Source organism: Pseudomonas sp. B21-051 (assembly GCF_024748795.1).
Classification (GTDB): domain Bacteria; phylum Pseudomonadota; class Gammaproteobacteria; order Pseudomonadales; family Pseudomonadaceae; genus Aquipseudomonas; species Aquipseudomonas putida_A.
Window position 1 is genome coordinate 1,658,373 of the sequence record NZ_CP087166.1, and the last position, 57,671, is coordinate 1,716,043.

The following is a 57,671-nucleotide window of genomic DNA, read 5'->3' on the forward strand; positions in this document are numbered from 1 at the left end:
GTGCCAGTCGTGGTGGATGAGCAGGGCAGTCAGGTGGCGCTGGAACGAACCCTGGAGAGTCTCGCCGCGCAGGTCTATCCACCCGAGTTGACGCTGGTATTGTCCATCGATTGCGCTGAGCCGGTACTGGATGGGCGGGTGTTCCATCTGCCGTTGCAGGACGATTACCTGGAGCAGATCAATCAGCTGCTGCCGCAGCTGGAAGGTGCTGACTGGTTTTATCTGCTGCGCGCCGGTGATCGTCTGGTGCCCCCGGCTCTGCTGATGATGGCCGAGCGCATTGCCTTCAACAGCGCCCTGCATTGTCTGTACAGCGATGAAGGCAGTTTGCGTGCAGGGGAATCGGTGGAGCCGGCATTCAAGCCTGACTTCAACCTGGATCTGCTGCGCAGCTACCCTTATGTCGGCCGCGCGCTGGCGTTCCGGCGTGAGGTTTTTCTGGCGCTCGGCGGTTTCGATTCGACCTTCACTGAGCTTGCGCCTCACGACATGCTCTGGCGCATGGTTGAAGACCACGGGACCCAGGTGGTCGGACATCTGGCCGAGATTGCCATCGAGTCGACATTCGACCTGACCCAGTGGCTGTCGCTGCCGGCCGTGACGCAAAACAATTCACGATTGCTGGCGGCCCATCTTGACCGTCTGGGTATCTCCCACGACCTGCGCCGAGGCAGTGTCGACCTGCTCAATCGAGTCGATTATCGGCATGCGCAGCGGCCGTTGGTCTCGATCATTATTTCGACCCGCGACCAGATTGCGGCGCTGCAACGCTGCGTCGAGAGCCTGCTGGAAAAAACCGCGTACAGCGAATATGAGCTGCTGCTGGTCGACAATGGCAGTCAGACCGCCGAGGCCCGTGCCTGGCTGGACGGCATGGCGCAATTGGGCAGCGAGCGCGTACGCGTGCTGAGCTACCCGCAGCAGGGCAATGTCGCCGCATTGCGCAACTTTGCCGTGAGTCAGGCAAGGGGCGAATACGTCCTGCTGCTCAATCCTTATACGGTGATCACTCAGGCTGACTGGCTCGACGAACTGCTCAATCACGCGCAGCGCCCGGAAGTCGGCATCGTCGGTGCCAAGCTTTTCAATCCTGATGGCTATGTTTTGCATGCGGGTCTGGTGCTCGGTTTGCAGGGGCCGGCCGGCTTGCCGTTCTATGGTCAGTCGATGCAATCCTCCGGCTACATGTTCCGTTTGCAGGTGGTCCAGGATCTGAGCGCCGTGGGCGCCGATTGCCTGATGGTGCGCAAGTCAGTGTTCGATGCAGTGGGCGGCCTGGATGAGCAGAGCCTGCCGCGTATGCTGTATGAAGTGGATCTGGCGCTGCGCGTAGCCCGCCAGGGTTATCTGGTGGTGTGGACGCCCTATGCGGCGCTGGCGCTGGGCGCGCAGCCAGTCGATGCGGTCAACGATGAAGAAGGGGTCTCGCACAATCAGCAAGAAGAAACGTTCTTCAAGCGCTGGCTGCCGGTTGTTGCCCGTGACCCTGCCTACAATCCCAATCTGTCTTTGCACAAGCACACGGGTTCAAGCTTCACGCTCGAACCGGGCCTGCGCACCGGCTGGAGTCCTTTCAGCACTGGCACCCAGCCGAAGATTCTCGGGTTGCCGATCAATGCCTCGGCGATCGGTCACTATCGTGTCACGCAACCGCTGATCGAACTCGAAGCGGCAGGGCGGGTGCAAGGGCAGATTCGCTATAGCGTGAACCTGCCGCCGATCGTTGAAATCGAGCGCATGTCGCCTGATGTAATCGTTCTGCAAGGGCGTTACACAGAGGCGTCGGTCAACGAAATGCCGGTGCTGCGCAACTACTTCAATGCGCGTCGCATCTACGAGCTGGATGACTACGTCATTGATGTGCCGCATCGCAATGCGCATATCCGCAACATGCCGGACAAGTTTGAAATGGAACGCATTGTTCGCCGGGCGATCGGCATGTGCGACCGTGTCGTGGTTTCGACTCAGCCATTGGCCAACGCATTGTCGGACATGCATCACGACATTCGCGTCGTACCGAACATGCTGGCGAAAGAGTTCTGGTGCAACCTGCGCAGCCAGCGTCGCACTTCGAAAAAGCCGCGAGTCGGCTGGGGCGGCGGCACCAGTCACCATGGTGATCTGGCGGTGATCGCCGATGTCGTGCGCGAGCTGGCCGACGAAGTCGACTGGGTGTTTTTCGGCATGTGCCCGGATGACCTGCGTCCCTACATGCATGAGTTCCACGGGGTGATTCCCCTCGATGCGTACCCGGCGAAACTGGCCAGCCTCAACCTTGATCTGGCCCTGGCGCCGCTGGAGTTTCACATCTTCAACGACTGCAAGAGCAACCTGCGTCTGCTGGAGTACGGCGCCTGCGGCTATCCGGTGATCTGCACCGACACCGAAGCCTATCGCGGTTACCTGCCGTGCACACGGATCAAGACAAACACCACGGATGAATGGCTGCAGGCAATCCGCATGCACCTGGCCGACCCGGATGCGAGCTACCGAATGGGCGATGAATTGCGTGAAGTGGTGCTGCGCGATTACGTACTGCGCGGCGATAACCTGCGCTACTGGGAGTATGGCTGGCTGGCGGACTGACAGGCTCAAGCAAGACTCTCCCCCAAAAAAACAGGCGACTTTCTAGTCGCCTGTTTTTTTTCTTTGCAATTCGTCTTTGCATCAAACTCGATACAATTTTTGTCCTCGAGCTCAAGACACCGTCAGTTCCTGTCGATATCAACACAATCGTTGATCTCCAATGGTCGCTGCGATGTCGTCTGGTCGCCCGCGACGAGTACCTATTCACAACAAGGCAAGGAAGAAGTAATGGCAGTTATAAACGGGACAAACGGCGCGGATACGCTGAACGGTACCAGTGACGATGACCAGATCAATGGTCTGGATGGCAACGACCTGATCAAGGGCAGTGCCGGTGCAGACAAGATCGACGGTGGGGCCGGTTTTGATACGGTCGATTACTCGGCCTCCACAGCGGGGGTCAATATCGACATCCGTCCGGGCACCGGTTTGCCAGGTGTCGGCGGCGATTCGCAGGGCGACACCCTGACCAACGTCGAAAAAGTCATCGGTTCGGCGTTCAACGATAGCTTCACCACGGACGCTTACCTCTTCGCCACTTACGACGGTGGTGCGGGGGACGACATCTACTACGTCAACGGCGGTGGCGTGACGGTCATCGAGCAGGCGGGCGGCGGCAACGATGAAGTGCGTGTCAGCTACAAGGACCATATGCTGGCGGCCAACGTCGAGCGCCTGACCTATACCGGCACCGGTTCGTTCACCGGCTGGGGCAATGCCAGCGACAACATCATCACCGGCGGCAACGGTAACGACGTGTTCTATGGCGGTGGCGGTGCCGACCAGTTCTTCGGTGGCGCCGGTCGCGACACCGTGTCGTATCTGGACAGCACGGTGGCCATGAACATCAACCTGAAAACCGGGGTCATCTCGGGGATCGGCGCGGGCGATACGTTCAACGACATCGAAGTCATCGCGGGCTCCAAATACAACGACACCTTCGTGGTCGACAGCCGGATTTCGGGCGTCGATGGCGGTGAAGGTTTTGACACCGTCGATTATTCGACGTCGGCTGCCGGCGTGAACGTCGATATCCGTCCGGGCACCGGTTTGCCAGGTGTCGGCGGCGATTCGCAGGGCGTGACCCTGACCAACGTCGAGAAAGTCATCGGTTCGGCGTTCAACGATAGCTTCACCACTGACGCCTACCTCTTCGCAACTTACGACGGTGGTGCGGGCGACGACATCTACTACGTCAACGGCGGTGGCGTAACGGTCATCGAGCAGGCCGGCGGCGGCAACGATGAAGTGCGTGTCAGCTACAAGGACCATACGTTGGCGGCCAACGTCGAGCGCCTGACCTATACCGGCACCGGTTCGTTCACTGGCTGGGGCAATGCCAGCGACAACATCATCACCGGCGGCAGCGGCAATGACGTGTTCTATGGCGGTGGCGGTGCCGACCAGTTCTTCGGCGGTGCCGGTCGCGACACCGTGTCGTACCTGGACAGCACGGTAGCGGTCAACATCAACCTGAAAACCGGGGTCAACTCGGGGATCGGCGCAGGCGATACCTACAACAGTATCGAAGTCATCGCCGGTTCCAAATTCAACGACACCTTCGTGGTCGATAGCCGGATTTCGGGCGTCGATGGCGGTGAAGGTTTTGACACCGTCGATTATTCGACGTCGGCTGCCGGCGTGAACGTCGACATCCGTCCGGGCACCGGTTTGCCAGGTGTCGGCGGCGATTCGCAGGGCGTGACCTTGACCAACGTCGAGAAAGTCATCGGCTCTGCTTTCAATGATAGCTTCACTACTGACGCTTATCTCTTCGCAACCTACGAAGGTGGTGCAGGGGACGATATCTACTACGTCAACGGCGGTGGCGTAACCGTCATCGAGCAAGTTGGCGGCGGCAACGATGAAGTGCGCGTCAGCTACAAGGACCATACGCTGGCGGCCAACGTCGAGCGCCTGACCTATACCGGCACCGGTTCGTTCACCGGCTGGGGTAATGCCAGCGACAACATCATCACCGGCGGCAGCGGCAACGACATGTTCTATGGCGGTGGCGGTGCCGACCAGTTCTTCGGCGGTGCCGGTCGCGATACCGTTTCGTACCTGGACAGCACGGTGGCAGTCAACATCAACCTGAAAACCGGGGTCAACTCGGGGATCGGTGCGGGCGATACCTACAACAGTATCGAAGTCATCGCCGGTTCCAAATTCAACGACACCTTCGTGGTCGATAGCCGGATTTCGGCTGTTGATGGCGGTGAAGGTTTCGACACCGTGGACTACTCGACTTCGAGCGCGGCCGTGAATATCGATATCCGTCCGGGCAGCAGCCTGCCGGGCGTCGGTGGCGACTCGCAGGGCGTGACCCTGACCAATGTCGAGAAAGTCATCGGTTCGGCGTTCAACGATACCTTCACCACGGATGCCTACCTCTTCGCCACTTACGACGGTGGTGCGGGCGACGACATCTACTACGTCAACGGCGGTGGCGTAACGGTTATCGAGCAAGTTGGCGGCGGCAACGATGAAGTGCGTGTCAGCTACAAGGAACACACACTGGCGGCTAACGTCGAGCGCCTGACTTACACCGGTACGGCTGCGTTTACCGGGTGGGGCAATGCCAGCGACAACATCATCACCGGGGGTAACGGCAACGACATGCTGTACGGCGGTGGCGGTGCCGACCAGTTCTTCGGGGGAGCCGGTCGCGACACCGTGTCGTACCTGGACAGCACCGTGGCAGTCAACATCAACCTGAAAACCGGGGTCAACTCGGGGATCGGTGCGGGCGATACCTACAACAGTATCGAAGTCATCGCCGGTTCCAAATTCAACGACACCTTCGTGGTCGATAGCCGGATTTCGGGTGTAGATGGCGGTGAAGGTTTCGACACCGTGGACTACTCGACTTCGAGCGCGGCCGTGAATATCGACATCCGACCGGGCACCAGCCTGCCGGGCGTCGGTGGCGATTCGCAGGGCGTGACCCTGACCAATATCGAGAAAGTCATCGGTACGGCGTTCAACGATACCTTCACCACGGATGCCTACCTCTTTGCAACTTACGATGGTGGTGCGGGCGATGACATCTACTACGTCAACGGCGGAGGCGTAACGGTCATCGAGCAAGTTGGCGGCGGCAACGATGAAGTGCGCGTCAGCTACAAGGACCATACGCTGGCAGCCAACGTCGAGCGCCTGACCTACACCGGTACCGGCTCGTTCACCGGCGTGGGTAATGCGATCGACAACATCATCACCGGCGGCAATGGCAATGATCTGCTTTACGGTGGCGGTGGCGCCGACCAGTTCATCGGTGGTGGAGGCATGGACACGGTGTCCTACGACGACAGCACTGTAGGCGTCAGCATCAACTTGAAAACCGGTGTCAGTACCGGGATCGCGACGGGCGACACCTACAACAGCATCGAGGCGTTCACAGGCTCGAAATACAACGACATCTTCGTTGGCAACTCCGTAGCGCTGGCAATCAACGGCGGCACCGGCCTGGATATGGTCAGCTACGAGTCGTCAGACAGTGCCGTCACTATCGACCTGAAAACCAACGTCAATGCCGGCGATGCTGCTGGCGATACCTTCACCAATGTCGAGATCTTCCAGGGCAGCAGGTTTGCCGACACCTTGTCCGGAACGGCGATCAACGACAATTTCATCGGTGGCGGCGGCGCCGACGTGATTGACGGGCGTGAAGGGATCGACACGGTCTGGTACATCAACAACACCACGGCGGTGAACATCAACCTGCAGACTGGCGTCAATCAGGGCGGTGATGCACAAGGCGACGTGCTCATCAACGTCGAAAGCATCATCGGCACCAACTTCAACGACACGCTGACCGGCAACGCGCTGGCCAACGGCCTTGAGGGTGGTCTGGGCAACGACACCATTTACGGTGGCGATGGCAACGATGTCATTTACGGCAGTTTCTACACTCAGCTCGGGCCGTTCGCGGTCGACGTCGCTGCCGCTGGGCCGCAAGCCGACATGCTCTACGGCGGCAATGGCAACGACCTCATCATCAGTGCTCCGGACGACCGTGGAACGTTCGCCTTCGGTGAAGCTGGCAACGACACGATCTACGTCGTCAGCGGCACTGCCGATGGTGGCGACGGTAGTGATGATCTGCTCGGTACCGGCGAAAACTTCGTACTGCTTGGCGGGGCGGGCAACGACGCGCTGACTTTCGGCGCCATCAATAATTACCCGTGGCAAAATAAAGCCACCGGTTTTGCCAACGGCGGCGAAGGCGGCGACACCTATGTCGTCAATACCGGCCTGCTGGTAACCATCCGTGATGATGGCACTAGCGGTACGGACACGCTGATCCTGAACAACATCCGTTCGGCTGATACGTTGCAACTGGAACGGGTGGGCAACGACCTGTACCTCAATGACGGCAGTTTCCCACCGTCTGATCCAACCGCCCAAGGCGTAAAACTGCAGGACTGGTTCGCTGGCTACAACACCATCGAGCACTTCATGGCAGCCAACGGTGATGTTCTGCCGATCAATGACGGGTTCAGCATGTTTGGCTGATCCGCTCCAATCGTTGAAATAGCTCGATGAAAGGGATGAGTCCGGTGACGGATTCATCCCTTTTTTCATGGCCGCACGTCCTGCCACACACTGCGCACCGAGCTGGCGCGTTTCCTGCAAGTCCCCCTCAAATCGCCATAAAACGAGCGCTTGCGGTCATCGCCGCAATGCCAGAATCGGCAAAAGGGTTAGCCAGATGGCCCGCATCGCTCAAGAAAGCCATGCGCAGCCCGGTGAAGAACAAGAGGGGAGACGATGAAGGCAGTAATTTTGGCGGGTGGCCTCGGCACGCGCATCAGTGAAGAGTCGCACCTCAAGCCCAAGCCGATGATCGAGATCGGCGGCAAGCCAATTCTCTGGCACATCATGAAGCAGTATTCCGCCCACGGAATCCACGACTTCGTGATCTGCCTGGGCTACAAGGGCTATGCGATCAAGGACTTCTTCGCCAATTACTTCCTGCACACCTCCGACGTCACGTTCAACATGCGCGAGAACCGCATGGACGTGCATCAGAATTACAGCGAACCATGGAGTGTCACCCTGATCGACACCGGCGAGGAAACCATGACCGGTGGCCGTCTGCTGCGTGCCGGCCGTTATCTGAAGGATGAAGAGGCGTTCTGCTTCACTTACGGCGACGGCGTTTCCGATTTGAACATTCGCCAGTTGGTCGACTACCACAAGGCCCATGGCCGTCTGGCGACCGTGACGGCGGTGCAACCACCGGGTCGTTATGGCGCCCTGGAACGCCAGGGCGATCAGGTGCTCGGCTTCACCGAAAAACCCCGTGGTGATGGCGGCTGGATCAATGGCGGCTTCTTCGTGCTGTCGCCAAAAGTGTTGCCGTATATCGCGGGTGATGAAACCACCTGGGAGGCTGAGCCATTGGCACGGCTGGCCCAGGATGAACAGCTCAAGGCGTTCGAGCACGACGGCTTCTGGCAACCCATGGACACCCTGCGCGACAAAAACCACCTCGAAGCGCTGTGGCAGAGCGGGGAGGCCCCATGGAAGCAATGGGCCTGAGTGCGGATTTCTGGCGCGGCAAGCGCGTACTGATTACCGGCCACACCGGTTTCAAAGGCAGCTGGCTGACCCTGTGGCTGCAAAGCCTCGGCGCGCACGTCAGCGGTTTCTCGCTGGATCCGTCGACCGAACCGAGCCTGTATGAACTGGCGCGGGTTCACGAAGGGATCAACGATCAGCGCGGTGATCTGCGCGATCTCGGCGCGTTGCTGGAGATCATCGCCGACACCGAGCCGGAGATCGTCCTGCATCTGGCCGCGCAGCCGCTGGTGCGTGAAGGCTATCGCGACCCGCTGGGTACTTATTCCAGCAACGTCATGGGCACGCTGAACCTGCTCGAAGCGATCCGCCAGGTCGGTTGCGTGCGCGCCTGCGTGCTGGTGACCACCGACAAGGTCTACGCCAACAAGGAATGGCTGTGGCCGTACCGCGAAGACGAAGCGCTTGGTGGGCACGATCCTTACAGCAGCAGCAAGGCTTGCTGCGAACTGTTGGCGCAGTCTTATGCGGCGTCGTTCTTCCCGGCTGACAAGTACGCCGAGCACGGTCTGGCGCTGGCCACCGCGCGCGCCGGCAACGTGCTCGGTGGCGGTGACTTCGCCCCTGAACGCCTTATTCCCGACGTGCTCAAGGCCTGGACTGCAGACGAGCCGGTGACCCTGCGTTACCCGCAAGCCGTGCGCCCGTGGCAGCACGCGCTGGAACCGCTGGCCGGTTACCTGCAACTGGCTGCCGGCCTCTACGAACAAGGCCCGGAATACGCCGGGGCGTGGAACTTCGGCCCGGGCGAGGCCGACATGTGCAGCGTCGGCGAAGTGGTCGAACTGCTCGCCAGTCGCTGGCCACAGGCACGCGGTCTGCGCATCGAAAAAAGCGAGCTGCACGAGGCTGGTCTATTGCGCCTCGACAGTAGCCGCGCCCGTCAAACACTCGGCTGGCAGCCACGCTGGACCTTGCAGCAATGCCTGACCCAGACCCTCGACTGGCATCTGGCGTGGCAGAACGGCGATGACATGCGCACCGTGACCCTCGGCCAACTGAACCTGTACCGGGGCGCGCTGTGAGCGAGTTTTCCTTGAAACAATTGCCGCTGGCCGGGCTGTTCAGCGTGCAGCACAAACGCTTCGAAGATCAGCGCGGGCATTTCGCCCGGCTGTTCTGCGAGGGCAGCCTGAGTGCGTTCGGCAGCGAATTTCACATCCGCCAGATCAACCATTCCTGCACCCGCGAGAAGGGCAGCGTGCGCGGTCTGCATTATCAGAATGCCAATGCGCCGGAAGCCAAGCTGATCACTTGCCTGCGCGGTGAAGTGTGGGACGTGGCGGTGGATCTGCGTCCTGATTCCGAAACCTTTCTGCACTGGCACGCCGAGCATCTCAAGGCCGGCGACGGTCGCAGCCTGCTGATTCCGGCCGGGTTTGCTCACGGCTTCCAGACTCTGACGGAAGATGCCGAACTGCTTTACCTGCACAGCGCCGATTATGCGCCGGAGCATGAGGGCGGCTTGTCGGTGAACGATCCACGGCTGGCGATTGCCTGGCCGTTGCCTGTCAATAATTTGTCAGCGCGTGATTCCAGCCATCCCGCGCTCGATCAACACTTCGCCGGAGTGCGTCTATGAACTGCCGTGGGTGCGCCGCACCGCTGAACCTGCCGCTGGTTGACCTCGGCACCTCGCCACCGTCCAACGCCTACGTGCATGCCGAGCGCCTGGAGCAGGCCGAGCAATGGGTGCCGCTCAAGGTCGCCGTGTGCCAGCAATGCTGGCTGGTGCAGACCGAGGACTACACCCGTGCCGACAGCCTGTTCGATGCCGAGTACGCTTACTTCAGTTCGTTCTCCAGCACCTGGCTGGCCCATGCCGAGCGCTATGTCGCCGAGATGGTCGAGCGCTTTGCGCTGAACGCCGACAGCCGTGTGGTCGAAATTGCCGCCAATGACGGTTATCTACTGCAGTACGTCGCTGCTCGCGGCATTCCGTGCCTGGGTGTCGAGCCGACCCGCAGCACCGCGCAAGCGGCGCGGGAAAAGGGTCTGCAGATTCGTGAAGTGTTCTTCGGTCGCGACAGCGCAGCGCAGTTGAAAGGCGAAGGTTGGGGCGCCGACCTGATGGCCGCCAACAATGTGCTCGCGCATGTGCCGGACATCAATGATTTCCTCGGTGGTTTCGCCACGCTGCTCAAGCCGACCGGCGTCGCTACTTTTGAATTTCCGCAACTGCTGACGCTGATGGCTGGCGCGCAGTTCGACACGCTGTACCACGAGCACTATTCCTACCTGTCGCTGACCGCGGTGCAGACTTTGTGCGAGCGCAATGGTCTGGAAGTGTTCGACGTCAGTCAGTTGAGCACTCACGGCGGTTCGCTGCGGGTGTTCGTGCAACGCAAGGACGGTGAGCGTCGTGCGGTGCAGCCGGCGGTGCAGCAACAACTGCAGGCCGAACTGGATGCCGGGGTGAAAACGCCGGAGTACTACGCGACCCTCGCGCCGGCTGCCGAACGCATCAAGCATGAACTGCTGCGCTTCCTGTTGCAGGCCAAGGCCGACGGCAAGCGCGTGGTCGGTTACGGCGCGGCGGCCAAGGGCAACACCTTGCTCAACTACGCCGGGGTCAAACCGGATCTGCTGGCGTGGGTGGCCGATGCCAACCCGCACAAGCAGGGCAAGTTTTTGCCGGGCAGTCGTATCCCGATTGTCGCGCCGGCACAAATCGACTTCGAAAAACCGGACTACGTGTTGGTGCTGCCGTGGAACCTGCTGCACGAAGTCAGTCAGCAGCTGGCGCAAGTGCGTCAGTGGGACGGGCGCTTCGTGATCGCCGTGCCTGAGATGACAGTCCTGTGAAAGTCCTGGTCACCGGGGCCACGGGCTTCGTCGGTCGGCATCTGGTCGCGGCGTTGCTCGCGCGTGGCTGCGCCGTGCGCGCGGTGGCGCGCAATACAGATACGGCTGCGACCATGCCATGGATCAACCACGTCGAATTCGTCGCGGCGGATATTCATGCGCCGACGCTGGACATCGCTGCGCTCACCGACGGCATCGACGTCCTTGCACACCTGGCCTGGCCGGGGTTGCCGAACTATCGGGCGCTGTTCCATTTCGAGCACAACCTGATGGCCGACTACCGCTTTATCAAAGGCGCGGTCGAGGCGGGTGTGACGCAAGTGCTGGTGACCGGCACCTGCTTCGAGTACGGCATGCAAAGCGGCCCGCTCAGCGAAAGCGTCGAGCCGCGGCCGAGCAATCCTTACGGGTTGGCCAAGCACAGCTTGCACCTGTTTTTGCAGAACCTTGCGCAAGAACATCCGTTCACTCTGCAGTGGGCGCGCCTGTTCTATTTGCATGGCGAAGGGCAGAACCCCAACAGTCTGCTGGCAGCGCTGGATCGGGCGATCGATAGCGGCGACGCGTCATTCAACATGTCTGGCGGCGAGCAGTTGCGGGACTTTTTGCCGATCGCCAGCGCCGCCGATTACCTCGCCGCCATCGTCCATCAGCGCGATTTCAACGGCGTGATCAATTGCGCCAGCGGCAAGGCGGTTTCGGTAAGAACCCTGGTCGAGCAACGCCTGCGTGAACGCGGTGCTTCGATCGATTTGAATCTGGGGCATTACCCCTATCCGACACACGAACCCATGGCGTTCTGGGCGGTGGTCGACCGTTTGCAACAGTTGCTCGAGGTGCAGCGAACCCATTGATGCGCTTCGACGCGAATGCCTTTTGGCAGCGCGACTATCCAATGACTTTTCAGTGAGACCGGACAATGAGCGATAACGTAATCAAAGCTTTCGAGGCGGAGTGCCACGCCGAAGTCAATGCCCAGGGCCAGGACAAGGACCTGAAGGCGCTGGCCCAGGAGTTCTACAACCAGTCGGCCAGACACAAGTACACCTATCACTTCTCATGGATGGGCCGTCCGATCATTCAATTGCCACAAGACATGATGGCGATGCAGGAACTGATCTGGCGCATCAAGCCTGACCTGGTGATCGAGTGTGGCATTGCCCATGGCGGTTCGATCATTTACTACGCCTCATTGCTGGAGCTGCAGGGCCACGGCGAAGTGCTGGGTATCGATCGCGACATTCGTGCGCACAACCGCGAAGCCATCGAAAGCCATCCGATGATCAAACGCATCAGCATGATCGAAGGTTCCAGCCTGGATCCGGCAGTGGTGGAGCAAGTGCGTCAGGCCGCCGCCGGCAAGAAGGTGATCGTGGTGCTCGATTCCAACCATACCCACGAACACGTACTCGAAGAGCTGCGTTTGTATGCGCCACTGGTTTCGGTGGACAGCTACTGCGTGGTCATGGACACCGTGGTTGAAGACATGCCGGCCGATGCCTTCCCGGATCGTCCATGGGGCCCGGGTGACAACCCGAAAACAGCGGTCTGGGCCTACCTCAAGGAGAACGCTGATTTCGAGATCGACCAGCACATGCAGGACAAGCTGCTGATCACCGTTGCTGCGGATGGCTATCTGCGTCGGGTTCGTTAATCGGTTCCATCATCAAAGCGTTTTTCGGGCGGTTTCGCCGATTGTGGGAGAAGTTATGCAAGGCAAGTACGGTTCAGAAAACAGGCTGCCATTGAGCGAGTTGCTGACGGTGGTTCTGATCACCCACAACCGCCCGGCTTTTTTGCGTCGAGCGCTGCAGTACTACAGCAGCCTGCCTTGCAAGGTGCTGGTGCTGGACTCTTCTCCCGAGCGCCCGGAAGGTGACTTTTCCTCGGTCGATTATCAGCACCTGCCGCAATTCGCCTATTGGGGCATGCAGGCCAAACTGACTTACGGCGTCGAGCAACTGACCACACCGTATATGGTGTTCGCTGCCGACGACGATTTCATCCTGCATGAGTCACTGGCCGAGTCGGTGAGCTTCCTTGAAGCCAACCGCGACTACGGTTTGTGCCACGGCTATTGCCTGATGTACCTGGCGCTGGCCGGGAGTGTCAGTTACTACCGCCGCGACAAGAAAATCTGCGAAGACTACGCCTCGGAACGTGCCGAGGATCGCGTCCTCGACTTCATGCATCAGTACGTACCGCCGTTCTATGGCGTGTGCCGAACCTCAATCATCCAGGACTGGTATGCGGCATTGCCGGCGGGCACCAGTTTCGAATGGCAGGAGATTGGTCACAGCTACTACCTGCTGGCGAACGCCAAGGCGCGCGTGCTGCCGATCCCGTATGTCGTACGCGAAATCAACGTCGGTTTCTCTGACCACAACACCGAGGTGTATCACGCGCTGTCGTACACCGATGCCAAGTCGGTGGCCGAGCGTGAAGCCTTCGCCGAATTCCTCGCCTCGCTGCCGACGGGCATCACCGACCTCGACCAGGCGCAGCGCAAGGCGTTCGCCCTGGAAAGCTTCGCGGCGATGACCGATAGCCTGGTGACCGGTCGCGCACTGACGGCCGAGCTGATTTTCCAGTCCATCTGGAACAACGTATCCAAAACCCCGGAGCGCCGCTTCGGGCCACTGCAGTACGTCGAGATGCCGTTCTACAACCAGCGCTTTTTTGACTTGCTGGCCGAGTTCGAATTTCTGTTGCACGCGATGCCGGCCGGCCGTGTGCAACTGGAGCAGCTCGAAGGTGTCTGGACCCGCCAGGAATACCTGCAGCAGGCCCGCAATAACGATACCCCGGAAAGTGTGCTCGATCGCTTGTGGCAGGCCCACGACAGCAACGCGTTCAACCGTCGTGTGGTCAAGCGTCTGGTCGAGCAACTGCAGGCGTCCGGCGATGACACACAAGCTCAGGAACTGGCTGCCTGGGATGCGCGTCTCGAGACGGTGTCGAAGGCCGATCACTACCCGGTTTTCAGCAAGATGCGTTCGGGGCGTTTGCTCGAATGGCTGGCGTGCCGTACGCCGGACGCCGAGCAGCGGGCGTTGATTGCCGCGCACCTGGCGGCGAACAACGGCGGGCCACAGTTCGGCATTTTCCTGCTGGACCTGGACAACGACGTCGACAAGTTGCAAGTGACCCTCGACAGCCTGGTTGAAGGCCACAGTAAAGCCTTCAAGATCGTGGTCTTCACCACGGGCGAACCGCAGGCTGCGACCACGGCGCAGAACACTTTGCACTTTGTCCGCGTCACCCCGGGCAATTTCGTCGACAAGCTCAACCTGAGTGCGGCCCAGTCGCCATGCGACTGGCTGCTATTGGCACAAGTGGGCGATGAGTTCACGGCGGGTGGTCTGTTGCGCGCCGGCCTGGAATTGATGTCGGCCACTGGCCTTCGCGCGGTCGCCACCGATGAAATCCAGCGCGAGGAAGAGGGCGCGCTGATCGACGTGTTCCGCCCTGGTTTCAATCTCGACTTGCTGCAGAGCAACCCGTCGTTGATGGCCCGCCATTGGCTGATTCGTCGTGACGTGTTCCTTGAGGCGGGCGGTTACCAGGCTGATTTCAGCAAGGCGCTGGAGTTCGACCTGTTGTTGCGCCTGATTGAGCAGGGTGGCCTCGACGGTCTGGCGCATCTTGACGAGCCGCTGTTGATTACCCAGGTTCCGGCGCAGGAAGAGGTGGCCCACGAGCGTCAGGCGTTGCTGCGCCATTTGACCCATCGCGGCTACAAGGCCAAGGTCACGTCGTCGCTGCCGGGCACCTGGCAGGTTGATTATCGCCATACCGAACAGCCGCTGGTGTCGATCATTGTGCCGGCCATCGACGATCTGCCGGCGCTGCGTCGCTGCGTGGAAGGCGTGTTGCTCAGAACCCGTTACAGCCGTTATGAAGTGCTGATTGCGGCCAATCCGAATCAGTCGGCCGAGGTCAATGACTGGCTGGGCGCGCTGCGTAACCCTAAAGTCAATGTGCTGCGTGCCGATCAGCCGCTCGGCGAGACGGCGTTGTACAACGCCGCCAGCGAACAGGCGCAGGGGGAATACCTGGTACTGCTGGCCACTGACAGCGAAATCGTCAATCCGAACTGGATCGATTCGTTGCTCAACCATGCCCAGCGGCCGGAGGTCGGTATCGTCGGTGCCAAACTGGTCGACCGCGACGGCAAGGTTTCTCAGGCCGGTTTGATTCTCGGGATGAACGGCGGCGTCGGCTCGGCCTTCATCGGCGAAAAACATGCGGCTGCGGGTTACATGCAGCGTCTGGCGGTCGAGCAGAACTACTCGGCGGTGTCGAAGGTGTGTCTGATGGTGCGCAAAGAGTTGTTCGACGCACTGGGCGGTCTGGACGAAGTCGATTTCGCCAGCGGTTTCAGCGATGTCGATCTGTGCCTCAAGGCCGGGCAGGCGGGCTACCTCATCGTATGGACGCCGTCGGTGCAGGTACTGCATACCGGCGAGCTGCCGCAAGCACCCGACGCGCTGCAGGCTTTGCGGGAGAAATGGAGCGGCGCCTTCGCGCAGGATCCGGCTTACAACGCCAACCTGGCTCTCACCGGCAAAGGTTTTACGCTGGCTGAAAATACCTCGATCGACTGGTCGCAGTTACTCGCTTGAGTCCGTCGGACAAGGAACAGGAATCAGCACATGTTCAACGGTAAATCGATCTTCATCTCCGGCGGCACCGGCTCGTTCGGGCGCAAGTTCATCGCCCGTCTGCTTGAGCAATACCAGCCCAAGCGCGTGGTGGTGTTCTCCCGCGATGAGCTCAAGCAATACGAAATGCAGCAGACGTTCAACGCGCCGTGCATGCGTTACTTCCTTGGTGACGTGCGCGACGCCGACCGTCTGCGGCAGGCCATGCGCGGCATCGACTACGTGGTGCACGCGGCGGCGCTCAAGCAGGTGCCGGCGGCGGAGTACAACCCGACCGAGTGCATTCGCACCAACGTCAATGGCGCGGAGAACATCATCGCCGCCGCCATCGACAACGGCGTGAAAAAGGTTGTGGCGCTGTCCACCGACAAAGCGGCCAGCCCGATCAACCTGTACGGCGCGACCAAGTTGCTGTCGGACAAACTGTTCGTCGCCGCCAACAACATTGCCGGTGAACAACAAACGCGTTTTGCCGTGGTGCGCTACGGCAACGTGGCGGGCTCTCGGGGGTCGGTGGTGCCGTTCTTCAGCAAGCTGATCGCCGACGGTGCGCAGGAGTTGCCGATCACCGACGAGCGCATGACCCGCTTCTGGATCACTCTGGATCATGGCGTGCAGTTTGTCCTCGACAGCTTTGCGCGGATGCACGGCGGCGAAGTGTTCGTGCCGAAGATCCCGTCGATCCGCATCGTCGATCTGGCGCGGGGCATGGCCGAGCATCTGCCGCACAAGAACGTCGGTATTCGTCCCGGGGAAAAACTGCATGAACTGATGGTGCCGCTGGACGATGCGCGGATGACCCTGGAATTCGCAGACCATTACACCATCCAGCCTTCCATCCGCTTTACCAGCGTCGATGTCGATTTCTCCATCGACAAGCTCGGCGAGCATGGCCGGCCGGTGAGTGAAGATTTCGAATACCGCTCCGATACCAACCCGCACTACCTCTCGGTCGGGCAGATCGCCGAGCTGCACGCGAAGCTCTCGGCATGATTCCCTACGGTCGGCAGAGCGTTGATCAGGCGGACATCGATGCAGTGGTCGAGGTTCTGCAATCGGACTGGCTGACTCAAGGCCCGACTATCGAGCGCTTCGAGCAGGCGATGGCCGAACGATGCCAGGCGGATTTCGCGGTAGCGGTGTGCAACGCCACGGCGGCGCTGCACATTGCCTGCCTCGCGGCCGGCCTTGGCCCGGGCGATCGCTTGTGGACCACGCCGAACACCTTTCTGGCCTCAGCCAACTGCGGGCGCTATTGCGGCGCCGACGTGGATTTCGTCGACATCGATCCGCTGACCTGGAACCTCGATGCCTTCGCCCTTGCCGCGAAACTCGATCAGGCCGAACAGGACGGCACGTTGCCGAAAGTGTTGGTGGCGGTGGCGTTCTCCGGGCAGAGCTGCGACCTGCGCAAGATTGCCGAACTGGCCGAGCGCTACAACTTCACGGTGATCGAAGACGCCTCGCACGCGGTGGGTGCCAGTTATGCCGGGCGTCCGGTGGGTTGCGGGGAATTTGCGGCGATGACCGTGTTCAGTTTCCATCCGGTGAAAATCATCACCAGCGCCGAAGGCGGCATGGTCCTGACCAATCGCCCGCAACTGGCCGAGCGTCTGCAGCGCCTGCGCAGCCATGGCATGACCCGCGATCCGCAGCAGATGAGCGAACCCAGCCACGGCCCCTGGTATTACCAGCAGATCGAGCTGGGCTTCAATTACCGGATCACCGATTTGCAGGCGGCGCTGGGTCTGTCGCAACTGGCCAAACTGGACGGGTTTATCGCCCGTCGCCGCGAACTGGCGGCGCGTTACGACCGGTTGCTGGCCTACCTGCCACTGAGCTTGCCCAGCGCGCAGCCGGAGGCGGAATCGGCGTGGCACCTGTACGTGGTGCGCTTGCAGACCGAACGCATCGGCCTGACCCATCGTCAGGTGTTCGAAGGCTTGCGTGCCGCCGGTATCGGCGTGAACCTGCACTATATTCCGGTGCATTTGCAGCCGTACTATCTCGACCTGGGTTTTGTCGAAGGTGACTTCCCCGAAGCCGAGCGTTATTACGCCGAGGCGATCAGCCTGCCGCTGTATCCGTTGCTCACGGACGAGCAGCAGGATCATGTGGTCGAGCAATTGCGCCGGCTGACCGAATAAATCCCGCTACGGCGGCGAATGAGACTGTGCAATGCGTGATCTGAGTGAGCAGGAAAAATTCTGGCAGGGCGACTTCGGTAACCAGTACGTCGATCGCAACGTCGGTCAGCCGCTGGTGGCGGCCAACCTGGCGTTGTTCGCCAAAGCCCTGAGCCGCGCCGGGCGCATCGACAGTGTGGTTGAGCTGGGCACCAATGCCGGCAACAACCTGCAGGCGCTGCATCAACTGCTGCCGCACAGTGAATTGTTCGGCGTCGAGATCAATGAAAGCGCCTGTGCTCAGGCGCGGGCACTGGGCATCGCGCAGATCTGGCACGGCTCGCTGTTCGACTTCCCCCGCGAGCGCAGCTACGACCTGACCCTGAGCAAAGGCGTGCTGATCCATCTGGCGCCGGAGCTGCTGCCGACCGCCTATGCGCAGTTGTATGCGTTGAGCCAGCGCTACATCCTGATCGCCGAGTACTACAATCCGGCGCCGGTGGAAGTGGCCTATCGCGGCAACAGCGGCAAACTGTTCAAACGCGACTTCGCTGGGGAAATGCTTGATCGCTATCCGGATCTGCAACTGCTCGATTACGGCTTTGTTTATCACCGTGATCCGCAATTCCCGGCGGACGACGTCACCTGGTTCCTGCTGGAAAAACGTTCTTGAGCAGCGTTGCAATCATCCCGGCCCGTGGCGGCAGCAAGCGCATCCCGCGCAAGAATCTGCTGCCGTTCGACGGCGTGCCTATGATTGTTCGCTCGATCCGTACGGCGCTCGACAGTGGCCTGTTCGAACAGGTCGTGGTCAGCACCGATGACGCCGAAATTGCCGAGCTGGCGCAGGCCCATGGCGCGCAAGTGCCGTTCCTGCGCCCGGCTGAACTGGCAGACGATTTCACCGGCACCGCTGCGGTGATTGTGCATGCCTTGCAGCAACTGCCGGCCTTCGACTACGCCTGCTGCGTGTACGCCACCGCGCCGTTGTTGCAGGCGCGATTTCTGCGGCAAGGATTCGAGCTGCTGCAGCAGCACCCGGACAAAGCCTTTACATTCTCAGTGTGCAGCTTTGGTTTCCCGGTGCAGCGGGCGCTGACGCTGGACGCAGAGGGCGCGCTTACCGCGTTGTACCCGGAATTTCGCAACACCCGTTCGCAGGACCTGCCCGAAGCGTTTCAGGACGCTGGCCAGTTCTACTGGGGGCGGCGCGATGCGTGGTTGCGCGGCGAGGCGGTTTATTCGCCGGTCAGTCTGCCGGTGATTCTGCCCCGGCATCTGGTGCAGGACATTGACACGCTGCAAGACTGGAAACGTGCCGAATACCTTTACGCCGCGCTCAAGGCCGGCGGAGAGTTGCAATGAGAGTGCTGATCCGCGCGGACGCTTCGCCGACCATCGGCAGTGGCCACATCGCCCGCTGCCTGACGCTGGCGCGAGTGCTGCGCAAGCAGGGCAGTCATGTCGCCTTTGCCTGCCGCCGGTTACCGGGGCATCGGCTTGATGCCTTGGCTGTCGAAGGTTTCGAGACCTTCGCCTTGCCGGACGTCTACCCCGACGAAGACCCGCAGCAAGCCATCGAATCGATGCTGCCGTGGCAGGCGGACATTGAGGCGCTGGACGCCTTGCTGGCAGGTCACGCTGCATTCGACTGGATCATTGCCGACCACTACGGCCTCGATCATCACTGGCAGACCGCAGCGCGCCGTTGGGCGCCTCGGATCGCGGCGGTGGACGATCTTGCCACCCGCCGTTACAGCGTTGATCTGCTGCTCAATCAGAACCTGTCCGGTCTCAGCGCAAACTATAAGCCGCTGCTGCCCGAAGGTTGCCGCACCTTGCTCGGCCCGCGCTACGCCATGTTGCGCGAAGAATTCGTCTGCCCGGCCATTGCGATCAAACCCAAGGCGCGGCGGGTGCTGGTGAATTTCGGTGGTTTCGATGCGGCGATGCAGACCCATCACGGGATGTTGGCGCTGCAGGATTTCGCAGAGCTGGAAGTGGATTTCGTCGCCGGCGCAGACAACCCGGCATGGACGCAAATGCAGGCGCTGGCGGCAACACGGCCGCATTGGCGCCTGCACAGTTTCGTCAGCGATTTCCAGCAACGCATGACCGCGGCCGATCTGTTTATCGGCGCCGGTGGCGGCACCAGTTGGGAGCGTGCAGCCCTCGGCCTGCCGACGATCTGCATCGCGGTATCGAACAATCAGCAGGCCAACGGCGAAGTCATGGCAGCGGCGGGGGCGCATGTGTTCATGGGCGCCCGCGAGCAGGTCAGCGTCGAACAACTGCGCGACGCCATTGGTTTTGTCGTCGACAATGTCTATCTGCGCCAGAGTCTGGCCGAGCGTTCACGCCAACTGGTCGATGGGCGCGGTGCGTTGCGCGTGGCGGCGGCGCTGGCCGGTGCGGTGCTCAAGCTGCGCCCGGCGTCCCTCGGTGATGCGCAATTACTGTTCGACGGGCGCAATGCAGAGGCTGTGCGGCGCTGGTCACTGGACACGGCTGCAATCGAATGGCCGCAGCGCCTGAACTGGCTGAATGCGAGCCTGCGCAATCCACAGCGTCTGCTGTTGATTGCCGAGGCCGATGACGGCGCGGTCGGCGTCTTGCGTTATGACCTGCGCGGCTTTGAAGCCGAAGTGTCGCTGTATCTGCTGGAAGGACGGCTCGGTCTCGGCTGGGGCAGGGCGCTGCTGGCGCGAGGCGAGGCGTTCGTCCGCGAGCACTGGCCGCAGATGACCGTTATCACCGCTCAGGTGCTGCCGGGCAATCGCCCCACTTTGAATGTGTTTCGTGACGCCGGATTCACCCAGAATGCCTGCGCGTTCACCCAGGTTTTGAAGGATCACCGCAATGAGTAGTTTCAAGATTGGCGAGCGTCTGATCGGTGCCGATGCGCCGCCGTTCATCATTGCCGAGATGAGCGGCAACCATAACCAGTCGCTGGAGGTGGCCCTGCAGATCGTCGAGGCCGCCGCCAAGGCTGGCGCGCACGCCTTGAAGTTGCAGACTTACACCGCGCAGACCATGACTCTGGATCTGGCCGAGGGCGAGTTTTTCATCAAGGATCCGAACAGCCTGTGGGCCGGCACTTCGCTGTACGACCTGTACGAGAAGGCCCACACGCCGTGGGAGTGGCACGCGCCGATTTTCGCCCGGGCCAAAGCGTTGGGCATGCTCGCGTTCTCGACGCCGTTCGACGACACAGCGGTGGATTTTCTCGAGAGCCTTGATGTGCCGGCCTACAAGATCGCCAGTTTCGAAAACACCGACCTGCCGTTGATCCGTCGTGTGGCGGCGACCGGCAAACCGCTGATCATCTCCACCGGCATGGCCAGCATCGCCGAGCTCGACGAAACCGTGCGCGCCGCCCGCGAGGCAGGGTGCAAGGATCTGATGCTGCTCAAATGCACCAGCACTTACCCGGCAACCCCGCTCAACAGCAATGTGCGCACGATCCCGCATCTGCGTGAACTGTTCGGTTGCGAGGTAGGGCTTTCCGATCACTCCATGGGCGTTGGCGTGTCCGTGGCCGCTGTGGCGCTCGGGGCGACGGTGGTGGAAAAGCACTTTACCCTCGACCGTTCGGCGGGCGGGGTCGACGCCAGTTTCTCGCTGGAACCTGCAGAGCTGGCCAGTCTGGTGGTGGAAACCGAACGTGCCTGGCAGGCCATGGGCCAGGTGCATTACGGCGTCACCGAGGCCGAGCGCAAGTCGCTGGTCTATCGCCGTTCGCTGTACGTCACTGCCGACATGGCGGCCGGTGAGTCCTTTTCCGGGGACAATCTGCGCGCCATTCGTCCTGGTCTCGGTCTGCCGCCCAAGCACACCGATGCCGTCCTCGGTCGCCGCGCTCGTCAGGCGATCAAACGTGGCACGCCACTGGACTGGTCGTTGGTCGAATAACCCGATCTGCAACCGATTCGGCAAAATAGCGTGACCTGCGAGTCATAACGCGCATCTTCACTGTATTGTATTGACCGGGGAGATGGGCGCCTGGCCGTGTAATCGGTTCCAGTGATAGCCCTTTGCGCTCCCCGTGGCTGCCCTTTGTGGCGGCCGTTTTCTGTTTGTCGGCGCCCCTCGAATCCTTGCGAGCGGTGGTTTTGGGCTGTTTTTTATTGGGAAGCCGTAATGATTGGCATAAAAAGCATTGCGAGCTACGTTCCTGTAGCCGGCGTGGACAATTACGCACAAGGTGCAAAATTCGAGAAGGATGAAGAATTCATCCTCGGCAAAATCGGTTCGGCCTTCCTGCCGCGCAAAGACGCTGAACAGGAAACCTCCGATCTGTGCGTGGAAGCGGCCAATGCGCTGTTTGCCAGCAACCCTGAACTGAAGCGTGAATCGATCGACGCACTGATCGTCGTCACCCAGAACGGTGACGAAGAAGGTCTGCCGCACACCGCTGCCATCGTCCAGGACAAGCTCGGTCTGCCGACTAATGTCGCGGCGTTCGACATTTCTCTGGGCTGCTCCGGTTACGTCTACGGCATCTACGCGATCAAGGGCTTCATGGAAGCCGCCGGCCTGAAGAACGGCCTGCTGATCACCGCTGACCCGTATTCGAAAATCGTCGACCCGGAAGACCGCAATACCACCATGCTGTTCGGCGATGCCGCCACGGCGACCTGGATGGGCGAAGACCCTTCCTGGGCGCTGGGCAAGGCCAAGTTCGGCACCGACGGTTCCGGCGCGCCACACCTGAAAGTCACCGATGGCGTGTTCTTCATGAACGGGCGTCAGGTGTTCAACTTCGCGCTGCTCAAAGTCCCGGCGCACTTGCACGAATTGCTCGACGACTCCGGGCTCAAGGCTGACGACATCGACGCCTTCTGCATTCACCAGGGCAGTGCGGCGATTGTCGATGCGGTGGCACGACGTTTCGAAGGCGAGCCGGAGAAGTTCATCAAGGACATGGTCGAGACCGGCAATACCGTGTCGTCGAGCATTCCGCTGCTGCTGGAGAAACACGTACTCGATTCCGACTGGCAGCGCATTGCCCTGAGCGGTTTCGGTGTCGGTCTGTCGTGGGGCTCGGCGATCATCTATCGTCCTTGAGTCGGTCAAAAACGGCGGATACAAAAATAGCGTTCAAGGTTACCCTTGAACGCTATTTTTTTGCCCGAACGAAACGCGAGGCGTCATGAGCGAGTTTTTCCAACCCAACGCCCAGGTCATCCAGCAACGCTGGCCGGCGTTGTTCGAGCGGTTGCTGGCGGAAGACACCTCAGTCGTTCAAGCCGAACTGGTGCAGGGCTCGGGCTCGACGCTCAGCGTTAATGGCATTCAACTGACCAGCCGCCACGACCGGGTCCACGAAGCCCGCACCCAGGCGGCCAGCCTGGCGGAAAAACCACAGTTGCATGTCTACGGCACTGGCCTCGGCGATTTGCCAACGGTGCTGCTGGAGCGCGCTGGCCTTGAGCAGTTGTACGTGCATATCCTCAATGGCGCGTTGTTCGCGCTGGTGCTGCAACTGCTTGATCAACGGCAATGGCTGGACGATCCGCGCGTGCAGCTGTTCTACGCCGGTGATCTGTCAGACATCTGCACACCGTTTTTCGCCCTGCCGGCGGAGATGCTGCTGGCTGATGACTTCAACGCGAAGATCCGCGATCGGCTGGTCAGCGAAGTGCACCTGAGCTTCAACAACCGTGAGTTCGATCCAGACTTGCCGTTCATTCAACAGCGCTTGCAGGACTGCCTGCCGGTGTTGCTGGGCGATGAAGATGTGGCGCAGTTGTTCGGCAGCGCCAATGGCCGGGAAATCTATGTGATCGGCACCGGGCCGACGCTGGAAGGGCATTTCCAGCGTCTGGCGGCGGTGCACGCGCAGGTTGAACGTCCATTGTTGATGTGCGTCGATACCGCTTACCGGCCACTGCGCGAACACGGCATCGTCCCGGATCTGGTGGTCACCATCGATCAGCGCATCAGTTTCCGGCATTTGCCGTTCGAGGACTCCGCTGGCATCCCGCTGGTGTATCTGCCCATGAGCGATCCTGCGGTGCTGACCGCGTGGAAGGGCAAGCGCTACGGCGGTTACTCGGCCAGCCCGGTGTACGCCGCGTTGCGTGAGCAATATCCGCGCGGGCAACTGCATGTCGGCGGCAGCGTGATTCATCCGGCGGTGGATCTGGCGGTGAAGATGGGCGCCTCGCGCATTACCCTGTTCGGCGCCGACTTCGCCTTCCCGATGAACAAGACCCATGCTGGCTGGAATGACGGTGATCTGGGGCCTGGGGTCGATCAGGCGCGGCACTGGGTACAGGACGGCCATGGCCAGCGGGTCAGCACCCAGCTGAACTTTCGCGGCTATCTGTGTGTGCTGGAGCGCTATATCGCCGCGCATCCGCAGGTGCAGTTTTTCAACAGCAGTCGCGCGGGCGCACTGATCGCCGGGACGCAGTTCAATCAGGAGTTTGTGCAATGACCACGATTGAGCACTGCGTCGACGAGTGCCGTCAGTGCGCCGGGCTGTTTCGTCTGGGGCGTGATGTCGAGGCGGCGCTGGATATGGTCGATGTGTTCGAAAGCGCGCAGCAGTTGCTTAAAGCTGCGCCTGCGCCGATTCAGCAGGACTGGGCCTTTGTACTCACGCAGATGCTCGACTGTCAGGAGCGTCAGGATTGGTTGGGGCTGGCTGACTGGATGGAGTACGAGCTGATTGAAGTGTTGCAAAAAGCGCGATCGGCAATGTGAGCGACCGCGCTGGCGCGCGGCTTTAGGCGCGGGTCGGTTTTATGGCGTCATTTTTTCGCAGGTGGGAGGGCGCTAAGCCCTTGTTTTCGCTGGGGTGGCAGGGTGATGGCAAATTTTTTTCAAAAAGCCCTCAAGCAACCTGCCAACCCGACGATAACTATTACGAAGGTTCTCTAGGCCATTCCAGGCGGTTGCCAGGGCCGGAAGCCGCAGTACCCAACCAACGAGGAATTCGTCATGGCTTTAACAGTAAACACCAACACCACGTCGCTGAACGTTCAAAAGAACCTGAACCGTGCTTCCGACGCTCTGTCGACTTCGATGCAGCGCCTGTCTTCCGGCCTGAAAATCAACAGCGCTAAAGACGACGCTGCCGGCCTGCAGATCTCCACTCGTATGCAATCGCAAATCCGTGGTGGCAACCAGGCTATCCAGAACGCCAACGACGGTATCTCCGTTGCCCAGACCGCTGAAGGCGCTCTGCAAGCTACTACCGACATCCTGCAGCGTATGCGTGAACTGGCTGTTAAAGCACGTACCGGCACCAACGGCACTGCTGACCAAGCAGCGACCAACAAAGAATTCGCCGACATGTCGGACGAAATCACCCGTATCGCAGCTTCTACCAACCTGAACGGCAAAAACCTGCTGGACGGTTCGGCTGGTACTGTGACTCTGCAAGTTGGCGCAAACACCGGCACTGCCAACCACATCGACCTGGTACTGAGCTCCAAGTTCGACGCCGTCAGCCTGTCCGTGGACAAAGGTACTCTGGCTCTGACCGGTACTGACGCTGCTACCGCTGGCTCCAACATCGACAGCGCTATCACTGCAATCGACGCTGCTATCGCTGCGATCGGTGATACCCGTGCCAGCCTGGGTGCTTCGCAAAACCGTCTGACCAGCACCATCGCCAACCTGCAGAACATCGTTGAGAACACCACTGCTGCACAGGGTCGTGTACAAGACACCGACTTCGCCGCAGAAACTGCTAACCTGACCAAGCAGCAAACTCTGCAGCAGGCTTCGACCTCCGTTCTGGCTCAAGCCAACCAACTGCCTTCCGCTGTACTGAAGCTGCTTCAGTAATTTCGGAATGAGTTCGGGCGGGGGAGTGCGCTAGTCGTGCTCTCTCGCCTTTTTACGTTAGGAGGTGATGAGCATGGACATGAGCGTGAAGCTTAACCAGTCTTATCCGGCTCCCAGGCCAGTAACACCGGTTGCTGACAAACCGTCAGAGACGCCTGAAGTTGCCAAGGTGCAAGCGCCGGTCGCGGCCAAGAGTCAGGACACGGACGGTGCCAAGTTGAAACTGGCGGTGCAGGAGATCGAAAAGTTTGTTCAGTCGATCAAGCGCAATCTGGAGTTCTCTATCGACGAGCATTCCGGGAAGGTCATCGTCAAGGTGATCGCAAGCGAGACGGGTGAGGTCGTTCGACAGATCCCTTCCGCAGAAGCCCTCAAGCTGGCAGACAGTCTCGCCAACGCGAGCCACGTATTGTTCGACGCCAAGGTCTGAGAGCTGGCATGAATAGTGTTTGTCTTTCTTGATGACGCCGGGAAGGGTCAAAAGAACGGCAGCAATCTGAAGGGAGATGCACATGGCAAGTCCAATTTTACCGGGTACGGGCCTGGGTTCCGGCCTGGACATCGGTGCGATCGTTACTGCGCTGGTCAATGCCGACAAGTCGCCGAAGCAGACGCAAATCGATACTGCGACCAAAGCCAACACGCTGAAGATTTCTGGTATCGGTTCGTTGAAGAGCGCGCTGACTGCGTTCCAGACGGCAATGACCAATCTGAGCAGCAAAACCAACCCTGCGTTTGCCGGCTTCACCGCTACTTCGGCCAATACGTCGGTTCTGAACGCCACTGCCGACAGCACCGCAGTAGCGGGAAGCTACAACGTTGTCGTGAGTCAGCTGGCCACAGGCTCGAAAGTCGCCAGTGCCTCTTTCGCCGGCGGCGCCTCCAGTGCCATTCCGAGTGGTACCCTGAAAATCAGTCAGAATGGCACTGATTACAACGTCGACATTCCGGCCGATGCCACCTTGCAGAGTACCCGTGATGCCATCAACAAGGCTCAGGGCGCCAACGGCATTTCCGCCAACATCGTGACCGACGCCAATGGCGCTTCGCGCCTGGTGATCAGTTCGAGCAAGACCGGCGAAGGTTCCGACCTCACCGTCAGCGGCATTGCCGGTCTGGAGATCGATGGCACCAAGGCGATGAGCAGCACTCCGGCAGCAGGTGATTCGGGCGCCGTCAACGGCGTTGCAAAAAATGCCCAGTTGACCATCGACGGCCTCCAGGTCAGCAGCAAGAGCAATACGGTAACCGGCGCAATCAGTGGCCTGACTCTGAATCTGACGACTGTCAGCGCTAACGCGAACTCCCCGACTGTTGTCAGCGTAGATGCCAACACCAAAGGCTTGCAGACCTCGATTCAGTCGTTTGTCGATGCTTACAACACGTTGAAGACCACCATCGATACGCTGTCCAAGGCGACGCCGGACGCCGATGGCAAGCTGACCGTGCAAGCGGCCTTCACTGGCGACGCGATGCCGCGCGCGCTGATTGCCGACGTGCGTGCCGAGTTGACGGCCAAGGGCGCTGGCGGTCCGTTGGCCGTACTGTCCCAGCTGGGCGTAATGACCGATCGCAACACCGGTAACCTGACGTTTGATACCGCTGCTTTCAACAAAACCATGGCCCAGCCAGGCATGACTGGCCAGGTTCAGCAGTTGTTCACCGGCACTGATGACACCAACGGTCTGTTGGCACGCATGAGCAAGGCCGTGGATCCGTACCTCAAGCCTGCGGCGGGTGATATCACCGGCAGCGGTCTGCTTGATCAGCGCATGGCCATCCTCAACAAAAACACCCGCAATCTTACCGATCAGCAATTGGCACTGGATCTGCGTGTAGCTAACCTGACCAAGACACTGACCGCGAAATACAACGCCATGGATCTGTTGGTCGGGCAGATGAAGGCCACGGCGAGCAATATCACGTCGTTCTTCAGCTCGCTGAACGCTCAGCAGTCCGCGAAGTAACAGGCAGGAACGACAAAAACCCGGCTACGCTTCATCGGCGTGCGCCGGGTTTTTGTCTTTTGATCTAAAGTTCTGTGGCTCGTTGGCGATACACTGGTTATACGAGTCAATGTGGCAAATGAGGTAGAACATGAATCCAATGTTAGCCCTTCGGCAATACCAGAAAGTCGGCGCGCACGCCCAGACATCCGAGGCGAGCCCGCACCGTCTGGTGCAAATGTTGATGGAAGGTGGTCTGGAGCGCATCGCTCAGGCCAAGGGCGCTATCGAGCGCAAGGATATTCCTGCCAAGTGCACGGCGATCAGCAAGGCCGTCGGCATCATCGGTGGTTTGTGTGAAGGCCTGGATCTGGAAAACAGTGCTGACTCGGTAGGTGAGCTCAACCAGCTTTACATCTACATGATGAAGCGACTCGCCGAGGCCAACGTCAAGAGTGATCCGAAGATACTCGACGAAGTTGCCGGCCTGCTGCGTACCGTCAAGGAAGGCTGGGACGGCATCGCTCCGCCAGGCCCCCAGTTTTAAGGAGAACACCATGAGTCTTGTATTGCAGCGAATCGCCGATACCCGTGAAGCGCTGGTCAGTGCGCTGGCCGAGCGCAACTGGGAAGCCATTGGCGAGCTGGATCTGGCTTGCCGTTCCTGCATGGAAGACGTCATGGTCGAGGCCTCGCTGGATGAGGAGGCCTTGCGCAGTAACCTTGAGGAGTTGCTCCATGTCTACAAGGAGCTGCTTGAGGCGGCAATGGGTGAGCGCCAGGCGATAGCCAACGAGATGTCGCAGATCACCCAAGCGCAAAAGGCGGCAAAGGTTTACCATCTGTTTGGTTAATTAACCCCCAGTTAATCCAGACATGTGCGCCATAAATTTGACTGTGCACGGTTTTTTGACTTAACTAGTGGCTGTTTTCAGATTTCAGGCGTCTACAGGCACAAGGTGTCCTGCAAGCGTCTCGCTTGCCCCATTTTTCGGGCATTGAGTTGACTAGGGAAGTTGCTATTGCATGTGGCGTGAAACCAAAATTCTGCTGATCGATGACGATAGCGTCCGCCGCCGCGACCTGGCGGTGATTTTAAATTTTCTCGGCGAAGAAAATTTACCCTGCGGCAGCCATGACTGGCAGCAGGCTGTCGGCTCTTTGTCATCGAGTCGTGAAGTCATCTGTGTACTGATCGGGACGGTAAATGCTCCGGGGGCACTTTTGGGCTTGTTAAAGACACTCTCGACGTGGGATGAGTTCCTTCCGGTTTTGCTGATGGGCGATAATTCTTCCGTCGACCTGCCGGAAGACCAGCGCCGCCGGGTGCTTTCGACCCTGGAAATGCCGCCCAGCTACAGCAAACTGCTCGATTCCCTGCACCGTGCCCAGGTCTATCGCGAGATGTACGACCAGGCCCGCGAGCGCGGCCGTCATCGCGAACCCAATCTGTTCCGTAGCCTTGTCGGCACCAGCCGGGCGATTCAGCACGTCCGTCAGATGATGCAGCAAGTGGCCGATACTGACGCCAGCGTGCTGATCCTCGGCGAGTCCGGCACCGGCAAGGAAGTGGTTGCGCGTAACCTGCATTACCACTCCAAGCGTCGCGACGCGCCATTTGTGCCGGTCAACTGCGGGGCGATCCCGGCAGAGCTGCTGGAAAGCGAACTGTTCGGCCACGAGAAAGGCGCCTTCACCGGCGCGATCACCAGCCGTGCCGGGCGTTTCGAACTGGCCAACGGCGGTACGCTGTTCCTCGACGAAATCGGCGACATGCCGCTGCCGATGCAGGTCAAGCTGCTGCGCGTCCTGCAGGAGCGCACTTTTGAGCGCGTGGGCAGCAACAAGACCCAGAGCGTCGACGTACGCATCATTGCCGCGACCCACAAGAATCTCGAAAGCATGATCGAGATCGGCACCTTCCGCGAAGACCTCTACTATCGCCTGAACGTGTTCCCGATCGAAATGGCGCCGCTGCGTGAGCGCGTCGAAGACATCCCGCTGCTGATGAACGAACTGATTTCGCGCATGGAACACGAAAAGCGCGGCTCGATCCGTTTCAACTCGGCCGCGATCATGTCGCTGTGCCGTCACGGCTGGCCGGGCAACGTCCGTGAGCTGGCCAACCTGGTGGAGCGCATGGCGATCATGCATCCGTACGGGGTGATCGGCGTGGTCGAATTGCCGAAGAAATTCCGCTACGTCGACGATGAAGACGAGCAGATGGTCGACAGCCTGCGCAGCGATCTCGAAGAGCGCGTGGCAATCAACGGTCATACGCCGGACTTCACCGCCAACGCGATGCTGCCGCCGGAAGGCCTGGACCTCAAGGACTACCTCGGTGGTCTGGAACAGGGCCTGATCCAGCAGGCGCTGGACGACGCCAATGGCATCGTGGCGCGTGCCGCCGAACGCCTGCGTATTCGTCGCACCACGTTGGTGGAGAAGATGCGCAAGTACGGCATGAGCCGGCGCGAAGGTGACGAACAGGCGGATGATTGACGCCTGTTTTTCAACGCCTTCATTTATAAGCAGTTTTTTTTAGGCACGGGTATTGCTACAGCCCTCGCAACGTTCCGTTTAACTGACGGTCAGCCAAGCGAGAGAACACAATGCCCCACGCCCAGATGTCTTCTGCCTCCAATGTCGAGGGGCTACCGCCGTCCGTAGAGCAGGCGAGCCGTCAGGGTCTTGAGCAGGCGTTCGCGCTGTTCAACCAGATGTCCAGTCAGTTGACCGACTCTTACAGCATGCTTGAAGCCCGGGTTACCGAACTCAAGGGCGAGCTGGCGGTGGTCAGTGCCCAGCGCATGCAGGAGCTGGCCGAAAAAGAACGCTTGGCCAACCGTCTGCAAAACCTCCTTGATCTGTTGCCCGGTGGCGTCATCGTGATCGACGGCCACGGCATGGTTCGCGAAGCCAACCCGGCGGCGATCGACCTGTTGGGGTTGCCGCTGGAAGGCGAGTTGTGGCGCCACGTCATCGCCCGTTGCTTCGCCCCGCGTGAAGACGACGGTCATGAAATCTCTCTGAAAAACGGTCGACGCCTGTCGATTGCCACGCGCTCGCTGGATGCCGAGCCGGGGCAATTGGTGCTGCTCAACGACCTGACAGAAACCCGCCACCTTCAAGCTCAATTGGCGCGCCATGAGCGCCTGTCATCGCTGGGGCGCATGGTCGCCTCGCTGGCCCATCAGATCCGCACGCCGTTGTCCGCCGCGTTGCTCTACGCCAGTCATTTGACTGAGCAGGAATTGCCAGTCGCCACCCAGCAACGTTTCGCTGGCCGCCTCAAAGAGCGTTTGCATGAGCTGGAGCATCAGGTGCGCGACATGCTGGTGTTCGCCCGTGGCGAGCTGCCCCTGACCGACCGCATCACCCCGAATGCCTTGATGCAGGCGCTGCAAGCGGCGGCGCTGACCCATGTGCAGGATTTGCCCATTCGTTGGCAGTGCGACAGTCATGTCGGCGAATTGCTGTGCAACCGCGACACCCTGGTCGGGGCGATTCTCAATCTGATCGAAAACGCGATTCAGGCCAGCGACGGCAACGTGCGCCTGAAAGTGCATTGCTACACCCGCGACAACAGCCTGCGCCTGTGTGTCAGCGACAGCGGCAGCGGCATCGAGCCGCTGGTGCTCGAGCGTCTCGGCGAACCGTTTTTTACCACCAAAGTGACCGGCACCGGGCTTGGCCTGACCGTGGTCAAGGCAGTGGCGCGAGCGCATCAGGGAGAATTGCAGCTGCGCTCGCGGGTCGGGCGCGGCACGTGCGCGCAGGTGATCCTGCCGCTGTTTTCCGCTGTACAGGGAGCTGAGTAAACGTCATGGGCATCAAGGTTTTGCTGGTCGAGGATGACCGCTCGTTGCGCGAAGCGCTGGCCGATACGCTGTTGCTGGCGGGCCACGACTACCATGCAGTCGGCAGCGCCGAAGAGGCGTTGCAGGCGGTCGAGCGCGAAGCGTTCAGTCTGGTGGTCAGCGACGTCAACATGCCCGGTATGGATGGCCATCAACTGCTCGGTTTGCTGCGTGCGCGGCAGCCGCAATTGCCGGTGCTGCTGATGACTGCGCACGGCGCGGTCGAGCGTGCGGTCGATGCGATGCGTCAGGGCGCGGCGGATTATCTGGTGAAACCGTTTGAGCCCAAAGCGCTGCTTGACCTCGTTTCGCGCCATGCCTTGGGCAGCATCAGCACCACAGATTGCGAAGGTCCGGTGGCGGTCGAGCCGGCCAGTGCGCAGTTGCTCGAACTGGCGGCGCGGGTGGCGCGCAGTGATTCCACGGTGCTGATCTCCGGCGAGTCCGGCACCGGCAAGGAAGTGTTGGCGCGTTACATCCACCAGCATTCCCATCGTGCCAATCAGCCGTTCATCGCGATCAACTGCGCGGCGATTCCCGACAACATGCTCGAGGCCACGCTGTTCGGTCACGAGAAGGGCTCGTTCACCGGCGCCATCGCGGCCCAGGCCGGCAAGTTCGAACAGGCCGATGGCGGTACCATTCTGCTCGACGAAATTTCCGAGATGCCCCTGGTCCTGCAAGCCAAGTTGCTGCGGGTGCTGCAGGAGCGTGAAGTCGAGCGCGTGGGGGCGCGCAAGCCGATCACCCTGGATATTCGCGTGGTGGCGACCACCAACCGTGATCTGGCCGGCGAAGTGGCGGCGGGGCGATTCCGTGAAGACCTTTTTTACCGTCTGTCGGTTTTCCCCCTGGCCTGGCGTCCACTTCGCGAGCGCACTGCCGATATCTTGCCGCTGGCCGAGCGGTTACTGAGCAAGCACGTCAATAAAATGAAGCATGCGGCGGCGAAACTTTCGCCAGAAGCCCAGGCTTGCCTGACCCACTACCCGTGGCCGGGCAACGTGCGTGAGCTGGATAACGCGATTCAACGGGCGCTGATTCTGCAGCAGGGCGGCTTGATCCAGCCGCAGGATTTCTGCCTGACCGGCGCAGTGACCTACACCGCGGCGCCAGTGCAACCGCTGGTGCGCGAAATCGAAGTCGAGGCCGAATCCGCCGGTGCGCTGGGCGATGACCTGCGGCGCCGGGAGTTCCAGATGATCATCGACACCCTGCGCACCGAGCGTGGCCGGCGCAAGGAGGCTGCGGAAAAGCTCGGTATCAGCCCGCGTACCCTGCGTTACAAACTGGCGCAGATGCGCGATGCCGGGATGGACGTCGAAGGCTATCTGTTCGCTACCTGAAACTCGCCGCGAACAATGTGGGAGCGAGCCTGCTCGCGAAGAGGGTGTGTCATTCGAAGCTTGTGTGCCTGACACTGCGCCTTCGCGAGCAGGCTCGCTCCCACAGTTTTTGCAGTGTTTGTAGTTGAGCCACAGCCTCTAGCCGCTTTTATGAAACAAGACCAGCCGAGCTGGCACCCTTGTTGCTAACACCTGTGTACCCGCCGAGTGAGTGTCAAAAAATTGCGGGCCGCCCAAGAGAGTAGACCATGAGCCAAGGTATTGAATTCAATCGGTTGATGATGGACATGAAGGCCATGAAAATGGACGCCATGGCCACGCCGAAATCGACTGCCGCCGTCCCTGAACTGGCAGGCAGCAGCTTTTCCGACATGCTCGGTCAGGCCATCAACAAAGTCAGCGATACTCAGCAGGCGTCGACTCAGTTGGCCAACGCATTTGAAATCGGCAAGAGCGGCGTCGATCTGACGGACGTGATGATCGCCTCGCAGAAAGCCAGCGTGTCGTTCCAGGCTCTGACCCAGGTGCGCAACAAACTGGTTCAGGCTTATCAAGACATCATGCAGATGCCGGTTTAAGGGCGAGATTGAGTCATGGCAGAAGCAGTCGCCGATAACGTTCCGGCCAAGGCCACCCCGATAGACGGCAAACCGCCGCTGTTCGGCCTGTCCTTCCTGGAAAACCTCTCCGAGATGACCATGCTGCGTCAGGTGGGCCTGTTGGTCGGCCTGGCTGCGAGCGTGGCGATTGGCTTTGCCGTGGTGCTGTGGTCGCAGCAGCCGGATTACCGTCCGTTGTACGGCAGCCTTGCCGGCATGGACGCCAAGCAGGTCATGGACACCCTGGCCTCCGCCGACATCCCTTACACCGTCGAGCCGAACTCCGGCGCCTTGCTGGTCAAGGCTGACGACCTGTCCCGTGCGCGGATGAAACTCGCGGCCGCTGGTGTCACTCCCAGCGACGGCAACATCGGTTTCGAAATCCTCGACAAGGAACAAGGTCTGGGCACCAGCCAGTTCATGGAAGCGACGCGTTACCGTCGCGGCCTCGAGGGCGAACTGGCGCGCACCATCTCCAGCCTGAACAACGTCAAGGGCGCTCGCGTGCACCTGGCGATTCCGAAGAGCTCGGTGTTCGTGCGTGATGAACGCAAGCCAAGCGCTTCGGTACTGGTCGAGCTGTACTCCGGGCGTTCGCTGGAGCCGGGTCAGGTGGTGGCGATCATCAACCTGGTGGCGACCTCCGTGCCTGAATTGAGCAAATCGCAGATCACCGTCGTCGATCAGAAGGGCAACCTGCTCTCCGATCAGGCGGAAAACTCCGAAATGACCATGGCCGGCAAGCAGTTCGATTACAGCCGCCGCATGGAAAGCATGCTTACCCAGCGCGTGCACAACATTCTGCAGCCGGTATTGGGCAACGATCGCTACAAGGCTGAAGTGTCGGCCGACATCGATTTCAGTGCCGTCGAATCCACCGCCGAGCAGTTCAACCCGGACCAACCGGCGTTGCGCAGCGAGCAGTCGGTCAACGAACAACGCACCGCCAGCAATGGCCCGCAAGGTGTGCCGGGTGCCCTGAGCAACCAGCCGCCAGCGCCGGCCTCGGCCCCGCAAACCACCGGTGGCGCGCAAGGCTCTACCGGCATGATTCAACCCGGTCAGCCACTGGTCGATGCCAACGGTCAGCAGATCATGGACCCGGCCACCGGCCAGCCGATGCTCGCGCCGTACCCGGCGGACAAGCGTCAACAATCCACCAAGAACTTCGAGCTCGACCGTTCCATCAGCCACACCAAGCAGCAGCAGGGTCGCCTGAATCGTCTGTCGGTGTCGGTGGTGGTCGACGATCAGGTCAAGGTCAACGCGGCCAACGGTGAAACCACCCGCGCGCCGTGGAGCGCCGATGAACTGGCGCGCTTCACCCGCCTGGTGCAGGACGCGGTCGGCTTCGATGCCAGCCGTGGCGACAGCGTCAGCGTGATCAACATGCCGTTCTCCGCCGAGCGCGGTGAAGTGGTCGCCGATATTCCGTTCTACTCCCAGCCATGGTTCTGGGACATCGTCAAACAAGTGCTGGGTGTGTTGTTCATCCTGGTGCTGGTGTTTGGTGTGCTGCGTCCGGTGTTGAACAACATCACCGGCGGCGGCAAAGGCAAGGAGCTGGCCGGTCTGGGCAGCGACGTGGAACTCGGTGGCATGGGCGGCCTGGATGGCGACCTGGCCAACGACCGCGTGAGCCTCGGTGGTCCGCAGAGCATTCTGTTGCCGAGCCCGAGTGAGGGTTACGACGCACAACTGAATGCAATCAAGAGCTTGGTGGCCGAGGATCCGGGTCGCGTGGCTCAGGTCGTGAAAGAGTGGATTAACGCAGATGAGTGATAACCGAGCCGCAACCGTCAAACTGAACAAGGTCGACAAAGCCGCGATTCTGCTGCTGTCCCTGGGTTCGACCGATGCCGCGCAAGTGCTGCGCCATATGGGCCCGAAAGAGGTTCAGCGGGTCGGTGTGGCCATGGCCCAGATGGGCAACGTCCATCGCGAGCAGGTCGAGCAGGTCATGAGCGAGTTTGTCGACATCGTCGGCGACCAGACCAGCCTCGGCGTCGGCTCCGACGACTACGTGCGCAAAATGCTCACCCAGGCGCTGGGCGAAGACAAGGCCAACGGCCTGATCGACCGCATCCTGCTCGGTGGCAACACCAGCGGCCTCGACAGCCTGAAATGGATGGAGCCGCGCGCGGTTGCCGACGTGATCCGATATGAACACCCGCAGATCCAGGCGATCGTGGTTGCGTACCTCGACCCGGATCAGGCCGGTGAAGTACTCGGCAACTTCGACCACAAGGTGCGTCTGGACATCATCCTGCGCGTCTCGTCGTTGAACACCGTGCAACCGGCGGCGTTGAAAGAGCTGAACCAGATTCTCGAGAAGCAGTTCTCCGGCAACTCGAATGCCTCGCGCACCACCCTGGGTGGCATCAAGCGTGCGGCGGACATCATGAACTTCCTCGACAGCTCGATCGAAGGCCAGCTCATGGACTCGATCCGCGAAGTCGACGAAGACCTGTCCGGTCAGATCGAAGACCTCATGTTCGTGTTCAACAACCTCGCCGACGTCGACGACCGCGGCATCCAGGCGCTGTTGCGCGAAGTGTCCTCCGACGTGCTGGTGCTGGCCCTCAAGGGTTCGGACGAAGGCGTCAAAGAAAAGATCTTCAAGAACATGTCCAAGCGTGCCGCCGAACTGTTGCGCGACGACCTCGAGGCCAAAGGCCCGGTGCGCGTCAGCGACGTGGAAACCGCGCAGAAAGAAATCCTCACCATTGCCCGTCGCATGGCCGAAGCCGGCGAAATCGTGCTCGGTGGCAAGGGCGGCGAGGAAATGATCTAAGCCCATGGACAAGCATGACGAGTCAGTGACGGATCTGATCCGCGCCCGCGATGTCCGTGGTTTCGAATCCTGGGCGCTGCCCAGCTTCGATCCGCCAAAACCGGAACCCGAGCCGGAACCGGAGCCCGAGCCGCCGGAAATGGAAGAAGTGCCGCTGGAAGAAGTCCAGCCACTGACCCTGGAAGAACTCGAAAGCATCCGTCAGGAGGCTTACAACGAGGGCTTTGGCATCGGCGAGAAAGAGGGTTTTCACAGCGCCACGCTCAAGGTGCGTCAGGAAGCCGAAGTGGCGCTGGCGGCGAAACTGGCCAGCCTCGAGCAACTGATGACCCACCTGTTCGAGCCAATTGCCGAGCAAGACACTCAGATCGAAAAGTCGCTGGTCGACCTCGTGCAACACATCACCAGACAGGTGATCAAGCGCGAGCTGGCCATCGATTCCAGCCAGATCGAACACGTCATGCGCGACGCGCTCAAGCTGCTGCCGTTGGGCGTGGAAAACGTGCGTCTGTACGTCAATCCGCAGGACTTCGAGCAGGCCAAGGCCTTGCGCGAGCGTCACGAGGAATCCTGGCGCATCGTCGAAGACGACTCGCTGCTGCCGGGCGGTTGCCGGGTTGAAACCGAGCACAGCCGCATCGACGCCAGCATCGAGACCCGCGTGACCCAGGTCATGGCCAAGCTGTTCGACCAGTTGCACGAACAGGCTCTGCACCCGGCTGCGCCGGACCTGAGTCTGGACATTCCTGAAGAAAGCCAACTGGCGACTGCGCCTGAAGAGCCGCTCACGGACACCCCCGATGCGCCTTGAACGCACCAGTTTCGCCAAGCGCCTCAGCACCTATGCCGACGCCACTGAAATCGCCGGCGCGCCGATTCTCGAAGGCCGCCTGCTGCGCATGGTCGGCCTCACCCTCGAAGCCGAAGGCCTGCGCGCCGCCATGGGCACGCGCTGCCTGGTCATCAATGACGACAGCTATCACCCGTCCCAGGTGGAAGCGGAAGTCATGGGTTTTTCCGGCAGCAAAGTCTTCCTGATGCCGGTCGGCAGCGTCGCCGGTATCGCCCCGGGCGCCCGTGTGGTGCCGCTGGCCGAAACCGGTCGCCTGCCGATGGGCATGAGCATGCTCGGTCGCGTCCTCGATGGGGCCGGACGCGCGCTGGACGGCAAGGGTGGGATGAAGGCCGAAGACTGGGTGCCGATGGACGGCCCGACCATCAACCCGCTCAACCGCGACCCGATTCACGAACCGCTGGACGTCGGCATCCGCTGCATCAACGGTTTGCTGACGGTCGGGCGTGGTCAGCGTCTGGGTCTGTTCGCCGGTACCGGTGTCGGTAAATCGGTGCTGCTGGGCATGATGACCCGCTTCACCGAGGCCGACATTATCGTCGTCGGTCTGATCGGTGAGCGGGGTCGAGAAGTTAAAGAGTTCATCGAGCACATCCTCGGTGAAGAAGGCCTCAAGCGTTCGGTGGTCGTCGCCTCACCGGCGGACGATGCGCCGCTGATGCGTCTGCGCGCGGCGATGTACTGCACGCGCATCGCCGAGTATTTCCGCGACAAGGGCAAGAACGTCCTGTTGCTGATGGATTCGCTGACCCGTTTCGCCCAGGCCCAGCGGGAAATCGCTCTGGCCATCGGCGAGCCACCAGCGACCAAGGGTTATCCGCCCTCGGTGTTCGCCAAACTGCCGAAACTGGTGGAGCGCGCCGGTAACGCGGAGAAGGGCGGCGGTTCGATAACTGCGTTCTACACCGTATTGTCCGAAGGCGATGACCAGCAGGATCCGATTGCCGACTCGGCGCGAGGCGTGCTCGACGGCCACATTGTGTTGTCCCGGCGTCTGGCCGAGGAAGGGCATTACCCGGCCATCGACATCGAAGCGTCGATCAGCCGAGTGATGCCGGCCGTGGTTTCGGCGGAGCACATGCAGCGCGCGCAGTACTTCAAGCAGCTGTGGTCGCGCTATCAGCAGAGCCGCGATCTGATCAGTGTCGGCGCTTACGTTGCCGGCGGCGACCGCGAGACCGATCTGGCGATCTCGCTGCAACCGCAACTGACCCGCTACCAGCGGCAGGGGCTGAACGACAAGATCAACATGGGCGAGAGCCAGGCTTACCTCGAAACCCTGTTCGCGCCTGCGGCGGGCGGGTAACCGGCCATGGCCGTGAGCCGAGCTGCGCGTCTGGCACCGGTGGTTGAAATGGCCGAACAGGCCGAGAAAACCGCCGTGCAACGCCTGGGTTACTTTCAGGGTCAGGTCAAAGTGGCAGAAAGCAAACTCGCCGACCTCGACGCCTTTCGTCTGGATTATCAGGAACAGTGGATCGTGCGCGGCAGCGACGGGGTTTCCGGGCAATGGCTGCTGGGGTATCACGGCTTTCTGGCGCAACTGGACACCGCGATCGACCAGCAGCGGCAAAGCCTGGTCTGGCACCAGAACAACCTGATCAAGGCGCGGGACGCCTGGCAGGAGGCGTTTGCCAAGGTCGAAGGCTTGCGCAAACTGGTGCAGCGCTACCGCGAAGAAGCGCAACGCCTCGAAGACAAACGTGAGCAGAAGCTGCTGGACGAGTTGTCGCAGCGTTTGCCGCGTCACGATCCTTTCTGACCAGACGCCGCAAAACCTCCTGTGGGAGCGAGCCTGCTCGCGAAAGCATTCGTTCAGTTGACGGAGATTTTGACCGGGAAGACGCTTTCGCGAGCAGGCTCGCTCCCACATAGGTTCTGCGTTGAGCCTTGCCCCAACCCTGTCCAGGTGCTAAACCTTGTACACGTTCGTCAATGACAAGGAAGCCAGTCAATGTCAGTCGTTACAGAAGTCTCTCCGGATGGTCAAAAACTGACGATTTCGGTCAGGGGGCGGTTCGATTTTGGGCGCCATCAGGAATTTCGCGAGTCCTATGAGCGGCTTAACAGAAAACCCGACTCCATCGTGGTTGATCTGAAAGATGCCACCTACCTCGACAGCTCCGCGCTGGGCATGCTGCTCCTGCTGCGTGATCATGCCGGCGGCGACGACTCGGACGTGCGCGTGATCAACAGCAACTCCGACGTGCGCAAGATTCTCGCCATCTCCAATTTCGACAAACTGTTCGACATCAGTTGACGGCCATGCAGGCGCAAGACCCGCTGACGATCCTGATCGCCGAAGACAGCGCCGCCGACCGGCTGCTGTTGTCGACCATCGTCCGCCGTCAGGGCCATGAAGTGCTGACCGCCGCCAATGGCGCCGAAGCGCTGGAGGTATTTCGGCGTCAGCCACCGCATCTGGTGCTGATGGACGCGATGATGCCGGTGATGGATGGCTTCGAAGCGGCGCGGCAGATCAAGGCGCTGGCGGGGGAAACCCTGGTGCCGATCATCTTCCTGACTTCGCTGACCGAAAGTGAAGCGCTTGCCCGTTGTCTGGAGGCGGGTGGCGACGACTTTCTGGCGAAGCCCTACAACCAGGTGATCCTCGCCGCCAAAATCAAGGCGATGGATCGCTTGCGCCGCTTGCAGGCCACGGTCCTGCAGCAGCGTGACCTGATCGCCAAGCATCACGATTACCTGCTCAATGAACAGCGCGTGGCCAAAGCGGTGTTCGACAAGGTTGCGCATTCGGGTTGCCTGAGTGCGCCGAATATTCGTTATCTGCAATCGCCCTATGCATTGTTCAACGGCGACCTGCTGCTGGCAGCCTACACCCCGGCCGGCGACATGCATGTGTTGCTCGGTGATTTCACCGGCCACGGCTTGCCGGCAGCGGTGGGGGCGATGCCGCTGGCCGAAGTGTTTTACGGTATGACTGCCAAGGGCTACGGTCTGGCCGAAACCCTGCGCGAGATGAACGCCAAGCTCAAGCGCATCCTGCCGGTGGACATGTTCTGCTGCGCGACCATGCTTTGCCTGAGCTTTCAGCGTCGCACGGTGGAAGTGTGGAACGGCGGCATGCCCGACGGCTATCTGCACCGCATCGCCACGGGCGAACGGCTGCCGCTGGCGGCGCGCCACTTGCCGTTGGGTGTGCTCAGTCCGCAGGCGTTTGACGATCGCACCGAAGTGCAGGCCATGGCGGTCGGGGATCGAGTGTTCCTGCTGTCAGATGGCGTGATCGATACCACTGACGCCGAGGACCGGTTGTTTGGTGTCGAGCGTTTGCAGCAACTGTTCGCCGCCAATCGCGAGCCGGACAACCTGTTCGCCGAGATCGAGCAGGCCTTGCACGCATTTCGCGGCGAGCCCCGCGACGATGTGAGCATGGTTGAGATCAGCTTGCTGGAGGCGGCGCATGTCGTGCCGTCGGCACCGGTGTATTCCGACAGTGGCCAATCCTGTCCACTGGACTGGTCGGTAAGTTTCGAGTTTCGCGGGGCGACGCTCAGGCGCTTCAATCCGTTGCCGTATCTGCTGCAATTGTTGCTGGAGGTGCATGGTTTGCGCACGCAGGGAGGCGCGATCTACAGCGTGCTCGCCGAGTTGTACTCCAATGCGCTGGAGCACGGCGTGTTGGGTCTCGATTCCAGCCTCAAGCGCGATGCGGCTGGATTCGCCCGCTACTATGAGATGCGCAACGAGCGGCTCGAAGCCCTGCAGGACGGTTATGTGCGCGTGCATCTGCAAGTGAAACCGCAAGGTGCCGGAGGCTGCCTGGTCATTCGCGTCGAAGACAGTGGCAAGGGTTTTGACGTGGCGCGGGTGATGGAGCGGCCGCTGGACGATGTCCGTTTGTCGGGACGCGGCGTCAGTTTGATCCGGCAATTGGGGCATAACGCCAGTTGGTCGGACGAAGGTCGCAGTGCTTGCGTGGAGTTTTTCTGGGAGGGTTGAGGCATAATTCGCGGATTCTTGATCAAGGAGTGAACAAGTGACTGACACACATATTGATCGCGAGGCGCTGAGCGTACTGCGCGAAGTCATGGAGGAGGGTTATCCGGAGCTTCTGGATACCTTTCTGACCGATTCCGAAAGTCGCTTGGCTGAGCTGCAGAAGACGGCGGATGCCAAGGCTTTGTCGGAAGTTGCCCACAGTTTCAAGGGCAGCGCCAGCAACATGGGGGCTGTCCGGTTGGCGGCGCTCTGCCAGGAGCTGGAATCGGAAGCCAAAAATAAAAGCCCCTCGGACATTGCCAGGCTGGTGGCTGACATCAGTGGCGAGTTCGCCGATGTGCGACCTGTCTACGAAGACGAACGCCTGCACGCCCTGACCCATTGATTCCCCCCGTCCGGCGCTTTTCGCAAGCGCCGGACAAAACTGGCCCGACACTTGCACTAATCCCCGTCAACTGTACCTACGATCCCAGTGCAGCGGAGACCGTGTCATGCCTGCGACCCCCAATGTTCTTCTTCAATCTGCCGCCCAGGCCAAGGCGCAAGCTGCCGCCGCGAAAACGCCGGTCATGGCCGCAGACACCGGGGACAAGGCCTCAAGCTTCGCTCAGGTGTTCGCCGATCAAGGCCCGAAAAAGCCCCTTTCGAGCGCTGACAATTCGTTGAAACCGGCGCGCGACAAAGTTGCCGACAACAGCGACAAGAAAGATTTCGCCAAGGATAAGTCTGCCGCCACGCAACAGACCGTTGCCGATAGCGGCAATGCCTTGCCTGCCGACAAGACCGCGTCGACCACCTCCGATGATCAGGCCGCCGCTGACAAGGCTGCCGCCGATGCGGCCGCCGACAGCGCGCAGACGCCAGTGGCCGACACCCCCCCGGTGGATCCAGCGCTGGATCCGGCACTGGCGCAAACCGTGCAGCCGCTGGTGACCGCGCCGGTGGTGGCAGCGCCAGTCGCTGCAACCCCGGAGCCGGTCAAGGCTGAAACACCGGTCGTGGCCGCAACCGTCGCGCCAGCCGTGGTCAAAGATCCGGCGGCATCAGCCGATAGTGCTTTCGACCCGGCGGCCGATCCTCTCGACTCGTTGCCGGCAGTGCGCATGGCGATGGAGCAGGGCGGGCACATTTCTGCCAGCAGCCAGGCCCAACCGAAAGCTACACCGGCCCAGGCTCAGGCCGACGGTGAATTGACTGCGGCGCAAAACTTCGCCGCCGGCATGGCCAGCATGCTCGACGTGCAGGCCGACAAGGACAGCACCAGTCAAAATGGCGAAAAAGCCTTCAGCGGCCTGATTGACGATGGCCTGAAAGATTTGAAAGCTGCTACCAGCGACACCCGGGTCGACGATTTCGCCAACCGTCTGGCGGCGCTGACCCAGGCGGCCACCCCGAAAACCGCGAACGCGGTACCGGTGAATCAGCCGATCGCCATGCATCAGAGCGGCTGGACCGAAGAAATCGTCAACCGCGTCATGTACCTGTCCAGCGCCAACCTGAAGGCGGCGGATATTCAATTGCAGCCGGCAGAACTCGGGCGTCTGGATATTCGGGTGAACATGGTCCCGGACCAGCAGACCCAGGTGACCTTCATGAGCGCGCACCCAAGCGTGCGCGAAGCGCTCGATGGTCAGATGCATCGCTTGCGTGACATGTTCACCCAGCAGGGCATGGGCCAGGTCGACGTCAATGTCTCCGACCAGAGCCGTGGCTGGCAGGGTCAGCAGGGGCAGGAGCAGGCGCAGCAGGGCCAGAGTGGTCGCACCAGCGCCGCGGGTGGACGCCTTGATTCGGCGGAAGAAGAATTGGCGCCTGTGAGCGTGGCCGAAGCCGCTGCGCAAACCACCAGCGTCATTGGCAGCAGCGCCGTCGACTATTACGCCTGAGCAAACGCTGATCACCTTTGTGGGAGCGAGCCTGCTCGCGAAAGCGATATAGCAGTCGACTTCAATGTTGAATGTTAAATCGTCTTCGCGAGCAGGCTCGCTCCCACATTGGTTTGTGGTGCTGTGGATTGCAGCCTTCGGCAGCTCCTACAGGGTGTACAACTCCCATTGTAGGAGCTGCCGAAGGCTGCGATCTTTTGCTTTTGGCTCTCGGTGATTTCTTGCAGGCCCCTTCCTCCGACACTTCTGGCATAACACTTGCTCTTGCCTTGCCGTGCGACTGTGAAAACCCGATTAGTGACGGATTATTGGCATGGCGAAGAGCGAAGCAGCAGCTGTAAAAGACCCCGCGACCAAAGGCAAACTCAAGATGATCATTCTGATCGTGGTGGCTCTGCTGCTGGCGATCGGTGTGTCCGTGGGCGCGACCTGGTACTTCATGCACAGCGCTCAAAGCAAGCCTGCCGCAGCGGCCGAGGCCACTCCGGTCGGCAAGCAGCCGGCGATCTTCGAGCCGATGGCGCCGGCGTTTGTCGCCAACTACAACCAGAACGGCCGCCAGCGCTACATGCAGGTGAGCATCACCATGCTGGCGCGTAACCAGGCCGATCTGGAGGCGCTCAAAGTGCACATGCCGGTGATCCGCAACAACCTGGTGATGCTCTTCTCCGGTCAGGATTTCGCCACGCTGGCGACCCCGGTCGGCCAGGAGATGCTGCGCCAGAAGGCTACCGCCAGCGTCCAGGAAGTGGCGCAGAAAGAGCTGGGCAAAGTGGTGATCGAACAGTTGCTTTTCACTAATTTCGTACTGCAGTAGGAACACGACATGGCCGTGCAGGATCTGCTGTCCCAGGATGAAATCGACGCGCTGTTGCATGGTGTCGACGATGGTCTGGTGCAGACCGATAACGCTGCCGAACCCGGCAGTGTCAAAAGCTACGACCTGACCAGCCAGGATCGCATCGTCCGTGGACGCATGCCGACTCTGGAAATGATCAACGAGCGTTTTGCCCGTTACACCCGCATCAGCATGTTCAACATGCTGCGCCGTTCGGCGGACGTTGCCGTCGGTGGCGTACAGGTGATGAAGTTCGGCGAATACGTGCACTCGCTGTACGTGCCGACCAGCCTCAACCTGGTCAAGATCAAACCGCTGCGCGGCACCGCGCTGTTCATCCTCGACGCCAAACTGGTGTTCAAGCTGGTGGACAACTTCTTCGGCGGCGACGGCCGTCACGCCAAGATCGAAGGGCGTGAATTCACCCCGACCGAACTGCGTGTGGTGCGCATGGTGCTGGAGCAGGCGTTCGTCGATCTGAAGGAAGCCTGGCAGGCAATCATGGAAGTCAATTTCGAGTACATCAACTCGGAAGTGAACCCGGCCATGGCCAACATCGTCGGCCCGAGCGAAGCGATCGTGGTCTCCACCTTCCACATCGAACTCGATGGCGGTGGCGGTGACCTGCACGTGACCATGCCGTACTCGATGATCGAGCCGGTACGCGAGATGCTCGACGCCGGTTTCCAGTCGGACCTCGACGATCAGGACGAGCGCTGGGTCAACGCCCTGCGTCAGGACGTGCTCGATGTCGACGTGCCGATCGGCGCCACCGTGGCCCGCCGCCAGTTGAAGCTGCGCGACATCCTGCACATGCAGCCGGGGGATGTGATCCCGGTGGAGATGCCGGAAGACATGATCATGCGCGCCAACGGCGTACCGGCCTTCAAGGTCAAGATGGGCTCGCACAAAGGCAACCTCGCGTTGCAGGTGATCGAGCCGATCGAGCGGCGCTGAAGCGTCGCTCTCACCCCCAAGCATTTAACTGAATTGTTGCCCGCCGAGGACACATGATGAACGACGAAATGAACGCCCAGGACGATCAGGCACTGGCCGACGAATGGGCTGCGGCCCTGGAAGAGACCGGTGATGGCAGCCAGGCTGACATCGACGCGCTGCTGGCCGCCGACGCTGGCGCCGCAAGCTCCAACCGTCTGCCGATGGAAGAGTTCGGCAGCGTGCCGAAGAACAACGATCCGGTGACCCTGGACGGTCCGAACCTGGACGTGATCCTCGACATTCCGGTGTCGATCTCGATGGAAGTGGGCAGCACCGACATCAACATCCGCAACCTGCTGCAACTGAACCAGGGTTCGGTGATCGAGCTCGATCGTCTGGCCGGCGAGCCGCTGGACGTGCTGGTCAACGGCACCCTGATCGCGCACGGCGAAGTGGTAGTGGTCAACGAGAAGTTCGGCATCCGCCTGACCGACGTGATCAGCCCAAGCGAACGCATCAAGAAGCTGCGCTGAGTGAAACGGTTTCTCTGGGCATTGCTGGCATTGCCATTGAGCGTGCTGGCCGCCGAGCCGTCGACGGCGACCACCGTGCCTGCTGCCACCGCGCCGATGGTCAACAGCGGCGTGGCCGGGCAATTGACGCAACTGGTGTTCGGCCTGTTGCTGGTGCTGGGCTTGATCTTCTTCCTCGCCTGGCTGCTGCGCCGGGTGCAACAGTCGGGGCCGGCGGGCAAGGGCCAGGTGATCGAACTGATCGGCTCCCGCGCGCTCGGTCCGCGTGACCGGTTGATGCTGGTGCAGGTCGGCAACGAGCAGATTCTGCTCGGCTTGAGCCCTGGCACCATCACGGCGCTGCACGTGCTCAAGGAGCCGGTGCAAGTGCCGAGCAGCAGCGAAAAAGCGACCCCGGAATTTGCCCAGCATCTGCTGAAGATTCTCGGCAAGGATCAGAAGGATAAGAAGTAATGGGTGCGCTACGCATCGTCTTGACGCTGGCCCTGATGCTGGCCGCGCCGCTGGCATTCGCCGCCGACCCGTTGTCGATTCCGGCGATCACGCTGGGCACCAACGCCGACGGCGCGCAGGAATATTCGGTCAGCTTGCAGATCCTGCTGATCATGACCGCCCTGAGCTTCATTCCGGCGGCCGTGATTCTGATGACCAGTTTCACCCGGATCATCATCGTCTTCTCGATCCTGCGTCAGGCCCTTGGCCTGCAGCAGACGCCGTCGAACCAGATCCTCACTGGCATGGCGCTGTTCCTCACCATGTTTATCATGGCCCCGGTGTTCGATCGGGTGAACAACGACGCGCTGCAGCCGTATCTGGCGGAAAAACTCACCGCGCAGCAAGCGGTGGAAAATGCTCAGGTACCGATCAAGGACTTCATGCTCGCCCAGACCCGCACCAGCGATCTGGAGCTGTTCATGCGTCTGTCCAAGCGCACTGACATTGCCACCCCGGATCAGGCGCCGCTGACCATTCTGGTGCCGGCGTTCGTCACGTCCGAGCTGAAAACCGCATTCCAGATCGGCTTCATGATCTTCATTCCGTTCCTGATCATCGACCTGGTCGTGGCCAGTGTGCTGATGGCGATGGGTATGATGATGCTCTCGCCGCTGATCATTTCGCTGCCGTTCAAGATCATGCTGTTCGTACTGGTGGATGGCTGGGCGCTGATCATCGGCACCCTGGCCAGCAGCTTCGGAGGTGTTTCGCCATGACGCCGGAAGTCGCGGTCGATATCTTTCGTGAAGCCCTTTGGCTGACCACCTTGATGGTCGCGATTCTGGTGGTGCCGAGCCTGTTGGTCGGTTTGCTGGTGGCGATGTTCCAGGCGGCGACGCAGATCAACGAACAGACCCTCAGCTTCCTGCCGCGTCTGCTGGTGATGCTGGTGACCCTGATCGTCGCCGGTCCGTGGATCGTGCAGACGTTCATGGAATACATCATTCAGTTGTACAAAAACATTCCGATGGTCATCGGCTAAGCCATGCAATCGCTGCTTCAGTTGACCGACACCCAGATCAGTACCTGGGTGGCGTCGTTCATGTTGCCACTGTTTCGCGTCGCTTCGATGCTGATGGTCATGCCGGTGTTCGGCACCACGCTGGTGTCGCGGCGAATACGCCTGTATTTCGCCGTGGCCATCACCGTGTGCATTGCCCCGGGGCTGCCGCCGATGCCGGACGTCAGTCCGCTTGCTCTCAGCGGCTGGTTGCTGATTGCCGAGCAGATTCTGGTCGGTGCAGTGCTGGGGTTTTCCCTGCAGCTGTTTTTTCAGGCGTTTGCCGTGGCCGGGCAGATTGTCGCGATCCAGATGGGCATGGGTTTCGCCTCGATGGTTGACCCGGCCAACGGCGTCTCGGTGGCGGTGATCGGTCAGTTCTTCACCATGCTGGTGACCTTGCTGTTCCTGTCGATGAACGGCCATCTGGTGGTGTTCGAAGTGCTCACCGAGAGTTTCACCACGCTGCCGGTCGGCGGCGGGTTGATGACCGCGCAATACTGGGAGCTGGCCGGCAAGCTTGGCTGGGTTCTCGGGGCGGCGTTGTTGCTGGTGCTGCCGGCGGTCACTGCGCTGCTGGTGGTCAACATCGCGTTCGGCGTGATGACCCGCGCCGCGCCGCAGCTGAACATTTTCTCCATCGGTTTCCCGCTGACTCTGGTACTGGGCCTGTTCATCGTCTGGGTCGGCCTGGCGGACATCCTCAATCAGTATCAACCGCTGGCCAGTGAGGCCTTGCAGTTGTTACGCGAACTGGCACGGGCGCGCTGAGCCATGGCAGAGAGCGAAAGCGGTCAGGACAAAACAGAAGACCCCACGGACAAACGGAAAAAGGACTCTCGTGAGAAGGGCGAGATTGCCCGCTCCAAAGAGCTCAATACCCTCGCCGTGATGATGGCCGGTGCCGGTGCGCTGCTGGTGTTCGGGGGCATGCTGGCCGAAGACCTGATGGAGCTGATGCGCCTGAACTTCACCCTCTCGCGCGAAGTGATCATGGATCAGGGCGCCATGGGCAGGTTCCTGTTGCAGTCGGGCCAGATGGCGCTGTTGGCAATCCAGCCGATCATGATCACCCTGTTGCTGGCGGCGTTGATCGGGCCGATCTCCCTCGGTGGCTGGCTGTTTGCGGCCGGCTCCATGGCGCCCAAATTCAGCCGGATGAACCCGGCCGCGGGCCTGAAGCGGATGTTCTCGTTCAAGGCTGTGGTCGAACTGCTCAAGGCGCTGGCCAAGTTTCTGATCACCCTCGGGGTGGCGTTGGTGGTGTTGTCGGCGGATGTCGATGATTTTTTGCGGATCGCCCACGAGCCGCTCGAAATGGCGATCATTCACAGCGTCACGCTGGTCGGCTGGAGTACGTTGTGGCTGGCCTGCGGCCTGATCATCATCGCCGCCGTCGATGTCCCGGTGCAGCTCTGGGAAGCGCACAAGAAACTGCTGATGACCAAGCAGGAAGTGCGCGACGAGCACAAGGATCAGGAAGGCCGGCCGGAGGTCAAGCAGCGCATCCGCCAGACCCAGCGCGAGATGTCGCAGCGGCGGATGATGGCGGCGATTCCCGACGCCGACGTGGTCATCACCAACCCGACCCACTACGCCGTCGCGCTCAAGTACGACTCGGAGAAGGGCGGCGCGCCGGTGTTGCTGGCCAAGGGCAGTGACTTCCTCGCGCTGAAGATCCGCGAAATCGCCGTCGCCAACAACGTCATGCTCCTCGAATCGCCGGGGCTGGCGCGCTCGATCTACTACTCCACCGAACTCGACCAGGAAATCCCCGGCGGCTTGTACCTGGCGGTCGCTCAGGTATTGGCCTACGTCTACCAGATCCGCCAGTTCCGCGCCGGCAAGGGCAAACGCCCGGACCCACTCAAGGACGATTTGCCGATCCCGCCGGATCTGCGGCGCGATTCCTGACGTTTGCCGTGATCAAAAAAAACCGCCGCCCCGAACAAACGGAGCGGCGGTTTTTTATGCCAGACCCAAAGATATTTCGGCTCCTGCCGCAATCATTGTGGTGAGGGGATTCAGCGAGACGTCGCACCGCCCCGATGGGCTGCGCAGCAGACCCAAGGCCTGTCGCTGCAATCTGTCAGAAATACCGCGAGCTCGGGTTTTACGACTGCTGCGCAGCCGAGCGGGACGGTGCGACGATTCGACAAGCTCCCTCGCCACAGGTTCTTGTCTGCCTTCTTGGCCCGGCAATTCCAGATTATCCAGCGCCCGATTCACCGCCAGCTCGCCACCTGACCCAATGAAAATTCTACTTCTGCCGCAGTCATTGTGGCGAGGGAGCTTGCTCCCGCTGGGCTGCGCAGCGGCCCTAAAACCTGTCACTGCGATCTTTCAGGAATACCGCGAGCTCAGGATCTACGACTGCTGTGCAGCCGATCGGGGATGAATCCCCTCACCACAGGTTCTTGCCTGCCTTCTTAGGCCGACAATTCCAGATTATCCAGCCCCGATTCACCGCCAGCTCCCCACCTGATGACCCCAAGCAGTCATTGTGGCGAGGGAGCTTGCTCCCGCTGGGCTGCGCAGCGGCCCTAAAACCTGTCACTGCGATCTTTCAGAAATACCGCGAGTTCAGGGTTTACGGCTGCTGCGCAGCCGAGCGGGAGCGAGCTCCCTCGCCACAGTTTCTCGTCTGACTTCTCAGCCCGGTAACTGCAGGTTATCCAGCGCCCGGTTCACCGCCAGTTCGCCGAGCATGATCAATTGCGCAATGCCCAGCAGCGTCCTGCGTTGCGACACCGGTATGAGGTGGGCGAAGTCATTGGCGATGGTTCTGGCTGAGGCGAGGGTTTCGCAGGCGTCGGCCAGCAGTTCCTCGTTCTTGAAGTCTGCGGTCACGGCGTACATCGAGCGGGTTTTACGTTGAATGGGCGTGGCGCCGGGCGCGCAGAGGTAATGGTCGAGGGCGCGGTCGGCGGCTTCGTGGAGTTTTTTTGAATCGAGGGATTCGTAGGGGGAGGTGGCGTCGGTTTCGGGTGGGTTGGGTGTTGGTTTGATCATGGTGAAGCTCCTTTGAGGTGGAGCCGCTACAACCTGTCGCTAAACAGGAGGGGTGGCGGCTGTACGCAGGTTAGCGAACCGGTCAAAGGCACCCGGCAGACCCGAAGGTCTCCCGCATACAGCCACCATGACGAAATCGCGAAAATACAGATCCGCAACGAAGCCTGGAACGCTGATGCACCTTTGAGTTGAGTTCGAGTCGCTAAACCCGATCGCTGATTCGTCAGCGACCGGTCCACAATAGAACCCGACCCCAAGGCGCACAAGCCGGCGGATTCTGGCTTGGCTGTAGGCAATGGCGCAAGGATTTGTAGCCTGGAAGACGTGTCTGGAGGTGTCTTTTAAACACCTGAGCTTAAAAGGCGATTTGCGCTGACTGCACTGACCCCTTCGCGAGCAGGCTCGCTCCCACATTTGGAATGCATTTCTACTGTGGGAGCGAGCCTGCTCGCGAAGAGGCCATCCCGGCCAGCCAAAAAATCACGGTTAAACGCCTCTGTTTCAATCCCTGGCAAAAGTTGGAAGGCTTCTTGCAGTAGCCGCCGTGCGCCTGCTTCGGGCGTCAAAAGTTTGCTTTAAAGGAACGGGGAAAACCGGTGGATCGCTCTCAGTTATTCAACACTGCTCGCTCGAATGTTGCCGACCTCAGTCGAGGCAATCTGGGCGTGCCGTTGTTGCTGCTGGTCATGCTGGCGATGATGATGTTGCCGGTGCCGCCGTTCCTGCTGGACGTGTTCTTCACCTTCAACATCGCCCTGTCGATCGTCGTTCTGCTGGTCTGCGTGTACGCGCTGCGGCCCTTGGATTTCGCGGTATTCCCGACCATTCTGCTGGTGGCCACGCTGCTGCGGCTGGCGTTGAACGTGGCCTCGACGCGGGTGGTCATGCTCCACGGTCAGGACGGCCACGCCGCCGCCGGTAAGGTGATCCAGGCCTTCGGTGAAGTGGTGATCGGCGGTAACTACGTGGTCGGTATCGTGGTGTTCGCGATCCTGATGATCATCAACTTCGTCGTGGTGACCAAGGGTGCCGGGCGGATTTCCGAGGTGAGTGCGCGCTTCACCCTCGATGCGATGCCCGGCAAACAAATGGCGATCGACGCCGACCTCAACGCCGGTCTGATCGACCAGAATCAGGCCAAGGCGCGCCGTCAGGAAGTCGCGCAAGAGGCCGAGTTCTACGGTTCGATGGACGGTGCCAGCAAATTCGTCCGTGGTGACGCCATCGCCGGCCTGCTGATTCTGTTCATCAACCTGATCGGCGGCATGGCCGTCGGTATCTTTCAGCACAACATGACCTTCGCCGACGCGGGCAAGGTTTACGCCTTGCTGACCATCGGTGACGGTTTGGTGGCGCAATTGCCATCACTGTTGTTATCGACAGCGGCAGCGATCATGGTGACCCGTGCTTCCGGTTCGGAAGACATGGGCAAGCAGATCAATCGGCAGATGTTCGCCTCGCCCAAAGCCTTGGCGGTGGCGGCCGGTCTGATGGCTGTCATGGGCTTGGTGCCGGGCATGCCGCACTTCTCGTTCCTGAGCATGGCCGCGCTGGCGGCCGGTGGCGCGTACCTGTTCTGGAAAAAGCAGAACGTCGCCAAGGTTCAGGCGCTGCAGGAAGTTCAGCGTCAGCAGGAACTGCTGCCGTCGCCGGCCCGCGCCATGGAAACCAAGGAGCTGGGCTGGGATGACGTGACGCCGATCGACATGATCGGTCTTGAGGTCGGTTACCGCCTGATCCCGTTGGTGGATCGCAATCAGGGCGGGCAGTTGCTGGCGCGGATCAAGGGCGTGCGCAAGAAGCTCTCGCAGGATCTGGGCTTCCTGATGCCGACCGTGCACATTCGCGACAACCTCGATCTGGCGCCGAGCGCCTATCGCCTGACCCTGATGGGCGTGATCCTGGCCGAAGCCGAGATCTACCCGGATCGCGAACTGGCGATCAATCCGGGGCAGGTCTACGGCACGCTCAACGGCATTACCGCCAAAGATCCGGCTTTCGGCCTGGAGGCGGTGTGGATCGAAGTCAGCCAGCGTGCGCAGGCGCAATCGCTCGGTTACACCGTGGTCGACGCCAGTACCGTGGTCGCGACCCACTTGAACCAGATTCTGTACAAGCACTCCAGCGAGCTGATCGGCCACGAGGAAGTGCAGCAACTCATGCAATTGCTGGCCAAAAGCTCGCCGAAACTGGCTGAAGAGCTGGTGCCGGGGGTGGTTTCGCTGTCGCAGTTGCTCAAAGTGCTGCAGGCGCTGCTGGCCGAGCACGTGCCGGTGCGCGATATTCGCAGCATTGCCGAGGCTATCGCCAACAACGCCGCCAAGAGTCAAGATACCGCCGCCTTGGTGGCCGCAGTACGCGTTGGCGTATCCCGCGCCATCGTCCAAAGCATTGTAGGCACTGACTCCGAGCTGCCTGTGATCACCCTGGAACCAAGGTTGGAACAAATATTGCTCAATAGTCTGCAGAAGGCAGGACAAGGCTCTGAAGAGGGCGTTCTGCTGGAGCCAAGCATGGCCGAGAAGCTGCAGCGTTCGCTCATCGAAGCGGCGCAGCGCCAGGAAATGCAAGGTCAACCGGTGATCCTGTTGGTAGCAGGCCCGATCCGCGCGATGCTCTCGCGTTTCGGTCGCCTCGCAGTCCCGGGGCTGCATGTGCTGGCCTACCAGGAAATTCCAGACAACAAGCAAGTGACCATCGTTGCGACAGTAGGGCCCAACGGCTGAGGTAGTGGTTTATGCAAGTTAAGCGTTTTTTCGCCGCCGATATGCGTCAGGCCATGAAGCTGGTTCGTGATGAGCTGGGCGCTGATGCCGCCATCATTGGCAACCGCCGCATTGCCGGCGGCGTCGAGCTGACGGCGGCGCTGGATTACAAATTGTCGGCGCTGGCGCCACGGGTTCCGAACATGGAACTCGAGGACGAGCTGCGCAAGACCCAGTCGCGCATCGTGACCGCCCAGGCCGAACTGAGCCTGCGTGGCGAAGCCGACGGCAACACCAATCGCCAGTTGTTCGCCGGGCTGCCGTTGACGGCCGGCCTGCCGCTGACCGCTGCCGAACCGTTGAGCGAACCGACTTACGCCGCCCCGGCGCGTCCGGCTCCGGCACCTGCACCGGCGGCCGCTGGTGTCGATCCGCGAGCGCTGGATTCGATGCGTTTCGAACTGAACAGTCTGCGTGAGCTGATGGAAGTGCAGCTCGGCACCCTGGCCTGGAATCAGTTGCAAGGCAGCCGTCCGGCACAAGCCAATCTGTATCGCCGTCTGCAACGCATCGGTCTGTCCGGGCCGTTGTCGCGCGATCTGCTGGCGATGATCACTGACATCGAAGAGCCGCGTCAGGCCTGGCGCATGCTGCTCGCGCATCTGGCGCGAATGATTGCCGTACCGGAAGTCGAGCCGCTGGAAGAGGGCGGGGTGATTGCCATGGTCGGTCCGGCCGGCATGGGCAAGACCACCACCCTGGCCAAACTCGCTGCGCGCTACGTGCTCAAGTATGGCGCGCAGAACGTGGCGCTGGTCAGCATGGACAGTTTCCGTATCGGTGCCCAGGAACAACTGAAGACGCTGGGGCGGATTCTCAATGTGCCGGTGACCCACGTCGATCCGGGCCAGTCGCTGGTTCAGGCGCTCGACCCGCTGCTGCGCAAGCGCGTGGTGCTGATCGATACCGCCGGCTTGCAGGCCAGCGATCCGGCTTTGCGCATGCAGCTGGAAAGTCTGGCCGGGCGTGGCATCCGTTCAAAAAATTATCTGGTCCTGGCAACCACCAGCCAGAAACAGGTTCTAACCGCCGCTTATCACAGTTACAAGCGTTGCGGGCTTGCCGGCTGCATCCTGACTAAACTGGATGAGACGGCCAGCCTTGGCGAAGTGTTGAGCCTGGCGATCAGTCATGAACTGCCGGTCGCGTACCTGACCGACGGCCCACGGATTCCGGATGATCTGCATCTGCCGCGCCGTCATCAGTTGGTCAGCCGCGCCGTCAGCGTGCAAATGCAGGAAGAACCCAGCGAAGAAGCCATGGCTGACATGTTCGCTGATATCTACCACAGCCCGACCAAGCAGGTTGGCTGAGGTAATGAACCGTTTTTGTACCTACATCGATGGTCTGCCATGCATTGTTCCGGTTGAGAACGCGCAGCCAGTAATGTGGCCTCCGTCTATGCAAGACAAGGTAAAGAAATAACATGGGCAGCATGCATCCCGTACAGGTGATCGCGGTGACCGGCGGCAAAGGTGGCGTCGGCAAGACTAACGTGTCAGTGAACTTGTCTCTGGCGCTGGCAGAGCTTGGCCGTCGGGTCATGCTGCTGGACGCCGATCTGGGGCTGGCGAACGTTGACGTTCTGCTGGGGCTGACCCCCAAACGTACCCTGGCCGATGTGATCGAAGGCCGCTGTGAGCTGCGCGACGTGTTGTTGCAGGGGCCCGGCGGGATTCGCATCGTGCCGGCCGCTTCCGGCACCCAAAGCATGGTGCACCTGAGCCCGGCGCAACATGCCGGTCTGATTCAGGCCTTCAGCGACATCGGCGACAATCTCGATGTGCTGGTGATCGACACCGCTGCGGGTATTGGTGACTCGGTAGTCAGTTTTGTCCGCGCCGCCCAGGAAGTGTTGCTGGTGGTCTGCGACGAGCCGACCTCGATCACCGACGCCTACGCGCTGATCAAACTGCTCAACCGCGACTACGGCATGAACCGCTTCCGCGTACTGGCCAACATGGCGCAGAGCCCGCAGGAAGGGCGCAACCTGTTCGCCAAGTTGACCAAGGTCACGGATCGCTTCCTCGACGTCGCCTTACAATACGTCGGCGCCGTGCCGTACGACGAAAGCGTGCGCAAGGCCGTGCAGAAGCAGCGAGCGGTCTATGAAGCCTTTCCGCGTTCCAAGTGCGCGCTGGCGTTCAAGGCGATCGCGCAGAAGGTCGATACCTGGCCGCTGCCTGCCAACCCGCGTGGTCACCTGGAGTTTTTCGTCGAGCGCCTCGTGCAGCAAACAGCAGGGCCTGTGTTATGACCGCGAGCGGTATGAACTACTACAAGAAGTCGGCACGTGACGCGCAGTACGAGTTGATCGAGCGTTACGCGCCACTGGTCAAGCGCATTGCCTATCACTTGCTGGCGCGCTTGCCGGCGAGTGTGCAGGTTGAAGACCTGATTCAGGCCGGGATGATCGGCCTGCTCGAAGTCTCGACCAAATACGACGCCAGCAAAGGCGCCAGTTTCGAAACGTACGCGGGCATTCGAATCCGCGGCGCGATGCTCGATGAAGTGCGCAAAGGGGATTGGGCGCCACGCTCGGTTCACCGCAATACCCGTATGGTCAGCGACGCAATTCGCGCAATTGAAGCTAAAACCGGCCGTGATGCTAAAGATCACGAAGTTGCGGCCGAACTCCAATTGAGTCTCGACGATTACTACGGGATTTTGAATGACACCCTGGGCAGCCGCTTGTTCAGTTTCGACGACCTGTTGCAGGACGGCGAACACGAAGGGCTGCACGAGGATGGCGCCAGTGCTCATCTTGAGCCGTCACGCGATCTGGAAGACGAACGCTTCCAGGCGGCGCTGGCGGACGCGATTGCCAATTTGCCGGAGCGTGAGCGACTGGTGTTGGCGCTGTACTACGACGAAGAACTGAACCTCAAGGAAATCGGTGAAGTCCTTGGCGTCAGTGAATCGCGGGTCAGCCAGTTACACAGCCAGTGCGCGGCCCGTTTGCGGGGGCGTTTGGGGGAGTGGCGAGCGCGCTGAAGGCAGTGTGGGGACACTGCGAACGAGGCTGGTGCGGTGATGAACGGCACCGGTCTCGCTCTGTTGTGCTCCAGACAGTCTTCGAGTGCTGCGCCGATTGATTGAAGTGGCGCGTCCAGGTGCTGGGCGCGTTTAAGACTGCTTGGAGGTCGAATTGAACAAAGACATGAAAATCCTCATCGTTGATGACTTCTCAACGATGCGGCGGATCATCAAGAACCTGCTGCGCGATCTCGGGTTCACCAACACCGTCGAGGCCGACGATGGCACTACCGCCATTCCGGTGCTCAACAGCGGCAGCATCGACTTTCTGGTAACAGACTGGAACATGCCGGGCATGACCGGTATCGACTTGCTGCGCCACGTGCGTGCCGATGAAAAACTCAAGCATCTGCCGGTGCTGATGGTGACCGCTGAAGCCAAGCGCGAGCAAATCATCGAGGCCGCTCAGGCCGGTGTGAACGGCTACGTGGTCAAACCTTTCACGGCTCAGGCGTTGAAAGACAAAATCGAGAAGATTTTCGAACGCATCGGCTGATGACGCGCGGGGGAGCTATGGAGCATAACGAATCTTCACAGGGCGATTTCGAGTCGACCCTGAAAAAACACGCGGTCGAACTGGTCGAGAGCCTTGAAAAAGGCAGGTTCGGCGACGCTGTGCAACTGATCCATGAGCTCAATCAGACCCGTGACCGCGGCCTGTATCAGGAAGTGGGCAAGCTCACACGCGAACTGCACAGTGCGATCGTCAACTTCCAGATCGATCCGCACATGCCGCAGGCCGAGGAAGTGTCGCAAATCACCGACGCCACCGAACGCCTGGGCTATGTGGTCAAGCTGACCGAAGCCGCGGCCAACCGCACCATGGATCTGGTGGAAAGCGCCACCCCGGTGGTCAATGGTCTGGCTGAAGAAGCCCAAGCCCTGAGCACCGATTGGGGCCGCTTCATGCGTCGTGAAGTCGGAGCTGAAGAGTTCCGTGAGCTGGCGCGCCGGGTCGACGGTTTTCTGTCACGCAGCAGCACGGACAACCGTGCGGTGTCGAGCAACCTGAATGACATCCTGCTGGCTCAGGATTACCAGGACCTCACCGGTCAGGTGATCAAGCGTGTGACCCAACTGGTCACCGAAGTCGAAAGCAATTTGCTCAAACTCGTCCTTATGGCCAGTCAGGTTGACCGCTTTGCGGGCATCGAACACGACCGCGCCGCGATGCTTGCAGAAAAAGATCCACAAAAACATCTCTCGCAGGGTGAAGGTCCGCAGATTCATGCCGATAAACGAGAAGACGTTGTGTCCGGTCAGGACGATGTGGACGATTTGTTATCCAGCCTCGGGTTCTAGTGTTTTGGAATTTTAGGTTTTTTGGGTTTTTAGACCTGTAGGAGCACCCCATTAATGAGCTTCGGCGCCGATGAAGAGATCCTTCAGGATTTCCTGGTTGAGGCCGGCGAGATTCTTGAGCAACTGTCCGAACAACTGGTCGAGCTGGAAAGCCGCCCGGATGACGCAGATCTGCTCAACGCAATTTTTCGCGGTTTCCACACTGTAAAAGGGGGCGCCGGCTTCCTTCAGCTCAATGAGCTGGTGGAGTGCTGTCACATCGCCGAAAACGTGTTCGACATCCTGCGCAAGGGTGAGCGTCGCGTTGATGCAGAACTGATGGACGTGGTGCTTGAAGCACTGGACGCGGTGAACAGCATGTTCAGCGAAGTCCGTGAACGTGCACCGATCACGGCGGCCACCCCGGAACTGCTGGCCGCGCTGGCGCGTCTGGCCGAGCCGCAATCGGCCGACGAAGCCCCGGCTTCGCCGGTGGCCGAGATGATCGAAGAACTGGTCGTCGAAGGCGATTCGAACGATTCGGGCGACATCACTGATAATGAATTTGAACAACTGCTGGATTCGCTGAACGCCGTCAAGGCCGAAGCCGAAGCCCCGGCCGCTGCTGCGCCTGCGCCGGCTGCCGATGCGGCCGCCAGCGATGAAATCACCGACGCCGAATTCGAGTCGTTGCTCGATCAACTGCACGGTAAAGGCCAGTTCGCGCCAGACGCCGTCGCACCGACTGCGGCTGCTCCGGCGGCACCGGCGGCGGGCGACAGCTCGGACATCACCGACGACGAATTCGAAGCACTGCTCGATCAGTTGCATGGCAAGGGCAACTTTGCCGTGGAAGCGCTGGAATCTGCTATCGCCTCGGCACCGGTTGCGCCTGCCGCACCGGCGGCCGCCGCTGCCGGCAGCGATCTGATCAGCGATCACGAATTCGAATCGCTGC

At 60.7% G+C, this 57,671-nt stretch carries 52 protein-coding genes (2 of these 52 cut by a window edge); 51 read left to right on the plus strand and 1 reads right to left on the minus strand.

The features are described from left to right. The 44 genes from LOY52_RS07485 to flhB all read left to right on the plus strand — a co-directional run. Positions 1-2,586 carry the 3' portion of a glycosyltransferase gene (locus LOY52_RS07485; protein ID WP_258678945.1) on the plus strand. 1,017 nt of this gene lie to the left of the window's left edge, so only the last 2,586 of its 3,603 coding nucleotides appear in the window; its start codon lies beyond the left edge, outside the window; its stop codon occupies positions 2,584-2,586. A gap of 228 nt (positions 2,587-2,814) precedes the next feature. After that, entirely contained in the window at positions 2,815-7,104 is a 4,290-nt protein-coding gene (locus LOY52_RS07490; protein WP_258678946.1) for an S-layer family protein, read from the plus strand. Between the two features lie 255 nt (positions 7,105-7,359). After that, a complete protein-coding gene (gene rfbF, locus LOY52_RS07495) occupies positions 7,360-8,133 on the plus strand; it encodes a glucose-1-phosphate cytidylyltransferase (protein ID WP_034153269.1) in 774 nt (257 codons plus the stop codon). Then, positions 8,115-9,197, plus strand: coding sequence for a CDP-glucose 4,6-dehydratase (gene rfbG, locus LOY52_RS07500; protein WP_258678947.1), 1,083 nt, complete (start codon positions 8,115-8,117; stop codon positions 9,195-9,197). The genes rfbF and rfbG overlap by 19 nt, the downstream gene beginning before the upstream one ends. Continuing rightward, positions 9,194-9,754, plus strand: a complete 561-nt coding sequence (locus LOY52_RS07505; RefSeq protein WP_258678948.1) for a dTDP-4-dehydrorhamnose 3,5-epimerase family protein — start codon at positions 9,194-9,196, stop codon at positions 9,752-9,754. The genes rfbG and LOY52_RS07505 overlap by 4 nt, the downstream gene beginning before the upstream one ends. Next, positions 9,751-10,977: a class I SAM-dependent methyltransferase gene (locus LOY52_RS07510; protein ID WP_258678949.1), complete on the plus strand. Its 1,227-nt coding sequence runs from the start codon at positions 9,751-9,753 to the stop codon at positions 10,975-10,977. The genes LOY52_RS07505 and LOY52_RS07510 overlap by 4 nt, the downstream gene beginning before the upstream one ends. Then, positions 10,974-11,831, plus strand: a complete 858-nt coding sequence (locus tag LOY52_RS07515; protein WP_258678950.1) for an NAD(P)-dependent oxidoreductase — start codon at positions 10,974-10,976, stop codon at positions 11,829-11,831. The genes LOY52_RS07510 and LOY52_RS07515 overlap by 4 nt, the downstream gene beginning before the upstream one ends. A gap of 65 nt (positions 11,832-11,896) precedes the next feature. Next, the gene (locus LOY52_RS07520; RefSeq protein WP_258678951.1) at positions 11,897-12,631 is read left to right on the plus strand and encodes a cephalosporin hydroxylase family protein; all 735 of its coding nucleotides are present in this window, start codon (positions 11,897-11,899) and stop codon (positions 12,629-12,631) included. Positions 12,632-12,686: 55 nt separating this feature from the next. Next, positions 12,687-15,602 (plus strand): TIGR00180 family glycosyltransferase, encoded by a 2,916-nt coding sequence (locus tag LOY52_RS07525; protein WP_258678952.1) that lies wholly within the window; start codon positions 12,687-12,689, stop codon positions 15,600-15,602. Positions 15,603-15,632: 30 nt separating this feature from the next. Continuing rightward, on the plus strand, positions 15,633-16,634 hold the full coding sequence (pseB, locus tag LOY52_RS07530) for a UDP-N-acetylglucosamine 4,6-dehydratase (inverting) (protein ID WP_047292505.1): 1,002 nt from the start codon (positions 15,633-15,635) through the stop codon (positions 16,632-16,634). Continuing rightward, positions 16,631-17,788: a UDP-4-amino-4,6-dideoxy-N-acetyl-beta-L-altrosamine transaminase gene (gene pseC / locus LOY52_RS07535; RefSeq protein ID WP_258678953.1), complete on the plus strand. Its 1,158-nt coding sequence runs from the start codon at positions 16,631-16,633 to the stop codon at positions 17,786-17,788. The genes pseB and pseC overlap by 4 nt, the downstream gene beginning before the upstream one ends. A gap of 31 nt (positions 17,789-17,819) precedes the next feature. Beyond that, on the plus strand, positions 17,820-18,440 hold the full coding sequence (locus tag LOY52_RS07540) for a pseudaminic acid biosynthesis-associated methylase (protein WP_258678954.1): 621 nt from the start codon (positions 17,820-17,822) through the stop codon (positions 18,438-18,440). Next, on the plus strand, positions 18,437-19,132 hold the full coding sequence (gene pseF, locus LOY52_RS07545; protein ID WP_258678955.1) for a pseudaminic acid cytidylyltransferase: 696 nt from the start codon (positions 18,437-18,439) through the stop codon (positions 19,130-19,132). The genes LOY52_RS07540 and pseF overlap by 4 nt, the downstream gene beginning before the upstream one ends. Next, positions 19,129-20,634 (plus strand): UDP-2,4-diacetamido-2,4,6-trideoxy-beta-L-altropyranose hydrolase, encoded by a 1,506-nt coding sequence (gene pseG / locus LOY52_RS07550; protein ID WP_258678956.1) that lies wholly within the window; start codon positions 19,129-19,131, stop codon positions 20,632-20,634. The genes pseF and pseG overlap by 4 nt, the downstream gene beginning before the upstream one ends. Beyond that, on the plus strand, positions 20,627-21,679 hold the full coding sequence (gene pseI, locus LOY52_RS07555) for a pseudaminic acid synthase (protein WP_258678957.1): 1,053 nt from the start codon (positions 20,627-20,629) through the stop codon (positions 21,677-21,679). Before pseG ends, pseI begins: the two co-directional genes overlap by 8 nt. Before the next feature lie 228 nt (positions 21,680-21,907). Beyond that, a complete protein-coding gene (locus LOY52_RS07560) occupies positions 21,908-22,834 on the plus strand; it encodes a ketoacyl-ACP synthase III (RefSeq protein WP_096796272.1) in 927 nt (308 codons plus the stop codon). Positions 22,835-22,919: 85 nt separating this feature from the next. Then, positions 22,920-24,209, plus strand: coding sequence for a motility associated factor glycosyltransferase family protein (locus tag LOY52_RS07565; RefSeq protein WP_258678958.1), 1,290 nt, complete (start codon positions 22,920-22,922; stop codon positions 24,207-24,209). After that, a complete protein-coding gene (locus LOY52_RS07570; protein WP_258678959.1) occupies positions 24,206-24,478 on the plus strand; it encodes a hypothetical protein in 273 nt (90 codons plus the stop codon). The genes LOY52_RS07565 and LOY52_RS07570 overlap by 4 nt, the downstream gene beginning before the upstream one ends. 237 nt (positions 24,479-24,715) lie before the next feature. Then, complete coding sequence (locus LOY52_RS07575; RefSeq protein ID WP_145593068.1) at positions 24,716-25,567, plus strand: flagellin domain-containing protein; 852 nt, start codon at positions 24,716-24,718, stop codon at positions 25,565-25,567. A gap of 73 nt (positions 25,568-25,640) precedes the next feature. Then, a complete protein-coding gene (locus tag LOY52_RS07580; protein ID WP_115987107.1) occupies positions 25,641-25,997 on the plus strand; it encodes a flagellar protein FlaG in 357 nt (118 codons plus the stop codon). A gap of 82 nt (positions 25,998-26,079) precedes the next feature. After that, positions 26,080-27,534 carry a flagellar filament capping protein FliD gene (gene fliD / locus LOY52_RS07585; RefSeq protein ID WP_145593063.1) on the plus strand — a complete coding sequence of 485 codons (1,455 nt, stop codon included), beginning with the start codon at positions 26,080-26,082 and terminating at the stop codon, positions 27,532-27,534. Between the two features lie 130 nt (positions 27,535-27,664). Next, positions 27,665-28,060, plus strand: coding sequence for a flagellar export chaperone FliS (gene fliS, locus LOY52_RS07590; RefSeq protein WP_007966231.1), 396 nt, complete (start codon positions 27,665-27,667; stop codon positions 28,058-28,060). Positions 28,061-28,070: 10 nt separating this feature from the next. Then, the gene (locus LOY52_RS07595; protein ID WP_095139365.1) at positions 28,071-28,367 is read left to right on the plus strand and encodes a flagellar protein FliT; all 297 of its coding nucleotides are present in this window, start codon (positions 28,071-28,073) and stop codon (positions 28,365-28,367) included. 172 nt (positions 28,368-28,539) lie between these two features. Further along, positions 28,540-30,015 (plus strand): sigma-54 dependent transcriptional regulator, encoded by a 1,476-nt coding sequence (locus LOY52_RS07600; protein ID WP_003222863.1) that lies wholly within the window; start codon positions 28,540-28,542, stop codon positions 30,013-30,015. A gap of 125 nt (positions 30,016-30,140) precedes the next feature. Continuing rightward, complete coding sequence (locus tag LOY52_RS07605) at positions 30,141-31,334, plus strand: PAS domain-containing sensor histidine kinase (RefSeq protein ID WP_258679831.1); 1,194 nt, start codon at positions 30,141-30,143, stop codon at positions 31,332-31,334. A gap of 5 nt (positions 31,335-31,339) precedes the next feature. Further along, positions 31,340-32,719: a sigma-54 dependent transcriptional regulator gene (locus LOY52_RS07610; protein WP_258678960.1), complete on the plus strand. Its 1,380-nt coding sequence runs from the start codon at positions 31,340-31,342 to the stop codon at positions 32,717-32,719. 248 nt (positions 32,720-32,967) lie between these two features. Further along, on the plus strand, positions 32,968-33,297 hold the full coding sequence (fliE, locus tag LOY52_RS07615) for a flagellar hook-basal body complex protein FliE (RefSeq protein WP_003222869.1): 330 nt from the start codon (positions 32,968-32,970) through the stop codon (positions 33,295-33,297). A 15-nt stretch (positions 33,298-33,312) separates the two neighbouring features. After that, complete coding sequence (gene fliF / locus LOY52_RS07620; protein WP_027614236.1) at positions 33,313-35,100, plus strand: flagellar basal-body MS-ring/collar protein FliF; 1,788 nt, start codon at positions 33,313-33,315, stop codon at positions 35,098-35,100. Then, positions 35,093-36,112, plus strand: coding sequence for a flagellar motor switch protein FliG (gene fliG, locus LOY52_RS07625; protein ID WP_007920042.1), 1,020 nt, complete (start codon positions 35,093-35,095; stop codon positions 36,110-36,112). Before fliF ends, fliG begins: the two co-directional genes overlap by 8 nt. A 4-nt stretch (positions 36,113-36,116) precedes the next feature. Beyond that, the gene (gene fliH, locus LOY52_RS07630; RefSeq protein ID WP_258678961.1) at positions 36,117-36,923 is read left to right on the plus strand and encodes a flagellar assembly protein FliH; all 807 of its coding nucleotides are present in this window, start codon (positions 36,117-36,119) and stop codon (positions 36,921-36,923) included. Beyond that, positions 36,913-38,271 (plus strand): flagellar protein export ATPase FliI, encoded by a 1,359-nt coding sequence (gene fliI, locus LOY52_RS07635; protein WP_007966241.1) that lies wholly within the window; start codon positions 36,913-36,915, stop codon positions 38,269-38,271. Before fliH ends, fliI begins: the two co-directional genes overlap by 11 nt. A 6-nt stretch (positions 38,272-38,277) precedes the next feature. Next, positions 38,278-38,727, plus strand: a complete 450-nt coding sequence (gene fliJ, locus LOY52_RS07640; protein ID WP_007966242.1) for a flagellar export protein FliJ — start codon at positions 38,278-38,280, stop codon at positions 38,725-38,727. A gap of 192 nt (positions 38,728-38,919) precedes the next feature. Next, positions 38,920-39,225: an STAS domain-containing protein gene (locus LOY52_RS07645; RefSeq protein ID WP_007966243.1), complete on the plus strand. Its 306-nt coding sequence runs from the start codon at positions 38,920-38,922 to the stop codon at positions 39,223-39,225. A gap of 5 nt (positions 39,226-39,230) precedes the next feature. Beyond that, on the plus strand, positions 39,231-40,928 hold the full coding sequence (locus LOY52_RS07650; RefSeq protein WP_258678962.1) for a fused response regulator/phosphatase: 1,698 nt from the start codon (positions 39,231-39,233) through the stop codon (positions 40,926-40,928). Between the two features lie 37 nt (positions 40,929-40,965). Next, positions 40,966-41,313, plus strand: coding sequence for an Hpt domain-containing protein (locus LOY52_RS07655; protein ID WP_258678963.1), 348 nt, complete (start codon positions 40,966-40,968; stop codon positions 41,311-41,313). Between the two features lie 106 nt (positions 41,314-41,419). After that, positions 41,420-42,814, plus strand: a complete 1,395-nt coding sequence (locus tag LOY52_RS07660) for a flagellar hook-length control protein FliK (RefSeq protein ID WP_258678964.1) — start codon at positions 41,420-41,422, stop codon at positions 42,812-42,814. 313 nt (positions 42,815-43,127) lie between these two features. Then, complete coding sequence (fliL, locus tag LOY52_RS07665) at positions 43,128-43,631, plus strand: flagellar basal body-associated protein FliL (RefSeq protein ID WP_007966247.1); 504 nt, start codon at positions 43,128-43,130, stop codon at positions 43,629-43,631. Between the two features lie 9 nt (positions 43,632-43,640). Next, positions 43,641-44,609, plus strand: a complete 969-nt coding sequence (gene fliM, locus LOY52_RS07670; RefSeq protein ID WP_003222890.1) for a flagellar motor switch protein FliM — start codon at positions 43,641-43,643, stop codon at positions 44,607-44,609. A gap of 56 nt (positions 44,610-44,665) precedes the next feature. Then, positions 44,666-45,124: a flagellar motor switch protein FliN gene (gene fliN, locus LOY52_RS07675; protein ID WP_003222891.1), complete on the plus strand. Its 459-nt coding sequence runs from the start codon at positions 44,666-44,668 to the stop codon at positions 45,122-45,124. Continuing rightward, on the plus strand, positions 45,125-45,577 hold the full coding sequence (fliO, locus tag LOY52_RS07680) for a flagellar biosynthetic protein FliO (protein WP_007966250.1): 453 nt from the start codon (positions 45,125-45,127) through the stop codon (positions 45,575-45,577). Beyond that, the gene (gene fliP, locus LOY52_RS07685) at positions 45,577-46,335 is read left to right on the plus strand and encodes a flagellar type III secretion system pore protein FliP (RefSeq protein WP_258678965.1); all 759 of its coding nucleotides are present in this window, start codon (positions 45,577-45,579) and stop codon (positions 46,333-46,335) included. Before fliO ends, fliP begins: the two co-directional genes overlap by 1 nt. Then, complete coding sequence (gene fliQ, locus LOY52_RS07690; RefSeq protein WP_007920026.1) at positions 46,332-46,601, plus strand: flagellar biosynthesis protein FliQ; 270 nt, start codon at positions 46,332-46,334, stop codon at positions 46,599-46,601. Before fliP ends, fliQ begins: the two co-directional genes overlap by 4 nt. Before the next feature lie 3 nt (positions 46,602-46,604). Then, positions 46,605-47,390, plus strand: a complete 786-nt coding sequence (gene fliR / locus LOY52_RS07695; RefSeq protein ID WP_027613914.1) for a flagellar biosynthetic protein FliR — start codon at positions 46,605-46,607, stop codon at positions 47,388-47,390. Positions 47,391-47,393: 3 nt separating this feature from the next. Further along, a complete protein-coding gene (flhB, locus tag LOY52_RS07700; protein WP_258678966.1) occupies positions 47,394-48,533 on the plus strand; it encodes a flagellar biosynthesis protein FlhB in 1,140 nt (379 codons plus the stop codon). 738 nt (positions 48,534-49,271) lie between these two features. Here the strand turns inward: flhB and LOY52_RS07705 are convergent. Next, on the minus strand, positions 49,272-49,631 hold the full coding sequence (locus tag LOY52_RS07705; protein ID WP_258678967.1) for a DUF6124 family protein: 360 nt from the start codon (positions 49,629-49,631) through the stop codon (positions 49,272-49,274). Positions 49,632-50,227: 596 nt separating this feature from the next. Between LOY52_RS07705 and flhA the strand changes: the two genes are divergently transcribed. From flhA to LOY52_RS07740, 7 genes are all read left to right on the plus strand, one after another. Next, positions 50,228-52,357 carry a flagellar biosynthesis protein FlhA gene (flhA, locus tag LOY52_RS07710; RefSeq protein ID WP_027613918.1) on the plus strand — a complete coding sequence of 710 codons (2,130 nt, stop codon included), beginning with the start codon at positions 50,228-50,230 and terminating at the stop codon, positions 52,355-52,357. 11 nt (positions 52,358-52,368) lie between these two features. Next, a complete protein-coding gene (flhF, locus tag LOY52_RS07715) occupies positions 52,369-53,709 on the plus strand; it encodes a flagellar biosynthesis protein FlhF (protein ID WP_095139383.1) in 1,341 nt (446 codons plus the stop codon). A 113-nt stretch (positions 53,710-53,822) separates the two neighbouring features. Then, entirely contained in the window at positions 53,823-54,653 is an 831-nt protein-coding gene (gene fleN, locus LOY52_RS07720; protein WP_003222917.1) for a flagellar synthesis regulator FleN, read from the plus strand. After that, a complete protein-coding gene (fliA, locus tag LOY52_RS07725) occupies positions 54,650-55,390 on the plus strand; it encodes an RNA polymerase sigma factor FliA (protein ID WP_003222919.1) in 741 nt (246 codons plus the stop codon). The genes fleN and fliA overlap by 4 nt, the downstream gene beginning before the upstream one ends. 166 nt (positions 55,391-55,556) lie before the next feature. Then, positions 55,557-55,928, plus strand: a complete 372-nt coding sequence (locus LOY52_RS07730; RefSeq protein WP_024012118.1) for a chemotaxis response regulator CheY — start codon at positions 55,557-55,559, stop codon at positions 55,926-55,928. A gap of 17 nt (positions 55,929-55,945) precedes the next feature. After that, a complete protein-coding gene (locus LOY52_RS07735; protein ID WP_027613919.1) occupies positions 55,946-56,734 on the plus strand; it encodes a protein phosphatase CheZ in 789 nt (262 codons plus the stop codon). A 54-nt stretch (positions 56,735-56,788) separates the two neighbouring features. After that, positions 56,789-57,671: the 5' end (the start) of a chemotaxis protein CheA gene (locus tag LOY52_RS07740; protein WP_258678968.1), read on the plus strand. It continues 1,400 nt past the right edge of the window; 883 of the gene's 2,283 nt are visible here — the first part of the coding sequence; it begins with the start codon at positions 56,789-56,791; the stop codon falls past the right edge of the window.

Bases quoted from the DNA above. Each gene is read 5' to 3' on its own strand.
- LOY52_RS07490 (WP_258678946.1), top strand. From the start codon at position 2,815: ATGGCAGTTATAAACGGGACAAACGGCGCGGATACGCTGAACGGTACC.
- rfbF (WP_034153269.1), top strand. From the start codon at position 7,360: ATGAAGGCAGTAATTTTGGCGGGTGGCCTCGGCACGCGCATCAGTGAA.
- rfbG (WP_258678947.1), top strand. From the start codon at position 8,115: ATGGAAGCAATGGGCCTGAGTGCGGATTTCTGGCGCGGCAAGCGCGTA.
- LOY52_RS07510 (WP_258678949.1), top strand. From the start codon at position 9,751: ATGAACTGCCGTGGGTGCGCCGCACCGCTGAACCTGCCGCTGGTTGAC.
- LOY52_RS07520 (WP_258678951.1), top strand. From the start codon at position 11,897: ATGAGCGATAACGTAATCAAAGCTTTCGAGGCGGAGTGCCACGCCGAA.
- LOY52_RS07525 (WP_258678952.1), top strand. From the start codon at position 12,687: ATGCAAGGCAAGTACGGTTCAGAAAACAGGCTGCCATTGAGCGAGTTG.
- pseB (WP_047292505.1), top strand. From the start codon at position 15,633: ATGTTCAACGGTAAATCGATCTTCATCTCCGGCGGCACCGGCTCGTTC.
- pseC (WP_258678953.1), top strand. From the start codon at position 16,631: ATGATTCCCTACGGTCGGCAGAGCGTTGATCAGGCGGACATCGATGCA.
- LOY52_RS07540 (WP_258678954.1), top strand. From the start codon at position 17,820: ATGCGTGATCTGAGTGAGCAGGAAAAATTCTGGCAGGGCGACTTCGGT.
- pseG (WP_258678956.1), top strand. From the start codon at position 19,129: ATGAGAGTGCTGATCCGCGCGGACGCTTCGCCGACCATCGGCAGTGGC.
- pseI (WP_258678957.1), top strand. From the start codon at position 20,627: ATGAGTAGTTTCAAGATTGGCGAGCGTCTGATCGGTGCCGATGCGCCG.
- LOY52_RS07560 (WP_096796272.1), top strand. From the start codon at position 21,908: ATGATTGGCATAAAAAGCATTGCGAGCTACGTTCCTGTAGCCGGCGTG.
- LOY52_RS07565 (WP_258678958.1), top strand. From the start codon at position 22,920: ATGAGCGAGTTTTTCCAACCCAACGCCCAGGTCATCCAGCAACGCTGG.
- LOY52_RS07570 (WP_258678959.1), top strand. From the start codon at position 24,206: ATGACCACGATTGAGCACTGCGTCGACGAGTGCCGTCAGTGCGCCGGG.
- LOY52_RS07575 (WP_145593068.1), top strand. From the start codon at position 24,716: ATGGCTTTAACAGTAAACACCAACACCACGTCGCTGAACGTTCAAAAG.
- LOY52_RS07580 (WP_115987107.1), top strand. From the start codon at position 25,641: ATGGACATGAGCGTGAAGCTTAACCAGTCTTATCCGGCTCCCAGGCCA.
- fliD (WP_145593063.1), top strand. From the start codon at position 26,080: ATGGCAAGTCCAATTTTACCGGGTACGGGCCTGGGTTCCGGCCTGGAC.
- fliS (WP_007966231.1), top strand. From the start codon at position 27,665: ATGAATCCAATGTTAGCCCTTCGGCAATACCAGAAAGTCGGCGCGCAC.
- LOY52_RS07595 (WP_095139365.1), top strand. From the start codon at position 28,071: ATGAGTCTTGTATTGCAGCGAATCGCCGATACCCGTGAAGCGCTGGTC.
- LOY52_RS07600 (WP_003222863.1), top strand. From the start codon at position 28,540: ATGTGGCGTGAAACCAAAATTCTGCTGATCGATGACGATAGCGTCCGC.
- LOY52_RS07605 (WP_258679831.1), top strand. From the start codon at position 30,141: ATGTCTTCTGCCTCCAATGTCGAGGGGCTACCGCCGTCCGTAGAGCAG.
- LOY52_RS07610 (WP_258678960.1), top strand. From the start codon at position 31,340: ATGGGCATCAAGGTTTTGCTGGTCGAGGATGACCGCTCGTTGCGCGAA.
- fliE (WP_003222869.1), top strand. From the start codon at position 32,968: ATGAGCCAAGGTATTGAATTCAATCGGTTGATGATGGACATGAAGGCC.
- fliF (WP_027614236.1), top strand. From the start codon at position 33,313: ATGGCAGAAGCAGTCGCCGATAACGTTCCGGCCAAGGCCACCCCGATA.
- fliG (WP_007920042.1), top strand. From the start codon at position 35,093: ATGAGTGATAACCGAGCCGCAACCGTCAAACTGAACAAGGTCGACAAA.
- fliH (WP_258678961.1), top strand. From the start codon at position 36,117: ATGGACAAGCATGACGAGTCAGTGACGGATCTGATCCGCGCCCGCGAT.
- fliI (WP_007966241.1), top strand. From the start codon at position 36,913: ATGCGCCTTGAACGCACCAGTTTCGCCAAGCGCCTCAGCACCTATGCC.
- fliJ (WP_007966242.1), top strand. From the start codon at position 38,278: ATGGCCGTGAGCCGAGCTGCGCGTCTGGCACCGGTGGTTGAAATGGCC.
- LOY52_RS07645 (WP_007966243.1), top strand. From the start codon at position 38,920: ATGTCAGTCGTTACAGAAGTCTCTCCGGATGGTCAAAAACTGACGATT.
- LOY52_RS07650 (WP_258678962.1), top strand. From the start codon at position 39,231: ATGCAGGCGCAAGACCCGCTGACGATCCTGATCGCCGAAGACAGCGCC.
- LOY52_RS07660 (WP_258678964.1), top strand. From the start codon at position 41,420: ATGCCTGCGACCCCCAATGTTCTTCTTCAATCTGCCGCCCAGGCCAAG.
- fliL (WP_007966247.1), top strand. From the start codon at position 43,128: ATGGCGAAGAGCGAAGCAGCAGCTGTAAAAGACCCCGCGACCAAAGGC.
- fliM (WP_003222890.1), top strand. From the start codon at position 43,641: ATGGCCGTGCAGGATCTGCTGTCCCAGGATGAAATCGACGCGCTGTTG.
- fliN (WP_003222891.1), top strand. From the start codon at position 44,666: ATGAACGACGAAATGAACGCCCAGGACGATCAGGCACTGGCCGACGAA.
- fliP (WP_258678965.1), top strand. From the start codon at position 45,577: ATGGGTGCGCTACGCATCGTCTTGACGCTGGCCCTGATGCTGGCCGCG.
- fliQ (WP_007920026.1), top strand. From the start codon at position 46,332: ATGACGCCGGAAGTCGCGGTCGATATCTTTCGTGAAGCCCTTTGGCTG.
- fliR (WP_027613914.1), top strand. From the start codon at position 46,605: ATGCAATCGCTGCTTCAGTTGACCGACACCCAGATCAGTACCTGGGTG.
- flhB (WP_258678966.1), top strand. From the start codon at position 47,394: ATGGCAGAGAGCGAAAGCGGTCAGGACAAAACAGAAGACCCCACGGAC.
- LOY52_RS07705 (WP_258678967.1), bottom strand. From the start codon at position 49,631: ATGATCAAACCAACACCCAACCCACCCGAAACCGACGCCACCTCCCCC.
- flhF (WP_095139383.1), top strand. From the start codon at position 52,369: ATGCAAGTTAAGCGTTTTTTCGCCGCCGATATGCGTCAGGCCATGAAG.
- fleN (WP_003222917.1), top strand. From the start codon at position 53,823: ATGGGCAGCATGCATCCCGTACAGGTGATCGCGGTGACCGGCGGCAAA.
- fliA (WP_003222919.1), top strand. From the start codon at position 54,650: ATGACCGCGAGCGGTATGAACTACTACAAGAAGTCGGCACGTGACGCG.
- LOY52_RS07730 (WP_024012118.1), top strand. From the start codon at position 55,557: ATGAAAATCCTCATCGTTGATGACTTCTCAACGATGCGGCGGATCATC.
- LOY52_RS07735 (WP_027613919.1), top strand. From the start codon at position 55,946: ATGGAGCATAACGAATCTTCACAGGGCGATTTCGAGTCGACCCTGAAA.